Annotated in this window: 49 protein-coding genes and 1 other RNA gene (2 of these 50 cut by a window edge); 30 read left to right on the top strand and 20 right to left on the bottom strand. The window is 65.0% G+C overall.

Going from position 1 to position 57011, the window contains the following annotated elements:
• From atpA to XaplCFBP3123_RS17135, 5 genes are all read left to right on the top strand, one after another.
• On the top strand, nt 1-354 hold the 3' end of the coding sequence (atpA, locus tag XaplCFBP3123_RS17155) for a F0F1 ATP synthase subunit alpha (protein WP_104535126.1). 1194 nt of this gene lie to the left of the window's left edge; the window shows 354 of its 1548 coding nt (coding positions 1195-1548); its start codon lies beyond the left edge, outside the window; its stop codon occupies nt 352-354.
• Between the two features lie 119 nt (nt 355-473).
• Nucleotides 474-1337: a F0F1 ATP synthase subunit gamma gene (gene atpG, locus XaplCFBP3123_RS17150; RefSeq protein ID WP_104535125.1), complete on the top strand. Its 864-nt coding sequence runs from the start codon at nt 474-476 to the stop codon at nt 1335-1337.
• Nucleotides 1338-1459: 122 nt separating this feature from the next.
• Nucleotides 1460-2866 (top strand): F0F1 ATP synthase subunit beta, encoded by a 1407-nt coding sequence (gene atpD / locus XaplCFBP3123_RS17145; protein ID WP_104535124.1) that lies wholly within the window; start codon nt 1460-1462, stop codon nt 2864-2866.
• A 175-nt stretch (nt 2867-3041) separates the two neighbouring features.
• Nucleotides 3042-3464 carry a F0F1 ATP synthase subunit epsilon gene (locus XaplCFBP3123_RS17140; RefSeq protein WP_102596686.1) on the top strand — a complete coding sequence of 141 codons (423 nt, stop codon included), beginning with the start codon at nt 3042-3044 and terminating at the stop codon, nt 3462-3464.
• Between the two features lie 233 nt (nt 3465-3697).
• On the top strand, nt 3698-4267 hold the full coding sequence (locus XaplCFBP3123_RS17135) for a chorismate mutase (RefSeq protein ID WP_104535273.1): 570 nt from the start codon (nt 3698-3700) through the stop codon (nt 4265-4267).
• Nucleotides 4268-4307: 40 nt separating this feature from the next.
• Here the strand turns inward: XaplCFBP3123_RS17135 and XaplCFBP3123_RS17130 are convergent, their stop codons facing one another.
• Nucleotides 4308-4691 carry a GtrA family protein gene (locus XaplCFBP3123_RS17130; protein WP_016901007.1) on the bottom strand — a complete coding sequence of 128 codons (384 nt, stop codon included), beginning with the start codon at nt 4689-4691 and terminating at the stop codon, nt 4308-4310.
• 145 nt (nt 4692-4836) lie between these two features.
• Here XaplCFBP3123_RS17130 and glmU point away from each other — a divergent pair, with 145 nt between their 5' ends.
• Nucleotides 4837-6201 (top strand): bifunctional UDP-N-acetylglucosamine diphosphorylase/glucosamine-1-phosphate N-acetyltransferase GlmU, encoded by a 1365-nt coding sequence (gene glmU, locus XaplCFBP3123_RS17125; RefSeq protein ID WP_104535123.1) that lies wholly within the window; start codon nt 4837-4839, stop codon nt 6199-6201.
• Nucleotides 6202-6311: 110 nt separating this feature from the next.
• Nucleotides 6312-7283 (top strand): NosD domain-containing protein, encoded by a 972-nt coding sequence (locus tag XaplCFBP3123_RS17120; protein WP_104535122.1) that lies wholly within the window; start codon nt 6312-6314, stop codon nt 7281-7283.
• A gap of 23 nt (nt 7284-7306) precedes the next feature.
• Here XaplCFBP3123_RS17120 and XaplCFBP3123_RS17115 read toward each other — a convergent pair whose 3' ends face one another.
• From XaplCFBP3123_RS17115 to XaplCFBP3123_RS17090, 6 genes are all read right to left on the bottom strand, one after another.
• A complete protein-coding gene (locus XaplCFBP3123_RS17115) occupies nt 7307-8659 on the bottom strand; it encodes a sensor histidine kinase (protein WP_104535272.1) in 1353 nt (450 codons plus the stop codon).
• A gap of 8 nt (nt 8660-8667) precedes the next feature.
• Nucleotides 8668-10011, bottom strand: coding sequence for a sigma-54-dependent transcriptional regulator (locus tag XaplCFBP3123_RS17110; protein ID WP_104535121.1), 1344 nt, complete (start codon nt 10009-10011; stop codon nt 8668-8670).
• 248 nt (nt 10012-10259) lie between these two features.
• Complete coding sequence (locus XaplCFBP3123_RS17105) at nt 10260-11492, bottom strand: ABC transporter permease (protein WP_104535120.1); 1233 nt, start codon at nt 11490-11492, stop codon at nt 10260-10262.
• A gap of 55 nt (nt 11493-11547) precedes the next feature.
• On the bottom strand, nt 11548-12849 hold the full coding sequence (locus XaplCFBP3123_RS17100) for an ABC transporter permease (protein WP_104535119.1): 1302 nt from the start codon (nt 12847-12849) through the stop codon (nt 11548-11550).
• 12 nt (nt 12850-12861) lie between these two features.
• Nucleotides 12862-13581, bottom strand: coding sequence for an ABC transporter ATP-binding protein (locus tag XaplCFBP3123_RS17095; RefSeq protein ID WP_104535118.1), 720 nt, complete (start codon nt 13579-13581; stop codon nt 12862-12864).
• A gap of 37 nt (nt 13582-13618) precedes the next feature.
• A complete protein-coding gene (locus XaplCFBP3123_RS17090; protein WP_104535117.1) occupies nt 13619-14890 on the bottom strand; it encodes an efflux RND transporter periplasmic adaptor subunit in 1272 nt (423 codons plus the stop codon).
• A gap of 204 nt (nt 14891-15094) precedes the next feature.
• Here XaplCFBP3123_RS17090 and glmS point away from each other — a divergent pair, with 204 nt between their 5' ends.
• A complete protein-coding gene (gene glmS / locus XaplCFBP3123_RS17085; protein ID WP_104535116.1) occupies nt 15095-16924 on the top strand; it encodes a glutamine--fructose-6-phosphate transaminase (isomerizing) in 1830 nt (609 codons plus the stop codon).
• Nucleotides 16925-17137: 213 nt separating this feature from the next.
• Here glmS and XaplCFBP3123_RS17080 read toward each other — a convergent pair.
• Nucleotides 17138-17211: non-coding RNA, sX9 sRNA (locus XaplCFBP3123_RS17080), on the bottom strand.
• A 189-nt stretch (nt 17212-17400) separates the two neighbouring features.
• Between XaplCFBP3123_RS17080 and XaplCFBP3123_RS17075 the strand changes: the two genes are divergently transcribed.
• Together XaplCFBP3123_RS17075 and XaplCFBP3123_RS21815 are read left to right on the top strand one after the other, a co-directional pair.
• Complete coding sequence (locus XaplCFBP3123_RS17075; protein ID WP_104535115.1) at nt 17401-17874, top strand: hypothetical protein; 474 nt, start codon at nt 17401-17403, stop codon at nt 17872-17874.
• A gap of 230 nt (nt 17875-18104) precedes the next feature.
• On the top strand, nt 18105-18233 hold the full coding sequence (locus XaplCFBP3123_RS21815; protein ID WP_301182409.1) for a hypothetical protein: 129 nt from the start codon (nt 18105-18107) through the stop codon (nt 18231-18233).
• 193 nt (nt 18234-18426) lie between these two features.
• Here the strand turns inward: XaplCFBP3123_RS21815 and gloA are convergent, their stop codons facing one another.
• The 4 genes from gloA to XaplCFBP3123_RS17055 form a co-directional block, all read right to left on the bottom strand.
• On the bottom strand, nt 18427-18951 hold the full coding sequence (gene gloA, locus XaplCFBP3123_RS17070) for a lactoylglutathione lyase (protein WP_104535114.1): 525 nt from the start codon (nt 18949-18951) through the stop codon (nt 18427-18429).
• A 222-nt stretch (nt 18952-19173) separates the two neighbouring features.
• Nucleotides 19174-20247, bottom strand: coding sequence for a copper resistance protein B (locus XaplCFBP3123_RS17065; RefSeq protein WP_429001639.1), 1074 nt, complete (start codon nt 20245-20247; stop codon nt 19174-19176).
• A gap of 218 nt (nt 20248-20465) precedes the next feature.
• Nucleotides 20466-22274, bottom strand: coding sequence for a copper resistance system multicopper oxidase (locus XaplCFBP3123_RS17060; RefSeq protein ID WP_301182408.1), 1809 nt, complete (start codon nt 22272-22274; stop codon nt 20466-20468).
• A gap of 81 nt (nt 22275-22355) precedes the next feature.
• A complete protein-coding gene (locus XaplCFBP3123_RS17055; protein WP_104535112.1) occupies nt 22356-22757 on the bottom strand; it encodes a CopL family metal-binding regulatory protein in 402 nt (133 codons plus the stop codon).
• 133 nt (nt 22758-22890) lie between these two features.
• Here XaplCFBP3123_RS17055 and XaplCFBP3123_RS17050 point away from each other — a divergent pair, with 133 nt between their 5' ends.
• Together XaplCFBP3123_RS17050 and XaplCFBP3123_RS17045 are read left to right on the top strand one after the other, a co-directional pair.
• Entirely contained in the window at nt 22891-23994 is a 1104-nt protein-coding gene (locus XaplCFBP3123_RS17050) for a PLP-dependent cysteine synthase family protein (RefSeq protein ID WP_104535111.1), read from the top strand.
• Between the two features lie 99 nt (nt 23995-24093).
• A complete protein-coding gene (locus XaplCFBP3123_RS17045; RefSeq protein ID WP_104535110.1) occupies nt 24094-26118 on the top strand; it encodes a M3 family metallopeptidase in 2025 nt (674 codons plus the stop codon).
• A gap of 112 nt (nt 26119-26230) precedes the next feature.
• Here XaplCFBP3123_RS17045 and fabB read toward each other — a convergent pair whose 3' ends face one another.
• Entirely contained in the window at nt 26231-27439 is a 1209-nt protein-coding gene (gene fabB, locus XaplCFBP3123_RS17040) for a beta-ketoacyl-ACP synthase I (RefSeq protein ID WP_104535109.1), read from the bottom strand.
• On the bottom strand, nt 27439-27954 hold the full coding sequence (fabA, locus tag XaplCFBP3123_RS17035) for a 3-hydroxyacyl-[acyl-carrier-protein] dehydratase FabA (protein ID WP_039522501.1): 516 nt from the start codon (nt 27952-27954) through the stop codon (nt 27439-27441). The genes fabB and fabA overlap by 1 nt, the downstream gene beginning before the upstream one ends.
• A gap of 341 nt (nt 27955-28295) precedes the next feature.
• On the opposite strand from fabA, the gene dinB reads away from it, so the two are divergent.
• The 4 genes from dinB (at nt 28296) to XaplCFBP3123_RS17010 (ending at nt 33847) form a co-directional block, all read left to right on the top strand.
• The gene (gene dinB, locus XaplCFBP3123_RS17025) at nt 28296-29375 is read left to right on the top strand and encodes a DNA polymerase IV (protein ID WP_104535107.1); all 1080 of its coding nucleotides are present in this window, start codon (nt 28296-28298) and stop codon (nt 29373-29375) included.
• A gap of 170 nt (nt 29376-29545) precedes the next feature.
• Nucleotides 29546-30196 carry a phosphoglycolate phosphatase gene (locus tag XaplCFBP3123_RS17020; protein WP_104535106.1) on the top strand — a complete coding sequence of 217 codons (651 nt, stop codon included), beginning with the start codon at nt 29546-29548 and terminating at the stop codon, nt 30194-30196.
• Between the two features lie 406 nt (nt 30197-30602).
• Nucleotides 30603-32843 (top strand): TonB-dependent siderophore receptor, encoded by a 2241-nt coding sequence (locus tag XaplCFBP3123_RS17015; RefSeq protein WP_104535105.1) that lies wholly within the window; start codon nt 30603-30605, stop codon nt 32841-32843.
• Between the two features lie 95 nt (nt 32844-32938).
• The gene (locus tag XaplCFBP3123_RS17010) at nt 32939-33847 is read left to right on the top strand and encodes an alpha/beta hydrolase (RefSeq protein ID WP_104535104.1); all 909 of its coding nucleotides are present in this window, start codon (nt 32939-32941) and stop codon (nt 33845-33847) included.
• Nucleotides 33848-33966: 119 nt separating this feature from the next.
• Here XaplCFBP3123_RS17010 and XaplCFBP3123_RS17005 read toward each other — a convergent pair whose 3' ends face one another.
• Together XaplCFBP3123_RS17005 and XaplCFBP3123_RS17000 are read right to left on the bottom strand one after the other, a co-directional pair.
• A complete protein-coding gene (locus XaplCFBP3123_RS17005; RefSeq protein WP_104535103.1) occupies nt 33967-34356 on the bottom strand; it encodes a TfoX/Sxy family protein in 390 nt (129 codons plus the stop codon).
• On the bottom strand, nt 34353-34835 hold the full coding sequence (locus XaplCFBP3123_RS17000) for a GAF domain-containing protein (protein WP_104535102.1): 483 nt from the start codon (nt 34833-34835) through the stop codon (nt 34353-34355). Before XaplCFBP3123_RS17000 ends, XaplCFBP3123_RS17005 begins: the two co-directional genes overlap by 4 nt.
• A gap of 117 nt (nt 34836-34952) precedes the next feature.
• Between XaplCFBP3123_RS17000 and bioD the strand changes: the two genes are divergently transcribed.
• Complete coding sequence (gene bioD, locus XaplCFBP3123_RS16995; protein WP_104535101.1) at nt 34953-35627, top strand: dethiobiotin synthase; 675 nt, start codon at nt 34953-34955, stop codon at nt 35625-35627.
• Nucleotides 35628-35894: 267 nt separating this feature from the next.
• Here bioD and XaplCFBP3123_RS16990 read toward each other — a convergent pair whose 3' ends face one another.
• Nucleotides 35895-36257 (bottom strand): phasin family protein, encoded by a 363-nt coding sequence (locus XaplCFBP3123_RS16990; protein ID WP_104535100.1) that lies wholly within the window; start codon nt 36255-36257, stop codon nt 35895-35897.
• Nucleotides 36258-36450: 193 nt separating this feature from the next.
• A complete protein-coding gene (gene queD / locus XaplCFBP3123_RS16985) occupies nt 36451-36804 on the bottom strand; it encodes a 6-carboxytetrahydropterin synthase QueD (RefSeq protein WP_104535270.1) in 354 nt (117 codons plus the stop codon).
• Between the two features lie 279 nt (nt 36805-37083).
• Here queD and XaplCFBP3123_RS16980 point away from each other — a divergent pair, with 279 nt between their 5' ends.
• Both XaplCFBP3123_RS16980 and XaplCFBP3123_RS16975 read left to right on the top strand, forming a co-directional pair.
• Nucleotides 37084-39705 (top strand): TonB-dependent receptor domain-containing protein, encoded by a 2622-nt coding sequence (locus tag XaplCFBP3123_RS16980; protein ID WP_172453339.1) that lies wholly within the window; start codon nt 37084-37086, stop codon nt 39703-39705.
• A 111-nt stretch (nt 39706-39816) separates the two neighbouring features.
• A complete protein-coding gene (locus XaplCFBP3123_RS16975) occupies nt 39817-42102 on the top strand; it encodes a transferrin receptor-like dimerization domain-containing protein (RefSeq protein ID WP_104535098.1) in 2286 nt (761 codons plus the stop codon).
• Nucleotides 42103-42261: 159 nt separating this feature from the next.
• Here XaplCFBP3123_RS16975 and XaplCFBP3123_RS16970 read toward each other — a convergent pair whose 3' ends face one another.
• The gene (locus tag XaplCFBP3123_RS16970) at nt 42262-43650 is read right to left on the bottom strand and encodes a DEAD/DEAH box helicase (protein ID WP_016900971.1); all 1389 of its coding nucleotides are present in this window, start codon (nt 43648-43650) and stop codon (nt 42262-42264) included.
• Between the two features lie 308 nt (nt 43651-43958).
• On the opposite strand from XaplCFBP3123_RS16970, the gene XaplCFBP3123_RS16960 reads away from it, so the two are divergent.
• On the top strand, nt 43959-45017 hold the full coding sequence (locus XaplCFBP3123_RS16960; RefSeq protein WP_172453338.1) for a fumarylacetoacetate hydrolase family protein: 1059 nt from the start codon (nt 43959-43961) through the stop codon (nt 45015-45017).
• 43 nt (nt 45018-45060) lie between these two features.
• Nucleotides 45061-45723 (top strand): maleylacetoacetate isomerase, encoded by a 663-nt coding sequence (gene maiA / locus XaplCFBP3123_RS16955; RefSeq protein ID WP_104535096.1) that lies wholly within the window; start codon nt 45061-45063, stop codon nt 45721-45723.
• Between the two features lie 900 nt (nt 45724-46623).
• On the opposite strand, the gene XaplCFBP3123_RS16950 is transcribed toward maiA, so the two are convergent.
• A complete protein-coding gene (locus tag XaplCFBP3123_RS16950) occupies nt 46624-47757 on the bottom strand; it encodes a PilT/PilU family type 4a pilus ATPase (RefSeq protein WP_104535095.1) in 1134 nt (377 codons plus the stop codon).
• Nucleotides 47758-47855: 98 nt separating this feature from the next.
• On the opposite strand from XaplCFBP3123_RS16950, the gene XaplCFBP3123_RS16945 reads away from it, so the two are divergent.
• From XaplCFBP3123_RS16945 to XaplCFBP3123_RS16905, 9 genes are all read left to right on the top strand, one after another.
• Nucleotides 47856-48239: a DUF4398 domain-containing protein gene (locus tag XaplCFBP3123_RS16945; RefSeq protein WP_104535094.1), complete on the top strand. Its 384-nt coding sequence runs from the start codon at nt 47856-47858 to the stop codon at nt 48237-48239.
• Nucleotides 48236-49126 (top strand): hypothetical protein, encoded by an 891-nt coding sequence (locus XaplCFBP3123_RS16940; protein ID WP_104535093.1) that lies wholly within the window; start codon nt 48236-48238, stop codon nt 49124-49126. The genes XaplCFBP3123_RS16945 and XaplCFBP3123_RS16940 overlap by 4 nt, the downstream gene beginning before the upstream one ends.
• 345 nt (nt 49127-49471) lie before the next feature.
• The gene (locus tag XaplCFBP3123_RS16935; protein ID WP_002814034.1) at nt 49472-49690 is read left to right on the top strand and encodes a YdcH family protein; all 219 of its coding nucleotides are present in this window, start codon (nt 49472-49474) and stop codon (nt 49688-49690) included.
• Nucleotides 49691-49980: 290 nt separating this feature from the next.
• Complete coding sequence (locus XaplCFBP3123_RS16930) at nt 49981-51351, top strand: pyridoxal-phosphate dependent enzyme (RefSeq protein ID WP_104535092.1); 1371 nt, start codon at nt 49981-49983, stop codon at nt 51349-51351.
• Nucleotides 51352-51440: 89 nt separating this feature from the next.
• Nucleotides 51441-52640 (top strand): cystathionine gamma-synthase, encoded by a 1200-nt coding sequence (locus tag XaplCFBP3123_RS16925; RefSeq protein ID WP_104535091.1) that lies wholly within the window; start codon nt 51441-51443, stop codon nt 52638-52640.
• The gene (locus XaplCFBP3123_RS16920) at nt 52637-54016 is read left to right on the top strand and encodes a glycosyltransferase family 4 protein (protein ID WP_104535090.1); all 1380 of its coding nucleotides are present in this window, start codon (nt 52637-52639) and stop codon (nt 54014-54016) included. Before XaplCFBP3123_RS16925 ends, XaplCFBP3123_RS16920 begins: the two co-directional genes overlap by 4 nt.
• 92 nt (nt 54017-54108) lie before the next feature.
• The gene (locus XaplCFBP3123_RS16915) at nt 54109-54894 is read left to right on the top strand and encodes an ABC transporter permease (RefSeq protein WP_172453337.1); all 786 of its coding nucleotides are present in this window, start codon (nt 54109-54111) and stop codon (nt 54892-54894) included.
• Nucleotides 54891-56177, top strand: a complete 1287-nt coding sequence (locus XaplCFBP3123_RS16910; protein WP_104535088.1) for an ABC transporter ATP-binding protein — start codon at nt 54891-54893, stop codon at nt 56175-56177. Before XaplCFBP3123_RS16915 ends, XaplCFBP3123_RS16910 begins: the two co-directional genes overlap by 4 nt.
• Before the next feature lie 39 nt (nt 56178-56216).
• A protein-coding gene (locus XaplCFBP3123_RS16905) for a methyltransferase domain-containing protein (RefSeq protein ID WP_253254230.1) crosses the window boundary here: on the top strand, nt 56217-57011 show its beginning. 1494 nt of this gene lie beyond the right edge of the window; the window shows 795 of its 2289 coding nt (coding positions 1-795); its start codon is at nt 56217-56219; its stop codon lies off the right edge, out of view.

Here is a 57011-nt window from a genome sequence, read left to right as displayed (position 1 = left end):
CTGGCGCAGTACCGCGAGCTGGCGGCGTTCGCGCAGTTCGCCTCGGACCTGGACGAAGCCACCCGCAAGCAGCTCGAACGCGGTCAGCGCGTCACCGAGCTGATGAAGCAGAAGCAGTACGCGCCGATGTCCATCGCCAACCAGGCGCTGTCGATCTATGCCGTCAACGAGGGCTACCTCGATGAAGTGCCGGTCAACAAGCTGCTGGCGTTCGAAGAAGGCCTGCACGCGCACTTCGCCAACACCCAGGGTGAGCTGATCTCCAAGATCAACGCCACCGGCGGCTGGGACAACGACATCGAAGCTGCCTTCAAGAAGGGCATCGAAGAGTTCAAGACCACGGGCAGCTGGTAAATCCAGCTGCGGGAATCGGGAATCGGGAATCGAGAATAGGGAATCGTCAAGGCGGGTTGGCTGTGCCAATTCCCGATTCACGATTCCCCATTCCCACTAAGCGAGCGAAGCGAGCGAGTATGGCAGGCGGACGCGAAATCAAAACCAAGATCAAGAGCGTGCAGAACACCCGCAAGGTGACGCGCGCGCTCGAAATGGTCTCGGCCTCCAAGATCCGCAAGGCGCAGGACCGTATGAAGACCTCGCGTCCGTACGCGCAGGCGATGAAGCAGGTGATCGGGCATCTGGCGCAGGCCAGCACCGACTACCAGCATCCGTTCCTGGTCGAGCGTGAGCAGGTCAAGCGGGTCGGTTACATCGTGATCTCTTCCGACCGCGGCCTGGCCGGCGGTCTGAACAACAACCTGTTCCGCAGGATGCTGGGCGAAGTGCGCCCGTGGCAGGACGCCGGCGCCGAGATCGACGTGGTGACCATCGGTCAGAAGGCCTCGGCGTTCTTCCGTCGCATCAAGGTCAACATGGTCGGCAGCGTCACCCATCTGGGCGACAGTCCGCAGATCGAGCAGTTGATCGGTGTGATCAAGGTGATGCTGGATGCCTTCGTCGAGGGCAAGGTGGACCGTGTGTATCTGGTCTACAACCGCTTCGTGAACACGATGACGCAGAAGGCCAGCTTCGATCAGCTGCTGCCGCTGCCGGCCGCCGAGCACAAGGTGGCCCATCACGATTGGGATTACCTGTACGAACCCGATGCCGCGACCGTGCTGGAGCACGTGATGACGCGTTACATCGAGTCGCTGGTGTACCAGGCCGTGCTGGAAAATGTGGCCTCCGAACATGCCGCGCGCATGGTGGCGATGAAGGCCGCCAGCGACAACGCCAACAAGATGATCGGCACCTTGCAACTGGTCTACAACAAGGCGCGTCAGGCTGCGATCACCCAGGAAATTTCGGAAATCGTCAGCGGCGCGGCCGCCGTATAGCCGGGAATAGGGAATGGAGAATCGGGAATGGTCGAAGCAGCAGCACTTGATCTTCCCATTCCCGACTCCCGCTTCCCTATTCCCGACACAAGAATCGAACAGACATTAGTGGAGTTATCCAAATGAGTCAGGGCAAGATCGTTCAGATCATCGGCGCGGTCGTCGACGTCGAATTCCAGCGCAATGAAGTGCCGAAGGTCTATCACGCGTTGAAGGTCGAAGGTACCGAAATCACCCTGGAAGTGCAGCAGCAGCTCGGCGATGGCGTGGTGCGCACGATTGCGCTCGGCTCCACCGACGGCCTGAAGCGCAATCTGCTGGCCACCAACACCGAGCGTGCGATTTCGGTGCCGGTCGGCGCCGGAACGCTGGGCCGCATCATGGACGTGCTGGGTCGTCCGATCGACGAAGCCGGCGACGTACAGGCATCGGACCATTGGGAAATCCATCGCACTGCGCCGTCGTATGAAGACCAGTCCTCCAGCACCGAGCTGCTGGAAACCGGCATCAAGGTCATCGACCTGATGTGCCCGTTCGCCAAGGGCGGCAAGGTCGGCCTGTTCGGCGGCGCCGGCGTCGGCAAGACCGTCAACATGATGGAACTGATCAACAACATCGCCAAGGCGCACTCGGGTCTGTCCGTGTTTGCCGGCGTGGGCGAGCGTACCCGCGAGGGCAACGACTTCTACCACGAGATGAAAGACTCCAACGTGCTGGACAAGGTCGCGATGGTGTACGGCCAGATGAACGAGCCGCCGGGCAACCGTCTGCGCGTGGCGCTGACCGGCCTGACCATGGCCGAATACTTCCGCGACGAAAAGGACGAGAACGGCAAGGGCAAGGACGTGCTGCTGTTCGTCGACAACATCTACCGCTACACGCTGGCCGGTACCGAAGTGTCCGCGCTGCTCGGCCGCATGCCGTCGGCAGTCGGCTATCAGCCGACCCTGGCCGAGGAAATGGGTGTGCTGCAGGAACGCATCACCTCGACCAAGAGTGGTTCGATCACCTCGATCCAGGCCGTTTACGTGCCTGCGGACGACCTGACCGACCCGTCGCCTGCGACCACCTTCGCCCACCTGGATTCCACCGTCACACTGAGCCGTAACATCGCCTCGCTGGGTATCTACCCGGCGGTGGATCCGCTGGATTCCACCAGCCGCCAGATGGACCCGCTGGTGATCGGCCACGAGCATTACGACACCGCCCAGCGCGTCCAGCAGACCTTGCAGAAGTACAAGGAACTGAAGGACATCATCGCGATCCTGGGCATGGACGAGCTGAGCGAAGAAGACAAGCAGTCGGTGTCGCGCGCACGCAAGATCGAGCGCTTCTTCAGCCAGCCCTTCCACGTGGCCGAAGTGTTCACCGGCTCGCCGGGCAAGTACGTCTCGCTGAAAGACACCATCCGCGGCTTCAAGGCGATTTGCGACGGCGAGTACGACCACCTGCCGGAGCAGGCGTTCTACATGGTCGGCAGCATCGAAGAAGCCGTCGAGAAAGCCAACAAGATGAGCGCCAAGGCCTGATGGATCCCAGCCGCTATGCGGCTGGAATCGGGAATCGGGAATCGGGAATCGGGAATCGTAAAGGCGGGTCATCGGTAGGTCGGAATCGACAGGAAGAGGAAAAGCGTGCAGCCAGCCGCTCTTCCCGACTCCCGATTTCCGATTCCCGATTCCCCGCCTCACAGAGTGAGGCACCATGAGCACTATCCGTTGCGACATCGTCAGCGCCGAGAAGGAAATCTTCCACGGTGAGGCGACGCTGGTCGTGGCCACCGGCGAGCTGGGTGAGCTGGGCATCGCGCCCAAGCACGCACCGCTGATCACGCGCCTGAAGCCGGGCAAGGTGGTGGTCACCACCGCCAGCGGCGAACAGCTGGACTTCGCCATTTCCGGCGGCATCCTGGAAGTGCAGCCGCAGGTGGTGACCGTGCTGGTCGACACCGCGGTCCGCGCGCAGGACATCGACGAAGCCGCCGTGCGCAAGGTCAAGGAAGAGGCAGAGCGTCTGCTGGCCAACCGTGGCGACACCGTCGATGTGGCCGATGCGCAGCGCCGGCTGGCCGAGGCGACCGTGCAGTTGCAGGCACTGGAACGCCTGCGTCGCACCCTCAAGCACTAAGCACGCGGGCTTGTGCGCTCTTGGTAGCGCTCGCAGACGCGATACCCGATGCATCGCCGCACGCAGGTGTGGAGTGAAAACGCCGACCCTCGTGTCGGCGTTTTCGTTTCTGGAGCTGCGCATGCGTGGCGCGGCTTCCATGCTTGGCCACAGCAGGCACACTGCGTGGCTTGCGCTGTGCCGCCGGCTGCAGGTGGCGCGGCATCTGACTCATGCATGTCGAGGAACACCCGATGATCCGCACGATCGATGGCTTTCGTGGTTATGCGCTGAGCGGCCTGCTGGCCGTGGCGATGCTGGGATGTGCGCTGCCGGCACGCAGCCAGCCGCCGCTGGATCTGCTGCTGGACCGCATCGTGCAACGCAACGCGATCGGCGACGCGGTCGCGCTGAGCAAGTGGGACAGTGGCAAGCCGGTGCTGGACCAAGCTCGTGAGGCGGCGGTGCTGCAGAACGTGCGCGAGCAGGCGCTTGCGCACGGGATGGATGCCGACGATGCGGCGCGCTTCTTCGCCGCGCAGATGGAGGCCAACAAGTCGGTGCAGTACGCATTGTTGAACCAATGGCGCGAACGCGGGCGCGCGCCGGACACGGCGCGTCCGGATCTGGCGAGCCTGCGCACGCGTCTGGATCGACTGCAGGGCGAATTGCTCGACGCACTGGCCGATGTCGCGCCGGCACGTGCAGCGCCGCAATGCCCGACCAGCACCGCGCGTGCCGCAGCGCATTACGCCGCGCAATGGCAGCTGGATGCGCTGCATCGCGCCGCACTGGTGCGCAGCCTGGGCGATTTCTGCCGCTGATTCGCGCGGTCCAAAACTGCACGGGCCTCGGTGCGCGCGCTCAGCGATACACCACGTGCCGGCCCAGGAAAAACGACACGATCGCCAGGCCGCCTTCCACCAGCGGTTTGGCCAGCCAGGCCTGACGCAGGCCGACCAGATCCACCGTTGCCGACAACAGCCAGGTGCTGATGAGCGTGAGTGCCAGCCACATCAGCGCAAAGCGGCGAAAACGCGGCCAGCCCAGACGTGCGCCGCCTTCCTGGGCGAAGGTATAGCGGCCGTTGAGCCAGAAGCCCAGCACTGCGCCACTGATCCGCCCGAGCAGATTGGCAGGGACGGCCGGCATGCCGGCTGCGGTGGCGGCGATGAAGATGCCGCAGTCCACCGCCAGCTGCAGGGCGCCAATGATCATGAATTGGCTGCCTTGGCGGAACAGACTCATGCAGGCCGGGTCATCGTGGAAGGGCGCTCATGCTAACGGCAGCGGCGCTTGAAAAGTGTCATCGTCGAGCATGCTGCAGGCAGGACACGACGCACTGCCGGGACAGCGACTAGAATTCGGTTCTCCCACGTTCTGGAACGCTTCGATGACTCTGCCCCTGCACGTCGTGATCCTGGCCGCGGGCGAGGGCAAGCGCATGCGCTCGTCCCTGCCCAAGGTGCTGCAGCCGCTGGCGGGCCAGCCGATGCTGGCACATGTGATCGCAACCGCGCGGCAGCTGCAGCCGGCAGCGATCCATGTGGTGCACGGACACGGTGGCGATCGGGTGCAGGCGGCGTTTGCCGCGCAGAGCGATCTGCACTGGGCCGAGCAGCGTCAGCAACTGGGCACCGGGCATGCGGTGCAGCAGGCGATGGATGCGATTCCGGATACGGCCACGGTGCTGGTGCTGTACGGCGATGTACCGCTGATCCAGTCGCAGGACCTGCTGCAGTTGCTGCATGCACCCGGACGCATGGCAGTGCTGGTGGCCGATGTGCCCAATCCCACCGGTTATGGCCGTATCCTGCGCGATGCCGAAGGCAAGGTCGCCGCGATCGTCGAGCAGAAGGACGCCAATGACGAGCAGCGCCGCATCCGCACCATCAACACCGGCATCCTCACTGCCGAGTCCACGGCGCTGCGCCGCTGGCTGGCCGGTCTGTCCAACGAGAATGCGCAGGGCGAGTTCTACCTCACCGACGTGTTCGCCAGCGCCGCCGCCGATTTCACCCCGGCCGACATGGTGCATGTGGCCGACGCGCAGGATGTGGAAGGCGCCAACGATCCCTGGCAACTGGCGCAGCTGGAACGCGCCTGGCAGCTGCGTGCCGCCCGTGCGCTCTGCCTGCAGGGCGTGCGCATGGCCGACCCGGCACGCGTGGAGCAGCGCGGCACGGTGATGGTGGGCAGCGACGTGCAGCTGGACATCGATGTGATCCTGGAAGGCGATGTGACGCTGGGCGATGGCGTGGTGATCGGTCCTTTCGTGCGCTTGCGCGATGTGACGCTCGGCGCCGGCACGCAGGTGCGCGCACATTGCGATCTGGAAGGCGTGGTGACCGAAGGGGCGGTGCAGATCGGTCCGTTCGCGCGGCTGCGGCCTGGCACGGTGCTGGCCGATGGCGTGCATATCGGCAACTTCGTCGAGACCAAGAAGGTCACGATGGGCGCAGGCAGCAAGGCCAACCATCTGACCTACCTGGGCGATGCGGTGATCGGCAGCAAGGTCAACATCGGCGCCGGCACCATCACCTGCAACTACGACGGGGTGAACAAGTCGCAGACCGCCATCGGCGATGGCGCCTTCGTCGGTTCCAACAGCGCACTGGTGGCACCGATCGAGATCGGCGCCATGGCCACCATCGGTGCGGGCTCGGTGATCACCCGCGACGCGCCTGCCGGGCAACTCAGCGTCACGCGTGCGCGTCAGACCGTGGTCGAAGGCTGGGAACGCCCGACCAAGAAATAGCGTGTTCTACAGGCGTGCGGCATGGCTGCACGTCGCTGCAGGGCGGACAGCTACTGTGGAGCGGTACCATGCACTGGCTACGCCCGTCACGACCGATCACGAGGTGCACGATGCGAACGCCACGTTGCGCGTTGCTGGCGATGTTACTGCTGCTATTGGCGGCATTGCTGCCAGCTGCGGCCCATGCGCAGACCTACCGGCTGTATCTGGCGCCGGACGGCGACGATGCGGCGGCTGGCACCAGCGCAACGACCGCGTTGCGGAGTCTGGCTGCCGCCCAGCAGCGGTTGTTGGAGCAGCGGCCTACCGGCGCGGTGGAGGTGGTCATCGCCGCCGGCACGTATCTGCGGCAATCGGTGCAATGGACATTCGCCAACGGGGCGGCCATTCGCTTTATCGCTGCGTCCGATGCTGCCGCGCCACCGTGGTTCGACGGGCGCGGTGGCGCGACCTGGTTCACGCTGAAGGGCGGCGGCGATGCTGCCACCCGGCTGACCTTCACTGGGTTGAAGGTCAGCAATTACTGGATGGCGATGGACCTGGGCAGCAGCAAGCGCGGCGCGGACGGGAACAGCGGCAACATCATCCGCAACATGACCTTCGAACGGATCGGCGGCGTCCACGGCAGCAGCAGCGAAGCGGCGTATTCGTTCGCGGCGATCCGCCTGCAGAATTCGCGCGACAACCGCATCGAACGCAATCGCTTCGTGTCGATCGAAAACGACACCCGGACCTCGGGTTTCGTGCACGCGATCTACCTGGCGCGCCACTCGTCCGGCAACCGTATCGAAGGCAATACCTTCACCGACGTCAACGGCGATGCCGTGCGTACCCGCGATGCCTCCGACAACACCTACGTGGCCGCCAACCGTTTCGTCAGGGCGGGCAAGTATGCGGCGTTTTCGGACTGGATCAAGCCCGATGGCGAATGTCCGTCGCAAGGCGGACAGTTCGTCGACAACACCGTGGGAGCCGGCTATTACGGCGCCATCGCAGCCACCCGCACCAGCGGTGCCGACGATGCCTGCGGTGCGTTGAAACGACCGCGGATCGAAGAGCGCGGGACGGTGCGCGGCGATTGAACGCTGGGATTGCTTGCAGCGGACTAGCCGGCCGCCGCCGCCGGCAGCAGCAAGGTGACGCACAACCCGCCGTGTTCGCGGTTATGCAGCGAGATGCGCCCGCCGTGCGCTTCGGCGATCTCGCGGGTGAGTGCAAGCCCGAGCCCGGTGCCGTTGCGCTTGGTCGAGTAGAACGGCATCAGTGCGTTATGCAACACGGCCTCGTTCATGCCGTTGCCGCGGTCCAGTACTTCGATCCGCAGCCATTGCGGCACGCGCGTGACACGCACGGCGACATCGCTGTTGGGCGGCTGCGCTTCGCTGCAGGCTTCGTGCGCGTTCTTGAGCAGGTTGAGCAGCGCCTGCTCGATCTGCGCGGCATCGATGCGGCTGGAGACATCGGTCGGTGCGCCTTGCAGCTGGAACGGGATCTGCTGCCGCAAACGCTCAAGGAACGGCGCCCATTCGATGGTCTGCAATTGCGGCTGCGGCAACTTGGCAAAACGGGCGTAGCCGCGAATGAAGCCTTCCAGATGACGTGCACGTTCTTCGATGGTCTCGAACACCGTGCCAAGCCGGTCGGTCCGTTGGCGACGCAGCAGCTCGGCGCCGGAATGCGCCAGCGAGGCGATCGGCGCGAGCGAGTTGTTCAATTCATGGCTGATCACGCGGATGACCTTCTTCCAGGTCTGCACTTCCTGGCGCCGCAATTCGGTGGTCAAGGTGCGGATCAGCAACAGCTCGTGGCCGCGTCCGTTGAGATGGAAGCTGCGGCGTGACAGGTGATAGATCTGCTCGTCGTCTTCGTCATCGCCGTCCTCGCGGACCGCAAACAGGCAATCGCCGCCACGTGCCAGCGCATCGCGCAATTCGTCGGGCATGCGCGCGAGCACGTCGTCCAGGTGCTGGCCTTCGAGCTTGCGGCCGTCGTGCAACAGCTTGCGTGCGGCATTGTTGGAAAAACCGATGCGGGGCACGCCATCGCCACCGGCCACCACCAGCAGCATCGCCACCGGGGTGTTCTGCAGCATGGTGTCGAGCATCAGTTCGCGTTGTACCAGATTGCGCCGTTGCGCGCGCAGCACCTCGCCCAGTTCCGCGTGCGCCTGCACCAGTTGCGCCAGTTCGTCGCTGCCGCGCCAGTACACGCCGAAGTTGTATTCGCCATCGCGGTAGCTGCTGGTGGTGCCGGCCAAGGCGCGGAACAGCGAGCGCATCGGTGCAGTGGCGCGGCTGAGGCTGAACCACATGGCCGACAGCAGCACCACCACCGACACAGCGGCCACTTGCCAGCCGCGGTCCATCCAGTACGCCATGAACCAGGGCAGTGCGGCGGCCAGCGCCAGCACCGGCAACAGCCGCAAGAACAGCGAGAACGTGAAGGAACGTTGCCACATGTCGGGAATCATTCCGAAGTGATGCCGTAGCGGTCCATGCGCCGGTACAGCGCCTGCCGGCTCAGCCCCAGCTCGGCGGCGGCCTGAGCGATGACGCCCTGCGCGCGCGCCAGCGCCTGCTCGATACGGGCGCGATCCGGCTCGCCGGCTGCCGGTGCGGCCGGGCGCGACACGGCTGCGCGCGGCAGGTTCAGATCGCCGGCTTCGATGCGCGCGCCTTGCGCAAGCAGCGATGCACGTTGCAGCACATTGCGCAGTTCGCGCACGTTGCCGGGCCAGGCGTGCCGCTGCAAGGCGTCGCGCGCCTGCGTGGACAAGGGTTTTTCGCCGGCCAGGAAATGCTCGGCCAACGGACCGATATCGCCAGGGCGTTCGGCCAGGGCGGGCAGCGCGATTTCCACGGTGTTGAGGCGGTAGTACAGATCTTCGCGGAAGCTGCCATCGCGGATCATCGTCTGCAGATCGGCGTTGGTAGCGCTGATCACGCGCACCTTGGCGTGACGTTCGCGATTGGAGCCCAGGCGCTCGTAGCGGCCGGTTTCCAGCACGCGCAGCAACTTCATCTGCCCGGCCAGGGGCAGGTTGCCGATTTCGTCCAGAAACAGCGTGCCGCCATCGGCGGCTTCGAACTTGCCTTCGCGCGCCTTGTTGGCACCGGTGTACGCGCCGGCTTCGGCGCCGAACAGTTCGGCTTCGATCAGTTCGCCCGGCAATGCGCCGCAATTGAGCGCAATGAAGGGGCCATGTTTGGCAGGCGAGTTGGCCTGGATGATCTCGGCGATCTTCTCCTTGCCGCTGCCGTTGGGGCCGGTGATCAGCACCGGCAGGTCCGAGCGTGCGACCTGGCAGGCGAGCGCGATCGCGCGTTCGCTGGCGGGGTCGGCGAACACCGCGCCGCGCAGATCGTAACGTTGGGTCAGCTGCTCGCGACCGCGCCGCTCGCGCTCGCGCCGACGTTCCAGCTCGCGGCGCGCTTCGGACAGCTCCAGCAGGTTGTTGACCGTGGTCAGCAGCTTGGTGTCGTCCCAGGGCTTGGCGATGTAGTCGGCCGCACCGGCCTTGACCAGGCCTACCGCGCTGCCCAGATGGGTCCAGGCGGTGAGCAGGATCACCGGCAGGTCCGGGTGGCGCTGACGGATCTGGGCGAACAAGGCTTCGCCTTCCTCGCCGGAGGTGGTGTCGGCGGTGAAGTTCATGTCCTGGATCACCAGATCGAACCCCTGCTCGTCCAGCAGCGCCAATCCGGCCCGCGGCGAATGCGCGTGCCGCGCCTCGATGTCGTGCAACGAAAACAGCACCTCCAGCGCAGTGGCCACAGCGGTGTTGTCGTCGATGATCAGGATCTGCGGCATCGCATTGCTCGGTGAAAGGCGCGGGAGGAAAGAGCTATCAGAACAGGATTTGGTGCGTGGCGGAACCGTGCGAGCAACGCGGGACTGCGCGTGCCTGACAGGCCTCAGCCAGGCGGGGCTGATTCCGGCAATGTAGTGATCGTCTGACCAATGCGATGAGGTCGGCGGCGGATATGCGTCGATGCCGACCTCAAGCGCAGGTCACGGCGCAACGCCAGATGTCAGGGCGAGGCAGGCGCTGACGCGCATCACGCGCTACGCGTGGCCACCGCGGGCGGTACCAGCGCGGCGCGACGTGCGGGCCAGAACACGGCGATCTGGCCCAGCGCCCAGAGCAGCAGTGCGCCGATCGGCAGATACAGCAGCGGCAGGCGCGGCAATTCGTAGCGGGCCATCAGCCAGACATTGATCGAGTAAGCCAGCAGCATGCCGAGCACGATACCGACCGAGGCCAGTAGGAAGTTTTCGATCTGGAAATAGCGCAGGATCTGGCCGCGTGTGGCACCCAGGGCACGCCGGATACCGATTTGCTTGGTGCGTTGCTGCACCCAGAAGCTGGCCAGGCCCACGATGCCCAGCGCGGTGACGATCAGCAGCGCGATACAGACTGCGCTGAGTAGCCACACCATTGCGCGATCATTCTCGAAATATTCCGCACGGATTTCGCTGTACGTTTCCTGTTTCAGGACCAGCCGGCTATTGTCCAATTTCATCAGTGCAGCGACGGCGGATTGCAACACCTCTGCCCGCCGCGTTGGGTCGGTGACACGGATAATGTATTGGCCTGCGGTGTAGTCGATGCGCAGTGGTAGCAACATCGAGTAATCGCTTTGATCAACACCGCCTTCACTATTGTTGGTGGGGCGTGCCAGTGTCTGCACGATGCCGATGATGTGGAGTGCAGTATCGCCTGCGTAAACCGTCTTTCCCAATGCATTTTGCGAGGGGAACAGCTTGGCAGCCATGCGCTGGGTGATGATCACTGAAAGGCCTTTTTCATCGATGGACCTGTCGTTATTGGCCTGTGCCATATCGATGAATTCGCTTGCGGTGAAATCGCGCCCTGCCACCAGTTGCAGGCCAAGCGTGCCGAGGGTGCCTTCGCTGGCCATGTATTGCGCAGCGCTAAGTGTCTGGCGCTCTTGTTCACGCGTCAGAGAGATGCTGCTGTTCCATGAGTAATGAACAAAGGGAATCTGATTGATGACGATCGCGCTGCGGACACCTGGCAGGCTGCGCAGTGCAGCCAGGTCTTCACGGGTGCGCGCTTCTGCATTGACCTGGGTGCCGATGCCCCCCAATTGGACGCTGACCAGTTCCGATTCGGCGATGCCGCTGGGTTGCTGCAGCGTCTCGATGCGGTTGCCGATCAAAAACATGGCATTGCAGATGATTGCGCAGGCGAGTGCGATCTCGAGCACGATCAATGCTGCTGCGGTCTTGTGACGGCGCAGGGTGGAAATGATGGGGCGGATGTCCATGGGCGGTACCTTCGGATAAGAGGCCGTGCCCGCCGCAGGGCGGCGGGCTTGGTGGTCAGGACGCTTTGAGCTGTAGCGCGGGCGCAACCTGGATGGCACGCCAGGAGGGCAGCAAGCCGGCCAACAGACTGGCAACGAGCGCCAATGCGAAGGTGAGCAACAACATCTTCGGATCCAGATGCGCAAGCTTGGCGTAGTCGACAGGTTGTTGGCGCACGACCCACAAACCCAACCATGCCAGCCCAAGCCCTGCAACGCCGCCCGCAAGTCCGATGCTTCCTGCCTCGACCAGGCATTGCGCAAAGATGGCACCGCGTGAAGCACCCAGGGCGCGACGCACGCCGATCTCTCCACTGCGGCGCAGGAACTTGGCTAGTAGCAAACCTACGGTATTGAGCAGACACACCAGCAGGAAGCCCATCGCCAGCCACAGCTGCAGGCGGACGTCGCTAGGGACCACTTCCTTGTAGTCCAGCAACTCCATCACGTTGCGCAGGCGGGTATTGTTCGGACGTTCGAAACGCCCTGCAGCGCGCTGTTGATCGGAGTAGTTATCCAGGTAGGCTTTGTAGTCGCCAGCCTGCGCTGGGCTGTCAAGCTCCACCCAATACTGCATCCATGTGCAGGATGCGTTGAGCGCTGTCTGATCGCTGTTGTCGTTTTTACCGTAGCAATTCGTACCGCCGTAATGATCCATCTTCAGATCCATTGCCACGGAAAACGGCAGATACACTTGCTCGCTCGAGCCGTAGCTGTTGCTGAGGTCATAGAAACGTGGATTGACTTTCCAGTCATCGAGAACACCAACGATACGAAAGGTGTTCTTGTCCATGCGCAGGTCGCGGCCGACACTGTTGCTGCCGTCGAACAGTTTGTCGTTGAGTTCCTTGGTGATCACCGCAACGCGTTCATGCCCCTCGTCGCTACCGGCCGACCAGCCCTGGCCATACAGGAAAGGCGTTTCGAACATCGGGAAGAAATCTGCCGACGTAAAGCGCACTTCCGATTTGAAGGCAGTCATGCCGTTCTTGTCGGGCTCGATCGCCACTCTTCCGCCGGTCATCAGTGCTTGCCGTTTTGCACGTTTTTCGCGCAGCAGCGTTTCGGCATCGAAGCGAGTGACCTGGTCGCCAGGCTCTTCTCCCGGCTGATAGCCTGCCTTGGGGTATGGGTCCACCAAGGCGCTGAACAACCGATCGCTCTTCTGCGGAATCGGATCGCCGGACAGCACGTAGAACACCGTCAACGTAGTCATGCTGGCGCCGATGCCCAGCGCGATCGCAAGCACCATCAGCGCGGTGAGCACCTTGTTGCGGCGGAAGCTGCGTAACGCGAGATTGAAGTAGTAGCCGAACATGGGGTGTGCCTCTTACTCGGCCAGGGTGGGTGCGCTGTCGCGCGCGCGCATCAGGGCAGGGTTGCGTTCCAGATCGGTGGCCTGGCCGTCGACGATATGCACGTTGCGCTGCGCGCGTGCGGCCAGTTCCGGGTCGTGGGTGACCATCACGATGGTGGTGCCCTGGCTGTTGATCTCTTCCAGCAGTTCCATCACCCCGCGTGCCATCTGCGAGTCGAGGTTGCCGGTGGGTTCGTCGGCCAGTAGCAGGCGCGGGCTGCCGGCCAGTGCGCGCGCAATCGCAGCACGCTGCTGCTGACCGCCGGACAGCTCGGTGGGGTAGTGCTTCAAACGCGAGCCCAGACCGACCTTGGTCAAGGCGTCTTCGATGCGCTGCTTGCGCTCGGCCGCAGCCATGCCGCGATAGCGCAGCGGCACATCGACGTTGTCGAACAGGTTGAGGTCGGGAATCAGATTGAAGCCCTGGAAGATGAACCCGATCTTGCGGTTGCGCAGGCGCGAACGGGCGTCGTCGGACAGATGGCTGACGTCTTCGCCGTCGAGCAGGTACTGCCCGCTGGTGAAGGTCTCCAACAGCCCGGCCAGGTTGAGGAAGGTGGTCTTGCCCGAGCCGGAAGGACCGGTGACCGCGACGAATTCGCCTTCGCGCACATGCAGGTCCAGCGAGCGCAGCGCGTGCGTTTCCACCTGTTCGGTGCGGAAGACCTTGGAGACCGATTGCATCTTGAGCATTGCCGATTCCTTTGCGAAGTAAGGTGGGAAGAACGAATTAGTGGACAGTGACGCGCGGTGCATCACCGAAGTTGTCTGCACCGGAGACCACCACGCGGTCGCCGACCTGCAGCCCGGACAGCACCTGTACCTCGCCCAGGCTGCTGACCCCCATGCGCACCGGTCGGCGCACCGCGGTGTTGCCATCCATCACATAGGCGTAGCTACCGCCGGATTGTTCGACGAACGGGCCGCGCTCGACCTTGAGCACGTTGCGGCGCGTGTCCATCACCACGCGTGCGCTCATGCGCTGGCTCTGGCGCAGGCCGGGCGGCTGCTTGTCGGCAAAGCGGATGCGCGCGGTGACTTCGCCGTTGACCACCTCCGGCGACACCGCCGAGATGGCGCCGGGGAACGGTTGGCCGCTGCCGCTGGTGAGCTGCGCCGGCATGCCGATCGCCAGATCGCGCGCAAAGCTTTCCGGCACCTTGATCTCGACTTCGAACTTGGACAGGTCCACCACGCCCAGGATCGGCGCGTTCGCCGCGACCTGGGTGTGCTGCACCGCCTGCACCTGGCCGACCTGCCCATCGAAGGGCGACAGCAGCGTCAGCGCATCGACCTGGCGCTGCACCTCGGCCACCACCGCGCGCTGGCGGTCGGCGAGCAGGCGCTTGTTGCGCGAATCCAGGTCCGCACCCTGGCTCTTCAGGGACGCATCCCGCTCGGCGTGCTGCAGGTCGATGTCGGTCTTCTTCAAGGTGTCCTGCGCCTTGGCCAGTTCCACCTGCGGCACGGCGCCGCCATCGTAGCCGCGCTGGTAGCGCTCCAGGTCGCGCGCGGCGGCCTGCTTGTCGATCTTGGCCTGGTCGGTGAGCTTGCTGGCGTTGGCGCGCGCCAGCGTGGCATCCAGCGCGGCGCGGCTGGACTCGGCTTCCAGGCCGGCCAGCGTGGCCTGTTCCTGCGCCAGCTTGCTGCGCAGCTCCGGGCTGTCGATGCGCGCCAGCTCCTGGCCCTGCTTGACTACGTCGCCGGCCACCACGCTCAGCGTCACCGTGCCGGCCGAGATGGCGTACAGCACCGGGCTGTTGGCGGCGATGACGCGGCCGTCGGCAGCGATGTCGCGCACCAGGTCGCCCTGGCTGACCGTGGCGATACGCACCCGGCTGGCATCGAACGAGCGGCTGCCGGCGCTCCATGCGGCGACCGCCCAGCCGATGCCGGCCAGTACCGCGACTGCAGCGACGCCGGGCCATAGCCAGCGGCGCCAGGGCGCGCGCTGGGCGGATGTACGGAGAACCTGGTCCTGAGCGGAGGTATCGCGAATCATGGTCGGCTGGCTCGGTGGCGTCACTGCGATACAGCAGGACGTGTGCCAATCTTCAAGTCGTTGAAAGCAATGGATTTTAGGGGCTGGTGGACAGTGTCCGCAGTGTCCGCGGACACCGGTGCGGACATGCTGTCCGGGCACGGTCATGCAGCGGACAAGAGCGGACACGCTAAAATGCGCGGCTTCGTCCTCAAGGGTTGTCCTATGTGCGGCATTGTCGGAGCGATCGCCGGGCGCGATGTGGTCCCGGTCCTGATCGAAGGACTCAAGCATCTGGAGTACCGCGGTTACGATTCTTCCGGCATCGCCGTGCTCGATGGCGCGCAGGTACGCCGCGTGCGCCGCACCGGGCGCGTGGCGGAGATGGCGCAGGCGGCGCAGGCCGAGCAGTTCGGCGCAACGCTGGGTATCGGCCACACCCGCTGGGCCACCCATGGCGGTGTCACCGAGGCGAATGCGCACCCGCACATCAGTGCGGGCGTGGCATTGGTGCATAACGGCATCATCGAAAACCACGAACAGCAGCGCGAGAAGCTGTGCGCGCTCGGCTATACCTTCGAGTCGCAGACCGATACCGAAGTCATCGCGCATCTGATCCATCACCATCTGGGTAGCACAGGCGACCTGTTGACCGCGCTGCAGCGCACCGTCAAGGAGCTCACCGGTGCCTATGCGCTGGCGGTGATGAGCCAGGCCGAACCGGAGCGCTTCGTCTGCGCGCGCATGGGCTGCCCGCTGCTCATCGGCGTGGGCGAGGGCGAAAACTTCGTCGCTTCCGATGTCTCGGCCATCGTGCAGGCCACCCGCCAGGTGATCTTCCTGGAAGAGGGCGACACCGCCGACTTGCGCCGCGAGGGCGTGCGCATCTTCGATGGCAACGACGCGCCGGTCCAACGCCCGCTGCATCTGTCGGACGTCTCGCTGGCATCGCTGGAACTGGGTCCGTTCCGCCATTTCATGCAGAAGGAAATCCACGAGCAGCCGCGTGCGCTGGCCGACACCATCGAAGCGGCGATCGATGCGAAAGGGTTCCCTCCCTCCCTGTTCGGCCCGACTGCCGAAGCGGTGTTGCGCGACATCGAAGGCGTGCAGATCCTGGCCTGCGGCACCAGCTACTACGCCGGCATGACCGCGCGCTACTGGATCGAGGCCATCGCCGGGCTGCCGTGCAGCGTGGAGATCGCCAGCGAATACCGCTATCGCGCCGCCTACGCCAACCCGAAACATCTGATCGTCAGCATCTCCCAATCCGGCGAAACGCTGGACACGATGGAAGCGCTGAAGTACGCCAAGTCGCTGGGGCATCTGCACACGCTGTCGATCTGCAACGTGCCCGAAAGCGCCATCCCGCGCGCCAGCGAACTGGTCTGCTACACGCGCGCCGGTGCCGAGATCGGCGTGGCCTCGACCAAGGCGTTCACCACGCAGCTGGCGGTGCTGTTCCAGCTGACCATGGTGCTGGGCAAATTGCAGGGACGCATCAGCGATGCCGAAGAAGCGGACTATCTGGAGCAGCTGCGCTTTCTGCCCGGCAGCGTGCAGCACGCGCTGAATCTGGAGCCGCAGATCATGGCCTGGGCCGAGCGTTTTTCGGTCAAGGAAAACGCACTGTTTCTCGGCCGCGGCCTGCATTACCCGATCGCGCTGGAAGGCGCGCTCAAGCTCAAGGAAATCTCCTATATCCACGCCGAAGCGTATCCGGCCGGCGAGTTGAAGCACGGCCCGCTGGCGCTGGTGGATGCGGCGATGCCGGTGGTGGTGATCGCACCCAATGACCGCCTGCTGGAGAAGGTCAAGTCCAACATGCAGGAAGTGCGCGCACGCGGCGGCGAGCTGTTCGTGTTTGCGGACCAGGACAGCCACTTCAGCGAGTCCGAAGGCGTGCACGTGATCCGCACCCCGCGCCACGCCGGCGTGCTGTCGCCGGTGATCCACACCATCCCGGTGCAACTGCTGGCGTATCACACCGCACTGGCACGCGGCACCGATGTGGACAAGCCGCGTAACCTGGCCAAGTCGGTGACGGTGGAGTAAGCGCGGTTGGTAGAAGGGCTGCGCTCATTGCAATGAGTGCAGTCGCTACCGGGTGCGGCATCTACCATCATGCACGGCGGTTCCACCGCGCTTGCCCAACGACTGCCCGCTACGTTTCTTTGTCTCCCTTGGTCGCACACTCCGACCTCGGGTGAGGGTACGGGTGGCTGATCGTTGGCATCGCCCAAGGGTAGATGGGGCGCCGCTTGGAGCGGCTAACAAAACGTAGCGAGCGGTCGTCAGGTGAGTGCGTGCGCGCTCAGAACCGGAGTGTACGCATGGTACATGCCGAGCACCGACCGCGCCCGCCTGGCGGCTGCGCAGGAGTTTTGTTGGCCGCTCTTAGTGCAACCGCGCTCGGGGCACTATCGGTGCCGCAGCGATGCAAGATTGGCAGACGACGGACCCGGCTGCCAACGCAATGGCCCAGGTTATGCATACGCTTCCTGCGAGGGTCCCATCACGCAGGAGGACGTATGCACCAGTCTTTCAAACAGGGCGCGCCGGCGGAGTTGTGGCAGGCGTTGATACGTGAGGCGGGGCAGCGGATTGCACGTCCGCTGGACGAATCGCGCGAGCACTATCTGGTCTTCGTGTTGCTGCGCCTGCAGCGCGACGCGCAGCTGTTTTCGCGCACCCAGGCGCTGGCCTGGTTGCATGCGCAGGACCAGAGCGGCAGTCTGCGGGCGGATGCATTACGGGACATCGGAGATCAATGCCTGCTGATTGCAGGGCTGTTTCCCGGGATCGCGCAGCGCCGGCGGCTCAGTGTCGACTATTTCATCGAGCTGGGCCGCGGCGCGTATTTCGAAGTGGCCGACACGCGTTACAGCGATGCAGGTCTGTTCGCGCAGTTGGCCGGCACCTATCGCGAGCTGGTCCACACGCTTACCGCACTGCGTCCGCCATGCGAGTGGCAGCGCAGTCGCGGCGGACTGCTGCATGCGTAGATAAGCGCCACTTGCGGGGCGGTCCCTACAGATGTGGGGACCGCCCCGACTGCCGATTGCGCGCGATGCGCTCACACTCAGTCCGCAACTGAGTGTTCTAGCCGACTGCGGATCGTTGTCTGATGGACCAAAGCACTGTGCCGCTGATCGCTGTCCGCGCGATCTGACAGTGTCATGTCGCATTGCGTGGGGGACACGCAATGCGACGCCCTTTCCAGGGGAAGGAATCCATGAAAGCGTTTATTGCAGTGGCGATCTCGCCGCCGAGCGGCGTCGCAATGGCTGGCGATGTTCCGCCCGGTTATGCGGGTATGGGCGGCATGACCTTGCGGGACATCGCCCCGGCCATCTATGCCTAACATGAGGATTCCGAGCACCGGCCGCACCCGCCCGACGGCGGGGCAGTAGTTTTGTTAGCCGATCTAAGTGCACTGCGCGCGTCCAACTGTGTGGGCTTACTCTCTGTCGAGATACCCTGTTCGAAAGCGAAGTGCCGGCAGCTCACGCGCTTCAAACAAAATGCCCGGGGAACCCCGGGCATTTTGCTATGGGTTACGCCAGCGGCGTATTGGAAATGATCTCCACCCAGTAGCCGTCCGGGTCCTTGATGAAGGCCAGGTGCTTCATGCGGCCGTCTTCCAGGCGTTTCTGGTACGGCACGTTGAGGCTGTCGAAACGCGCGCAGGCGGCGTGGATGTCGGGCGCCGAGATGCAGATGTGGCCGAAGCCACGCGGCTCGCTGTTGCCGTCGTGGTAGACCGGGCCGTCCTGGGTTTCGGTGCCGTGGTTATGGGTGAGCTCGAGCACGCCGGGGATGCCGGCCATCCACAGGCGACGCGCGGCATCGTCGTCGGGGATTGCCGCACCGTCCGGCAGCAGGGCCAGGAAGTACAGGCTGAACTGCGCATCGGGAAAATCGCGTGCGTCCAGCAGGCGGAAGCCCAGCACGTGCGTGTAGAACGCCAGCGAACGCTGCGCATCCTTGACGCGCAGCATGGTGTGGTTGAACACGAAGCCGGCGGTGTCGGCGGGCGCTGCGCTGGCGCCGGGGATGTGTTGCAGGTCGGTCAAAGGCATTGCGGTTTCCTTAATGGAATTGCGGGCATGTCAGGCGGCACTGGACGCCGATGTTAGCGGGGCAATGGTTGTCGGTATGTCTGCACCTGCACCGTGCGCGTCGGCGGTCTGGCGTCGCTCTCTGGTCGATCGTGCGCGACAGCGCGACCTGCGCTGTTCAAGGTCGTGGCATGGGCCTGCATCCGGGTCCGATCGGTCAGGCCCATGCGCATAGTGGCTGTCTCAGAACCAGATACGTACGCCGGCGACGAACCGGCTGTCGCGCGCTGGTTCCTCTTCGATTGCGGCGCGTCGGGCAGTGTCGCCGAAGCTGCGGTTGTGCACCCAGCCGATGTAGGGCGCAAAGCGGCGGGTGATTTCGTAGCGGAGCCGCAGGCCAACCTCGACCTGCTCCAACCCGCTGTCGACGCCGCGCCGGTCATCGTCTGTGAGGGCGATGTCGGCTTCCACGCGCGGCTGCAGGATCAGCCGGTTGGTGAGCAGCACCTCGTATTCGCCCTCCAGTCGCAACGCGGCGCGGCTGCCGCCACCGACATAGAGCGTGGCTTCGGTCTCGAACTTGTAGGGCGCCAGTCCCTGCACGCCGAAGGCGGCCCAGCTGCGATGCTCGCCCGCTCCGATGTCCTGACGTGCGCCGACCAGCAGGTCCCACCATGGCGAGATGGCGTGACCATACAACGCCTCCACCGATGCGGCCTGCGTGCGCCCGTCCTGCCGCTCGCCTTCGCTGCGCAACCAGAGCCGGTCGATATCGCCACCGATCCAGGCGCGTGCTTCCCAGTCCTGGCCACTGCCGCGCGTAGTGTCGAAGGCTTCCAGTCGATCGAGCAACACATAGTGATTGATGCCTGGCGCGTGCATCGCGTGGTGCTGCAGGGGTGCGAATGCCGCAGCGATCTCCTCGGCAGTGGGCTCGGGGATCGGCGCGCGTGGCAGTGCGCTGGTGGTGGGCGATGCCGGCGTTTGCGTCGCCGCTTCGGCGTGCGGCGCGTGTTCCATCCCGGTGTGATCCATCGCCCCGTGCTGCGCCTGTCCATGCTGCATCGACGCGTGCTCCATTGCGCCGTGGTCCATGTCTGCATGCGATTGCTGGGTGTGGTCCAGTTGTGGATTCGCAGAGGTCTGGTGTGCGGCGTGCTGGACATCAGCGTGCTGCATGCCTGCGTGGTGCATCGATGTCGGCGACGCCGAAACGTCGGCGTGCACCGGACGTTGCGCAGGCGTGCCGTCAGCGGCGTTTGCCGATGGCGATGCAGCGGGGGAGTGCTGCGTGTGCTGCAGATGCGCACGATCCATCTGCATTGCATCTGCGCCCACCTGTGCGGATGGCGGCGATGCCCCTGTTGGGCTGGATGACTGCGGCTGGGCGCCTGGTGCCGGGTCGGTCATCTGCTTTGCATGCGCGTCATCGGCGTGCGCGGATGACGCCATCGCCGCATGCTGATGCTCCTGTGCAGTTGCCGATGCGCTTAGCAGCAGCGTAAGCAGCAACAGGCATTGCATACGAAGCGTACTCATGCCTCCACCCGCACTTCGCGCATCATGCCCGCTTCCATGTGGTACAGCAGATGGCAATGGTAGGCCCAGCGGCCCAGCGCATCGGCGCGGACGCGATAGCTTCGGCGTGTGCCGGGCGGCATGTCGATGGTGTGCTTGCGTACCTGGAAATTGCCGTCGGCGTCTTCCAGATCGCTCCACATGCCGTGCAGATGGATGGGGTGCTGCATCATGGTGTCGTTGACCAGCACGATGCGCAGCCGCTCGCCGTACTGCAGCCGCAAGGGCTCTGCCGAGGCGAAAGCGACGCCATCGAACGACCAGGCGAATTTTTCCATATGCCCGGTCAGATGCAGTTCGAGCTCGCGCCCGGGCTCGCGTCCATCCGGATCCTCGAACAGGCTGTGCAGGTCGGCGTAGCGCAGCACCCGGCGGCCGTTGTCGCGCAGGCCAACCCCAGGGTCGTCCAGGCGTGGCGCCGTGGCATTGCTGCGCATGTCGATCAGCGGATTGCCCTCTTCGCTGGCAGGGTGGCGTGGCGTCTTGTCGTGCGCATCTGCCGGGGCAGCGTCATGCGTGTGCATGGAATGCCCCGCATGCGCGGCCTGCATCCCGGCGGCGCCGTGCATCGGCGGTACCTCATGGTGCATTCCATCGCCGTGCCCCATGTCCTGCATGGTCAAGATCGCGCGCGGGTCCAGCGCAGGAATCGGCGCCTGCAACCCATGCCGCACCGCCAGCGTGCCGCAGGCGAAACCGGTGCGGCCCATGTCCTGCGCGAACAACGTAAACGCGTCCTGGCCGATGGGTTCGACCAGCACGTCGAAGGTTTCGGCTGCAGCAATGCGCAGCTCGTCCACGCTGACCGGATGCACGTACTGGCCGTCGGCGGCCACCACGGTCATGCGCAGGCCGGGGATGCGGATGTCGAAGTAGGTCATCGACGAGCCGTTGATGAAACGCAGCAGCACCTTCTCGCCGGGCTTGAACAGGCCGGTCCAGTTGCCGGCCGGGGCGACGCCGTTGAGCAGGTAGGTGTAGGTGTTGGCGTTGACGTCGGACAGGTCGGTCGGGGTCATGCGCATGCGCCCCCACATGCCGCGGTCGGCCAGCGTTGCGCGCAGGCCGTCGTCGCGCGCATCGCGCAGGAAATCGCCCACCGTGCGCTGGGCGTAATTGTCGTGGCTGGGCATCTGCTTGAGCCGCCGGAACAGCGCGGCCGGGTCCAGGTCGGTCCAGTCCGAGAGCAGCACCACATGCTCGCGATCGTGCCGGTACGGCGGCGGTGTCAGCGGGTCGATGACGATCGCGCCGTACAGGCCGGCCTGCTCCTGAAACATCGAATGGCTGTGATACCAGTAAGTGCCGGACTGGCGCAGCGCGAAGCGGTAGTGGTATTCCTGGCCCGGCGCGATGCCGTCGAAACTCATCCCCGGCACGCCGTCCATGTTGGCCGGCAGCAACAGGCCGTGCCAATGCACCGAGGTGGGTTGGTTGGCCAGTGCATTGCGGACGCGCACGCTGACCGTGTCGCCCTCGCGCCAGCGTAGCGTAGGGGCCGGCAGGCTCTGGTTGACGGTAATGGCGGGGCGGGGGCGCCCGGTGAGGTTGACCGGCATGCGGCCGATCTGCAGCGTCTGGCTGCTGCCGCGCAACTCGGGTGTCGCCGGGGGGGCGGCAGGTGCAGCGCCGCGCCACAGGCCGCCGGCGGCGGCAACGCCGCCCAGGGCAAGGCCTTGCACGAAGCGGCGTCGGCTCAGGCCGCCGCTGGAAGGGGGGTCGAAAGAAGCAGGATCGAAAGACATGACATCTCCTCTGCGGCCCACCACCGAAGGCGGACGCATGCATCGCTAGGAAAGCCCACGCAACACGCACGCGGGACCGATGACGGCCAAAGCCGTCAGCGTTCAGGCGATGGGAGGTCGAACCGGTTGCTCGGGCACCGGGCTGGTGCGTCCTTCGGCCAGGGTGGCAGGCAGCGTGGGGCGGCCAGGCAGACCCGCGGGCACCGCAGGCAGGGTCAGCAGGGCGAGGCTGCAGTGCTGCAGGCAATCGCAGCTGCCCAGCTTGCAGCAATCGGCCAAGTGCGCGTGCCTGGCCTGGTCCGGGGTATGCGCTGCAGCGGGCGGCGGCATCTGCTCATGGCATGGCATCGCGGCCGGCATCGACGCGTGCGCCAGCGAGGCGGTCGACGCCGGCCCGGCCGACGCCATGGCCGGCAGTGCCATGCCCACCGACGCCCACGCGCCGGTGGCCGTATTGGCAACCAGGCACAGGCACAGCAGCAGACGGAGCAGGCAACGCAGCACGGGCAGTCGGGGCGGGCGGACAGGTGGGGCCAGCATAGCATCGGCTCCCAGCTGTCCGCCCGATGACCCGCCCGCCGTGGCCGCGCGCCTGGCAGCGGTAGAATTGGCGTTCCCTTCGCCGCACCGTCCTGCCATGTCGCAGCGCCATTGGGTGGCCGCCGCCATCCAGAAGATCGAAGCCGATTTCAACCGTTCGGCCGACACCCACCTGATTCCGATGGACCTGCCGGGCTTTCCGGGCATCGACCTGTATTTCAAGGACGAGTCCAGCCACCCCACCGGCAGTCTCAAGCACCGGCTGGCGCGCTCGCTGTTTTTGTACGCGCTGACCAATGGCTGGCTGCGTGCCGGGCGGCCGGTGATCGAGGCGTCCAGTGGCTCGACCGCCATTTCCGAGGCCTATTTTGCGCGGCTGCTGGGCGTGCCCTTCATCGCAGTGATGCCGGCCTCGACCTCGCCGGAAAAGATCGCCGCGATTCAATTCCAGGGCGGCCGCTGCCACCTGGTCGAACGTGCCTGCGATCTGGACAGCGCCTCGCACCAGCTCGCGCGCGAGACCGGCGGCCATTTCATGGATCAGTTCACCTACGCCGAGCGCGCCACCGACTGGCGCGCCAACAACAACATCGCCGAATCGATCTTCAAGCAGCTGGCCGAGGAGCCGCATCCGATTCCCGACTGGATCGTCTGCAGCCCCGGCACCGGCGGCACCAGCGCCACGCTTGGCCGCTACGTGCGCTACCGGCGCCATGCCACCCGCATCCTGTGCGCCGACCCGGAAGTGTCGGTGTTCTTCGACGGCTATTGCCGCGCAGTGGACGGACAGTGCCCCAAGGAGCTGGCCATCACCGGCGGCTCGCGCATCGAAGGCATCGGCCGTCCGCGGGTGGAATCCAGCTTCATCGCCAGCTGCGTGGACGTGATGATCAAGGTGCCCGACGCCCTGAGCCTGGCCGCCATGCGCCATGTCAGCGCCACGCTCGGCCGCCGCGTCGGCGGTTCCACCGGCACCAACTTCGTCGGCGTGCTGCAGGCCGCCCAGCGCATGCGCCAGGCAGGCCGCAGCGGCTCCATCGTCACCATCCTGTGCGATGCCGGCGAGCGTTATGCGCACAGCTATTACGACCCGGCCTGGTACGTGGCGCGCGACATCGACGTCACCGACAGCGATGCGGCCATTGCCATCGCCGTCGACGGCGGCGACTTGCCGGCGCTGCCTTGTGCGGCACTGGAATGACCGCCATATCCTGTGAGCCGCTGGCAAAACCGTTGCGTATCGCACCGTCTGCCAGCCCCTCACCCTGATTCCTGATCCAGTCCATTGCCGGAGCGCCCCATGACCAACCCGCTGCTCGACCTGTCCGGACTGCCGTCCTTCGATGCGATCCGCCCCCAGCACGTGGGCCCGGCGATCGATCAATTGCTGGCCGACGCCGAGGCCGCGGTGAAGGCGGCCGAGCAGGTCAGCCCGGTCAGCTGGGACAGCTTCGTGGTGCCGCTGGACGATGCCACCGAGCGGCTGTGGCGCGCCTGGGGCCAGGTCGGCCATCTGCAGGCGGTGGTCAACACGCCGGAGCTGCGCGAGGCCTACAACAGCAACCTGCCCAAGCTCAGTCGCTTCGGCAGCGCGCTGGCGCAGAACCTGGCGCTGTACGCGCAGTACAAGGCCCTGGCCGACGCGCCGGAAGCGGCGCACTACGACGCCGCGCGCCGCAAGGTGCTGGAAAACGCACTGCGCGATTTCCGCCTCGGCGGTGCCGAGCTGGATGACGCGTCCAAGGCGCGGTTTGCGCAGGTCCAGGAAGAGTTGTCCGCACTGGCCGCCAAGTTTTCGCAGAACGTGCTCGATGCCACCGATGCATGGTCGTATGTGAGCGAAGATGCAGCCGAGCTGTCCGGCCTGCCGGCCGAAGTGGTCGCCGCTGCACGCGCTGCCGCGGAAAAGGACGGCGTACCGGGCTGGAAGCTCACCTTGCAGATGCCGTGCTATCTGCCGGTGCAGACCGATGCGGACAATCGCGAGTTGCGCGCGCGGCTGTATCGCGCCAACGCCGAGCGCGCCTCCGAGTTCGGCGATGCCGCGCTGGACAACAGCGCCAATATCGATCGTATCCTGGCCCTGCGCGCCGAGCTGGCGCAGCTGCTCGGGTTTGCCACTTACGCGGAGTATTCGGTCGCCACCAAGATGGCGCAAAGCCCCGATGAAGTGATGGGTTTCCTGCGCGATCTGGCGGCGCGCGCCAAGCCGTATGCGCAACGCGATCGCGCCGAACTCGAAGCCTTCGCACGCGATGCGCTGGGCCTGGACGAACTGCAGGCCTGGGATCTGGCCTACGCCAGCGAAAAACTCAAGCAGGCGCGCTACAGCTTCTCCGAGCAGGAGGTGAAGCAGTACTTCACCGAGGCGAAGGTGCTGGCCGGCCTGTTCGATGTGATCCACAGCCTGTATGGCCTGACCGTCAAGCCCGATAGCGCGCCGGTCTGGCATGCGGATGTGCGCTTCTATCGTCTGGAAGATGCGCAGGGCGCGCTGGTCGGCCAGTTCTATCTGGACCTGTACGCGCGCGAAGGCAAGCGTGGCGGTGCGTGGATGGACGATTGCCGCAACCGCCGCGACACCGCCAACGGCGTGCAGACGCCGCTGGTGTATCTGGTGTGCAACTTCGGCCGTGGCAGTGGCGATACGCCGGCCACGTTCCGGCATGGCGAAGTCACCACGTTGTTCCATGAAATGGGCCATGGCCTGCATCAGTTGCTGACGCGCATCGGCGAGTTGGGCGTGGCCGGCATCAACGGCGTGGAATGGGACGCGGTGGAACTGCCGAGCCAGTTCATGGAGAACTTCTGCTGGGAATGGGAGCGCGTGCAGGCGATGACCGCGCACGTGCAGACCGGCGAGCCGCTGCCGCGCAACCTGTTCGACCGGCTGCTGGCCGCACGCAATTTCCAGAGCGGCATGTTCACCGTGCGTCAGCTGGAATTTGCGTTGTTCGACATGCAGCTGCACAGCAGCTTCGACCCGACCCAGGACAACGTGCTGCAGCTGATCGAACGCGTGCGCGACGAGGTGGCGGTCAATCGCCCGCCGGCGTGGAATCGCTTCCCGCACCAGTTCAGCCACATCTTCGCCGGCGGGTACGCGGCCGGTTACTACAGCTACAAGTGGGCCGAAGTGCTCAGCGCCGATGCCTACGCCGCGTTCGAAGAAGCACCCGAACAGGTGGCCGATACCGGCGCGCGCTTCCGCCATGAAGTGTTGTCGCGTGGTGGCAGCCGCAGCGCGGCCGACAATTTCCGCGCCTTCCGTGGGCGTGCGCCGAGCATCGACGCGCTGTTGCGGCACAACGGCATGGCCGGCTGAACCGGGAGTGGGGAATCGGGATTGGGGAGTGGCAAGAGCGATCGCTCCGCACACCGATCCCCAATTCCCAACTCCCAATTCCCAATTCCGTGCGGCGCTCAGCGCCGCACCGTCACACCCGGCCGAACACCAGCGCCGCGTTGGTGCCGCCGAAGCCGAAGCTGTTGGACATCACCGTGTTCAACGTGGCGGCGCGTGTTTCGTGCAGGATCGGGAAGCCTTCGGCGCGCGGGTCGAGCGCATCGATATGCGCCGAGCCGGCCATGAAGCCGTCGCGCAGCATCAGCAGGCTGTAGATTGCCTCGTGCACGCTGGCGGCACCCAACGAGTGGCCGGACAGCGCCTTGGTCGAGGACAGCGGCGGGACGTTGTCGCCGAACACCTCGTGCACCGCGCCCAGCTCGGTGACATCGCCCAGCGGGGTAGAGGTGCCGTGGGTGTTGAGATAATCGATCGGCTGGCTCAAGCCCTGCATGGCCATCTGCATGCAGCGCACCGCACCTTCGCCGCTGGGCGCGACCATGTCGGCGCCATCGGAGGTCACGCCATAGCCGAGCAATTCGGCATGGATGTGTGCGCCGCGTGCGATGGCGTGGTCGTAGTCTTCCAGCACCAGCATGCCGCCGCCGCTGCCGATGACAAAGCCGTCGCGTTGCGCATCGTAGGGCCGCGAGGCCACGGCGGGGCGATCGTTGAAGCCGGTGGACAGCGCGCCCATCGCATCGAACATCACGCTCATGGTCCAGTGCAGTTCTTCGCCGCCACCGGCGAACATCACATCCTGCGCGCCGTGCCGGATCAGGTCCGCGGCCGCGCCGATGCAATGCGCCGAGGTCGCACACGCGGCCGACAGCGAATAGCTCAGGCCGCGGATCTTGAACGCGGTCGCCAACGAGGCGGAGACCGACGAACACATCGTGCGCGGCACCATGTACGGGCCGACCTTGCGCACGCCACGGTTGCGCAGCAGATCGGCGGTTTCCACCTGCCACTGGCTGGACCCGCCACCGGAGCCGGCAATCAGGCCGGTGCGCAGGTCGCTGACCTGCTCGGCATCCAGCCCGGCATCGGCGATCGCATCGCGCATGGCCAGATAGGCGTAGGCCGAGGCATCGCCCATGAAGCGTTTGAGCTTGCGGTCGATCAGGCTGTCCAGATCCAGCGCCACCGCACCGCCGACCTGGCTGCGCAGGCCGGCCTCGGCATGATCGGGCAAGGCGGTGATGCCCGAGCGGCTCTCGCGCAAGGCGCTGGAGACGGTGTCCAGATCACTGCCCAGACAGGACGTGATGCCCATTCCGGTGACGACGACGCGACGCATCAGAAATTCTCCGTTGAAGTGAACATGCCCACGCGCAGATCGTTGGCCGTGTAGATTTCGCGCCCGTCCACCAGCATGCGTGCATCGGACTGGGCCATCACCAGCTTGCGGTTGATCACGCGGCTGATATCGATTTCGTAACTGACCAATTTGGCGCTCGGCAACACCTGGCCGGTGAACTTGACCTCGCCGCAGCCCAGCGCGCGGCCGCGGCCTGCTGCGCCGATCCAGGTGAGGAAGAAGCCGGTCAGCTGCCACATCGCGTCCAGGCCCAGGCAGCCGGGCATCACCGGGTCGTCGATGAAGTGGCAGCCGAAGAACCACAGGTCCGGGCGCACGTCGAGTTCTGCGCGGATCAGGCCCTTGCCATGCGCGCCGCCGCTGTCGTTGATCTCGGTGATGCGGTCGAACATCAGCATCGGGTCGTTGGGCAGGCGGGCACTGTCGGGTCCGAACAATTCCCCGCGCGCGCTGGCCAGCAATTGGTCGCGCGAGTACGCACTTTGACGAGTCATGACGAACGTTTCCTGCAAGAAGCGAAAGGCGAGGCCGGCAAGGGTGCATGAGGGCGCGCGGTTCAATCAAACGTTTTATCCGTACGCATGCGTGCTGTTTTCAGCCCCATTGCGCAGTGCGGCACGCGCGTCGTGCAGACAGGATTCAACGCAGGTGAAGCATCCAGCCAGACGTGGTCAGACGTGCCTGCTCGGCGTGGAGCAGCGCAGGGACAGACGCTGCGCGCGTTCCGCCAGCGCTTGCGTCCGTTCGCGCCCGGGCTGGCGCCCCGGCGCGGCGCAAGGCGTGAGACGCGGCTGATTTATCATTGCCGGTACGCTTTCGGAGAGATGCCAGCTTGATGCGCAAGATCGTGCACGTGGACATGGATGCGTTCTACGCGTCCGTGGAGCAACGTGACGATCCATCGCTGCGCGGCAAGCCGGTGGTGGTGGCCTGGCGAGGCGCGCGCTCGGTGGTGTGCGCGGCCTCGTATGAGGCGCGCACCTATGGCATCCGTTCGGCCATGCCGGCGCTGCGTGCCGAGCGTCTGTGTCCGGATGCGGTGTTCGTGCCGCCGGATTTCGTGCGCTACAAGGCGGTGTCGCGGCAGGTGCGCGAGATCTTTCATCGCCACACCGATCTGGTCGAGCCGCTGTCCCTGGACGAAGCCTATCTGGATGTCACGCAGGCCAAGACCGGCATGCAGCTGGCCACCGAAATCGCGCAACTGATCCGCACCCAGATCCGCGAGGAAACCCAGCTCACCGCATCGGCCGGCATCGCACCGAACAAGTTCCTGGCCAAGATCGCCTCGGACTGGCGCAAGCCCGACGGGCAGTTCGTCATCGCGCCCAGTCGTGTCGATGCGTTCCTGCTGCCGCTGCCGGTCAACCGCATTCCCGGCGTGGGCAAGGTGATGGATGGCAAGTTGGCGGCGTTGGGCATTGTCACCGTGGCCGATCTGCGGCTGCGCCCCCTGGAAGAATTGCAGGCGCATTTCGGCAGCTTCGGACAGAGCCTGTACCGCCGCGCACGCGGCATCGACGAACGCCCGGTCGAGCCGGATCAGGAGGTGCAGTCGGTGTCCTCGGAAGATACCTTCAACGAGGACATCGCGCTGGAGGCACTGGATCCGCACATCCTGCGCCTGGCCGAAAAGACCTGGCTGGCCACGCGGCGTACCGAGCGCATCGGGCGCACCGTGGTTCTCAAGTTGAAGACCTCCAACTTCCGCATCCTGACCCGCTCGTACACGCCGGATCAGCCACCGGCCTCGCTGGAGGCATTGGCGGAGATCGCGCTGGCGCTGACCCGGCGCGTGGAGTTGCCCGACGACACGCGCTATCGCCTGGTCGGGGTGGGATTGAGCGGTTTCAGCGACGCGGAAGAGGGCGCGGTGCAGGGCGAGTTGTTTGGCGAGATGCCGCAGGCGCAGTGAGTGCGACGCGTCATGCCTGCCGCGCCGCGGCTACGGCGTGTTGCATGCAGCGATGACTGCAGCCATGTAGGCATCGACGCTTGCATCGGTCGTTCGCATCGCGCCACGGTGACGCGCCCTGAATCCTGCAGCTCGTACACTGCAGGCCGCTCCCCAACGAGACCGTGCGCATGTTTCCGTATCCGCTGGTGATCTTCGACCTGGATGGCACGCTGGTGGACAGCGCACCCAATATCGCCGAAGCGCTCAACGCCACCTTGCAGGAACTCGGGCTGCGGCAGTTCAGCGAGGCGACGATCCGCAACTGGATCGGCGAAGGCGTGCACGTGCTGCTCGCCACCGCCCTGCGCGAAGCCGGCGGCACGCACGATGCCGATACCGAGATGCCGGTGATGATGCGTCACTACCAGGCCAGCCTGCTGCACAACCCGCAGCTGTATCCCGGTGTTGCCGAGGCATTGGCCGGCCTGCGCGAGGCCGGCGCCACGCTGGCGCTGTGCACCAACAAGCCCGCGCGCTTCATTGCGCCGCTGCTTGAGCATCTGGGCATCGCTGCGCATTTCAGCAGCGTGCTCGGTGGCGATTCGCTGCCGCAGCGCAAACCCGATGCGGCGCCGCTGCTGCACCTGGCCATGCAGTTCGGGCACACACCGCAGCAGTGCCTGATGGTCGGCGATTCGGCCACCGATGCGGCCGCTGCGAACGCCGCGGGCATGCCGCTGGCGATGGTGCGTTACGGCTATCTGCGCGGCTTCGATGTGCAGAGCGCCGGTGCCGTGGCCATTGTCGATGACATGCGGCAATTGCTTGCATTGAAGTAAGGCACGCAGTGGTGCCAGCGTGGCGTGCAGGCGTCGTCCACACGGCTGCAGCAACGAACACCACCGTCGGCTGGCTGCGTTTGTCGCCCTGGATGAAGGTCTTTCGCGCGATAACAGCATCGTCAGCCAGCTGTCGCGTACAGCTACCTCGACCCGTGCGCGTCATTGGTGGCGTATGAGCTGCCCGAAGCTGCAACGCCCCATAGGGCCGCGCCAGCGCAGCACTTCGATTTGAGAATGAATCGCATCTGTGTAGAATGCGAGGACACGCTTGACTGCGTCAGCGTCGCGCACGTGCGTCGGGCGTGGCGCTGCATGCATCAGCCCATCGTGTCACCTCAAGCCATCGCCAGAGGTCCATCTCCTGTCGAGAGGTTTGAGAATGTCCGCATCACGCCGGTCATGGATGTCTGCGCCTGCACGTCGTCCCGTGTTGTCCCACCGTCAGCGGGTGCTGGCCATTGCGCTCGGTTGCGGCAGCTGCATCTGCAGCGCATCGGCCGAAGACGCAGCCGAGCCGCAGTCGCTGGACACCGTGCACGTCACCGCCGCGCAGATCGCACGCCAGGCCTTGGGTTCATCGGTGATCACCGCCGAGGACATCGAACGGCGCCCACCGGTCAACGATCTGTCGCAGTTGCTGCGCACCATGCCGGGCGTCAATCTCACCGGCAACAGCGCCTCCGGCCAGTACGGCAACAATCGCCAGATCGATCTGCGCGGCATGGGCCCGGAAAATACGCTGATTCTGGTCGATGGCAGGCCAGTGGGATCGCGCGATGCGGTGCGGATGGGCCGCAGCGGCGAGCGCAATACGCGCGGCGACACCAACTGGGTGCCGGCCGAAGCGGTGGAGCGTATCGAAGTGCTGCGCGGCCCGGCCGCGGCACGTTACGGCTCCGGCGCCTCCGGCGGCGTAGTCAACATCATCACCAAGAAGCCGACCGGCGATCTGACCGGCTCGATGAGCATGTTCGGCCTGGTGCCGCAGCACGGTGCCGAAGGCGGCGGCCAGCGTGCCGGGTTCCAGCTCAGCGGGCCGCTGACCGACACGTTCTCGTTCCGCCTGTATGGAAACCTCAACAAGACCGATCCGGATTCGCTGGATCTCAATCGCCGTTTTGCCAGCAGTGCCGCTGCGGTGCCGCCGGCCGGGCGCGAGGGCGTGCGCAACAAGGACATCAACGGCCTGCTGCGCTGGGATCCGATGGAAGGCCAGGTGATCGAACTCGATGCCGGCTTCAGCCGCCAGGGCAATCTGTACGCTGGCGATCGTGCGGTCAGCACCGATGGCCTGGCCGGTGCCGACCTGGGCGCATTGTTCGGCAGCGAAACCAACACCATGATCCGCCGCACCGCCTCGCTGACCCATCGCGGCAACTGGGCGCTCGGCACCTCGCGCCTCACAGCCGCCTACGAAGGCACCGACAATACCCGCCTCAACGAAGGCCTGGCCGGCGGACCGGAAGGCTCCATTGCCGCCAGCCTGCTCGATTCCACCGCCACGCTCGACAATCTCAACATCGACGGCGAGTTCAACATGCCGTTGCAGGCCTGGGCCGAGCAGGTGCTGACGCTGGGCTTCGAGCGCCGCCAGAGCCGCCTCAGCGATGCGTATTCGATGTCGCAGGCGGTGAGCGCCGGCGGCGGCTTCCCCGGTCTTGCCAACGGGACGCGCAGCCCGCGCAGCGAGGCTACGCTCAGCGCGATGTATCTGGAAGACAACATCTACGCCAGCGAGCGGCTGACGCTGACGCCCGGTGTGCGACTGGATCACCACAGCCAGTTCGGCAACAACCTCAGCCCCAGCCTCAACGTGCAATACAAACTCAACGAAGACTGGTTGCTCAAGGGCGGCATCGCACGCGCCTTCAAGGCGCCCAATCTGTACCAGTCCAACGCCAATTATCTGTATTACACGCGCGGCAATGGTTGCCCGGTGCTGTTCCCCAGTCTCGGCTCGGGCTGCTATATCCAGGGCAACGACGATCTCGATCCGGAGACCAGCATCAACAAGGAGATCGGCATCGAGTGGGCACCGCAGACCGGTCACCACGCCTCGCTGACGTACTTCCACAACGCTTACGACGACAAGATCGTTGCCGGCATGGTGCCGGTCGGCGTCACGGTCGACGGGCGCGGGCAGGTGTTCCAGTGGACCAACGCATCGGAAGCGGTCGTGCAGGGCGTGGAAGGCAATCTCACCCTGCCGCTGCTGGGCGAGCAGGGCCGCGTGTTGAAGTGGAATACCAATGTCACCTACATGATCGAGAACAAGAACACCGCAACCGATCAGCCGCTGTCGGTGATCCCGGAATACACGGTCAACACCACGCTGGATTGGCAACCGACCCCGGCCTTGTCGCTGCTGCTCACCGGCACGTTCTACGGCAAGCAGGAATCGGCCACGCAATCGAGCACCAGCGGCGGCGCCATCGCCCCCGACTCCCGCGACCCCTACGATCTGTGGGGCGTCAGTGCGCGTTACCGCATCACCCGCAAGGTCAGCGTGGGCGTCGGTGTGGACAATCTGTTCGACACCCGCCTGTTCCGCGAGGGCACCAACAACACCGGCGGTGCGGCGGGTGCGGCTACCTACAACGAACCCGGTCGCGCGTATTGGGCGAGCCTGAGTTTCGGTTTCTGACAGCGATGCGGCGCTGCGTGCGAACGTGGGCGCCGCATGAGGAGAGTGCAATGACCCGACCGCATCGTTGGCGGCTTGCGTGTGTCGGTGTGCTGATGTGGATCGCCGGCGCTGTGCCGGCGTTCGCACAGCCGGACCTGAGCCGCACGATCGGCAGCACCGTCGCCGATCGTCCCAGTGCCTCGTATGTCTTCAGCGCGTTGCGCCTGGACGCGGCCGATGGTCAGCGCCATTACCGTGTGCGCATTGCCAAGCCCAACGCTGCGCCACCGGCTGCGGGGTATCCGGTGGTGTATCTGCTGGATGGCAACGCGGCATTGATGGAACTGGATGAGCGCCTGCTCGACAGCCTGTCCACCCACGGCGATGCGCCGGTGCTGGTGTTCGTCTCCGACGACAGCGCATTGCGCATCGATGCGGTGGGGCGCAGCCTGGACTACACGCCGGCGCGCTACAGCGACGGGCGGGTGGAAACCGATCCGCTCAACCCGCAGCGCAGAACCGGCGGTGCGGCGGCGTTCGCGCAGCTGATCGCAACAGGCATTCGCCCGCAGGTGGAGGCGCGCGTGGCGGTGGATCGTCAGCGGCAGACGCTATGGGGCCATTCCTACGGCGGGCTGTTCGTGCTGCAGGTGTTGCTGACGCAGCCGCAGCTGTTTCAGCACTACGTCGCGGTCGATCCGTCGCTGTGGTGGGGCGATGGGTTTGTCGTGCAGCAGGCGCAGCGTGTGGTCGACCATGCACGGGAAGTTTCGGCAGACACGCAGCCATCCAGGCGTCGTCTGACACTGATGGCAGGCGAGGGCGGAGTACCGGGGAACCCTGCAAAACCGGATCGTCCGGCGCGGCCGCGTGCAGATCCACACGCCGCACAACATCTCGTAGCGCTGCTGTCGGCGTTACCCGGTCTCACCGCCGAGTACCAACCGCTGCCCGGCCTCAGCCATGGCCAGACGCTGGGCGCATCGCTGGCGCCAACCTTACGCGATGCAGCGACGCGTTGATGACGCGCCATCAAGCAAGCGATCGAAGATAGACCGCTCTAGACATCGTCAAGCACGCTGTTGTTGATCGCCGCGCTAGCGCCACGCGCATGCAGCGGTGACAACTTCGGCGCAGGCGCTCAATCGTCGCGCGTCTCGCTCAGGTCCGCAGTGTCGTCTGCTTCGCCCATGTCGCCGTGCGTGTCGTCGTTGTCGGCGCGTGCGTAGTGCACGGTCTCCACCGGCCCACCGACCGCGCGGCCGCGCACCGGCAACAGCGCACTGGCCGCTTCGTATTCGGCCAGCAGGGCATGCCGGCGCGCTTCCGGTACGTCCTGCCAATGGCAGTCGGTCAACGCACCTTCCAGCGAGTACAGCAGGTTGAGGCTGGGCTTGAAGCCGGCGCGACGCACTTTGACGAATGCACCTACCGCGCCCACCGCCTGCAGATCCTGCTGTGTGCGCAGGCCGACCTGGCGCAGCCAGGCCGCACTTTTCGGGCCGATGTTGCGCAGCCGTTCGGTGGTCACGTCAACGCGCCGACAAAAACCTGGGCAATGGCTTCCAGGCCGCGCTGATCGTCGGCGTCGAAGCGATCCAGCTGCGGGCTGTCCAGATCCAGCACGCCGATCAGCGCATCGCCCCTGACTAGCGGAATCACCAGCTCCGAGCGCGACGCCGAATCGCAGGCGATATGCCCGGGGAAGGCCTCCACGTCGGCGATGCGCTGACTCTGCCGGGTACTGGCAGCCGCGCCGCACACGCCCTTGTCCAGCGGAATGCGCACGCAGGCCGGCAAGCCCTGGAACGGCCCCACCACCAGCTCGCGACCGTCGTAGAAATAGAAGCCGGCCCAGTTGAGCGACGGCAACGAGGTGAAGATCAGCGCGGCCAGGTTGGCGGCATTGGCGATCCGATCCGGCTCGCCATGCACCAGTGCCTGGGCCTGGGCGGTGAGCTGGGCGTATTGTTCCGGCTTGCTGCCGGTCAGCGAAGAGGTGGCGAACATGGCCGAAGTTTAGCAGCGGCCATCCGCAGCGGCACTGCGACTCAGCCGCGCGTTCGGATCCGCACGCTATGCTGCGCGCCCCCACGGCAACCGCGGCGCGGCCGCAGGAACACACGCATGCAGCTTCCGGCGTTGTATGTCACCGGCACCGACACCGGCATCGGCAAGACCATGGCCAGCACCGCGCTGCTGCACGCACTACGCAAGCGGGGCCACACGGCGGTAGGCATGAAGCCGGTGGCCAGCGGTTGCGAGCGCACGCCGCACGGCTGGCGCAACGAGGACGCGCTGGCGCTGCAGGCCGCCAGCGACCCGCAACCCGACTACGCCACCCTCAATCCCTATGCCTTGCCGGCACCGCTGGCGCCGGAACTGGCCGCCGCCGACGTCGGCGTGACCCTGTCGCTGGAGCCGATCGCCCAGGCCTTCGCGCAATTGCGCGCGCATGCCGAGGTGGTGGTGGTGGAAGGGGTCGGCGGCTGGGCCGCGCCCTTGAGCGCCGATCTGGACCAGGCCGATTTGGTACGCGCGCTCGCGCTTCCGGTCGTGTTGGTGGTCGGCATCCGGCTGGGCTGCATCAATCACGCGCGCCTGACCGCCGCGGCGATCGCTGCCGACGGGCTGGACTGCGTTGGCTGGATCGCCAACGAGGTTGACCCGCAGATGGAGCGCATCGAGGAGAACATCGGCATGCTGCGCCAGCGCCTGGCGATGCCGTACTGGGGCCGGATCGCCTGGCGGCCGGGCGCCGATGCCGCGGCGCAGTCACTGGGGTTGCAGCTGCCGTTCTGAGTGACGTTGGCTATCTGGCGACCGCTTCAACGCGGGGCGCTCCGGTACCAAGATCGCCAGACGCCGTCCGAGTCTTGCGCGCCGCCGGGTACTCGCCCGGCTTCCCTGCGTTTCCAGTGCATGCCTGCGTCCCGTCACCGCCTGGTCGAGTTGGCAACACGCGCAATGCGCAGACAATAAAAAGGCCCGACAGAGGGAGGGATCTGTCGGGCCGGATTGCATGGGGGGAGGGACCCATGCAAAGACGCTGAATTTTTTTGTTGGCGCTTACGTGCGCCGGGTCTTGCCTTTCGCTGCCTGCTCGCTGTTGGCCCCGAACTGCTGCTTGGCCAGTTGGCCGAGCGCATCGGATGCCTTCAATCCCAATCCGACCACTTCCTGATTGACCGAGGCCAGACGTTCCAGGTTGTCGCGGGCCAGCTGCAGCCCCTTCGGCCAGAGCGTCTGGTAAGCGCCCAGGTCGCGGGCCTTGGCAAACTCACCGAAGAAGCTGGTGGTCGCGCTGACGTTGCGTTCGAGGGTCTTCAGCTGCAGGCCAAACGCGTTTTCTGCGTGTTCCATCGCCAACTGGTTGGCGCGTGCCGCTGCGGAAGCGAAGCTGTTGAAGCCGTTTTCGAACTGCGCCGACATTGCGAACCCCTTGGGGAATGCTGTGACCGTTTGTTGCGTTGCAGCATACGCGGTTGTTGCTGCGATGCAACACGTTTGCTGAAAATTTCCGAAATCGCCTGCAAAGCCTTTTGGAATCAATCAACTATCCATGCCGAAAAAACGACAAGGCCGCCCAGCAGGCGGCCTTGCGTCACACGACTGCGCTGCGCGATCAGCCGCGGTAACGACAGCCGGAGGTGCAGGTTTCATGCACCACGATCTCGCTCAACTGCGGCAGCGCCGGCTTGAGCTGCTGCCAGATCCAGATCGCCAGCCGCTCGCTGGTCGGGTTCTCCAGTCCCTCGATGTCGTTGAGGTAATGGTGGTCCAGGCGGTCGTAGATCGGTTGGAAAGCGGCCTTGATGTCGCCGAAATCCATGATCCAGCCGGTCTCGGCGCCGGGGTCGCCGCTGACATGCAGCTCGACCCGGAACGAGTGCCCATGCAAGCGGGCGCACTTGTGGCCGGGCGGCACATTGGGAAGCCGGTGCGCGGCTTCGAGCGTAAAGACTTTGAAGATATCCATGCGCGCCATTGTAAGTGCGCCGGTGCCTGCCGGGCTGCCCCGATCGCGGCGACACAGCGTATTGGCGCGATCGCGTGGCACCCACAACACGGGTTGGCCGCACTGCGCCGGAGCGCCACACCCGGTCACATGTGGCCCGACGCATGTCCTACCGCGTCTGGCCATCGGCGTGTGTCACAGCGCGTCATATCTCTATGCAGATCTGTAATTTTTGTTAATCGATCACGCATGGCCCACTGCAACACCCCCCATTCATGGATGCCGTGCGTGAAGCGCCCGATGCCTTATCTGCTGTCTGCTGCCGTTCTGTCGGCGCTGATTCCCCTCGCCCATGCCGACGACGCGACACCCGACACGGGCAAGACCCTGGCCACCGTCAGCGTCACCGGCTCCAACATCAAGCGCACCGATAGCGAAGGCCCGAATCCGGTGCAGGTGATCGACCGCCAGCAGCTGGAGCAGTCCGGCAAGGTCACCGTGGCCGACGCGCTGCGCGCGATCTCCGCCAACACCGGCAACGCCACCAACGAAACCACCAACAACGGGTGGGCCTCCGGCTCGGCGGGCATCGGCCTGCGCGGGCTGTCGCAGAAGAACACCCTGGTGCTGCTCAATGGACGCCGCCTGGCCAACTACGGTTTTCCTGCCAATGGCCTGGGCGACACCTTCGTCAACCTCAACGCGCTGCCGCTGGTGGCGGTGGAACGCATCGAGGTGCTCAAGGACGGCGCCTCTGCCGTGTACGGCTCCGATGCGGTGGCCGGCGTGGTCAACATCATCACCCGGCAGGATTTCCAGGGTGCCGAGCTGGGCTTGAGCGGCGGCACCTCCGATCAGGGCGGCATGGACACCCAGCGTGCCAAGTTCATCGGCGGCGTCGGCGACCTGGATAGCGACGGCTACAACATCCTTTTCAGTTTCGACGCCTACAACCGCGATCGGCTGGATCAGGACCAGCGCGCGCTGACCCGCTCGGGCATCTACACCGACCTGCCCGGCGGGCGCTGGAACGGCTGGTCGGCCAAGGGCGCGCGTTACCTGGTCGGTGGCCGCTCGGTGCCGATGCTGGATGCGCAAGGCAACTGCCCCGCCGGGACGGTATTGACCGCCAGCGCACCGATCGACGGCCTGGCCGGCGACACCTGCGGCTTCAACCAGGCCCCGTTCACCACGCTGATCCCCTCGACCAAGCGCTATCAGGCCTACACCAACGCCACCTTCCGGCTCAGCGACAATGTCGAAGCGTTCGGCGAGGCGCTCTACAGCGAGGTCAAGGGCGTGTCGATCTTCGGCTCCAGCCCGTACTTCACCCTGGAGGGCGGACGCTTTGCATTGAACGCCACCAGCGGGCTGGCCGAGCCGGTCTCCAACCTGCTGCCGGCCTCCAGCCCGTACAACCCGTACAGCACCGCGGTGCCGATCGAATACACCTTCTTCGACCTGGGCCAGACGGTCAAAACCAATCGCTCGCAGTCGTACCGCTTTCTCGGCGGCGTGCGCGGCAAGACCGAGCGCTGGGATTGGGAAGCGGCGGCGTTCGCCGCGCGCAGCACCGAGCATGAGACCGTCTCCGGCGGTTTCGCCAATCGCTTTGCCTTGGCGCAGGCGTTGGCCGACGGCAGCTACAACCTGCTCGACCCGTCCGCCACGCCGCAGTCGGTGATCGACGGCATCAACCTCAGCACGCTGCGCCCGGCGCAATCGACGCTGCGCGGTGTCGATGCCAAAGTGTCCGGCAACCTGTTCGAGCTGCCGGCCGGCAGCGTCGGGTTCGCCGCCGGCGCCGAGTGGCGGCAGGAAGAGCTGGTCTCGCGCAATCCCTGGCAGATCGACCAAGGCCTGCAGATCCGCCCCGCCATTGCCGCGGTGGATGGCGAGCGCAAGGTGTCGGCGCTGTATGCCGAGGTCAACCTGCCGTTGCTGCAGTCGCTGGAACTGCAACTGGCCGGGCGCGGCGATCATTACAGCGATTTCGGCGAGGCGTTTTCGCCCAAGGCCAGCCTGCGCTGGCAGCCGCTGGATGCCGTGCTGGTACGCGCGGCCGCCTCGCGCGGCTTTCGCGCACCGTCGTTGTCGGAGAATGCGGCCAGCACCAACATCTCCTACGGCTCGGTGGTCGACCCGTTCGATCCGGACGTGCCGGGCTCGCGCCAGAACCCGACCTTCTTCACCGTCGGCAATACCGCGCTCGAACCCGAGCGCACGCGCAGCTACAACCTTGGCGTGGTGCTGTCGCCGTGGGCCGACACCAGCCTGAGCGTGGACTGGTACAAGATCGAACTGGAGAATCTGGTCGGCACCGGCAACAACGCCACCATCGTGCAGAACAACGACCCGGCCGACGTCATCCGTAACGAGCGCGGCACGCTGGTGGCGGTGTACAACCGCTATCAGAACCTTAGCGAGCTGACGACCTCGGGTATCGATGTGGAACTGCGCCAGCGCTGGCGCACCGAAGCGGCCGGCAACTTCGGGCTCACTACCGCCTACACCCATGTGCGCGATTACCGCCGCCCCACCGTGGTCGGCGGCCCCTTGCAGGATTACGCCGGCAGCAATCTCGGCCCGTCGTTGCCACGCAACAAGGCGACCACCACGCTGGACTGGAACCGGGGCACCGTCAGCGCCGCACTGACCTGGTACTACATCGGTGGCTACGACCAGAAAGCCAGCGCGGCGGCCAGTGCCGTGCAGTCGCGCGTGGGCGACTACAACCAGTTCGATCTGTATCTGGGTTACACCGGCATCGACAAGCTCACCCTGTACGCAAAGATCGAGAACCTGGCCGACAAGCAGCCGCCGGTCGATGCATCGTTCCCGGGCATTCGCGCGCCTTACGACTTCACCCAGTACGACCTGCGTGGGCGTTATTTCACCGTGGGCCTGGACTATCGATTCTGATCGGCACACGCATGGCGCGTGCACGCTTGTGCGATGGTGCTTGCGTGCTCGCCGGCGTCCTGTCTCAACCCAATCGCTGTCGCCCCCCCGGACATTACTCAAGGAACTCCGATGACCTCTTCGCCGCATGCCTGGCTGCTCGCCCTGGCCTTTGTCGCGCCTTCCCTTGCTGCCCAACCTGTGGCCCAACCCGCTGCGCTACCGGGTTACGACACCGCTGCGGCACAGGCGCAACGCGCGCTGGAAGCGCGTCTCGATAGCGGCCTGAAGGACGCCGATTATCGTGGCTGGTTGAAGCAATGGGCGTCGGCACCGAACCATGTCGGCGCGCCGCACAACCTGGAAAATGCGCGCGATCTGCAAAACCGCCTGCGCGCCTATGGGTGGGATGCGCGCATCGAAACCTTCGAGGTGATGTGGCCCTCGCCCAGGAGCTCGCAGCTCGAATTGCTCGGGGCCAACCCGTATGTCGCGCGTCTGAAGGAGCCGCCGCTGCCGGGCGACAGCACCTCCGCCCAGACCGAGAACGTGCTGCCGCCGTATGTGATCTACGGCGGCAATGGCGATGTCACCGGCAATCTGGTCTACGTCAATTACGGCATCGCCGAAGACTACGAAGCGCTGGCGCGCAACGGCGTGGACGTGCGCGGCAAGATCGTCATCGCCCGCTACGGCAAGGGCTGGCGCGGGCTCAAGCCGCGGCTGGCGCAGGAGCACGGCGCAATCGGCGCGATCATCTATTCCGATCCGCGCGACGACGGGTATTTCCAGGATCGGGCCTATCCGGATGGCCCGGCGCGCAATCAGTGGAGCGTGCAGCGCGGCTCGGTCGCCAATTTCGCGATCTATCCCGGCGATCCGCTGACCCCGGGCGTCGGCGCCAGCAAGGGCGCCAAACGCCTGAGGATCGACCAGGCCGGCAGCGTGTTGAAGATCCCGACCTTGCCGATCAGTTGGGGCGACGCGCAACCCTTGCTGGCTGCCCTGGGCGGGCCGGTGGCACCGGAGGACTGGCGCGGCGCCCTCCCGATCACCTACCGCATCGGCGGCGACGACACCGCACGTGTGCATCTCAAGGTCGATGCGGACTGGGGCAGCCAGACCATCTACAACGTCATCGCCACCCTGCGTGGCAGCGAGTATCCGGACCAATGGGTGGTGCGCGGCAATCACCGCGACGGCTGGGTGTTCGGTGCGGCCGATCCACTCTCGGGGACCACCGCCTTGCTGGCCGAAGCCAAGGCGATCGGCGAACTGGCCAGGCAAGGGCAGCGCCCCAAGCGTACGCTTGTCTACGCCAGTTGGGATGGCGAGGAGGCCGGCCTGCTCGGCTCCACCGAATGGGCCGAACAGCACGCCGACGAACTGCGCCGCAAGGCGGTGCTGTACGTCAACACCGACGGCAACGGTCGCGGCTTTCTCAATGCCGGCGGCAGCCATGCATTGCAGCGGCTGGTCAACGGCGTGGCGGCGGATCTGCGCGACCCCGACAGCGGCGTGAGCGTGCTCGAACGGCAACGTGCACGTGCGCGCATCGATGCCCTGGCGCCGACCGCCAAGCCGGCGCAGAAAGACATCGCCAGGCAGGTCGCGGCCGGTGGCGATGTGCCGCTCAAGGCGCTCGGTTCGGGCAGCGACTACAGCCCGTTCCTGCAGCATCTGGGGCTGACCACGCTGGATCTGGGCTATGGCGGGCAGGGCGGCGGCAGTGGTGTCTATCACTCGCTGTACGACTCCTACGATTACTTCGCGCGCTACATCGATCCGGATTTCAGCTATCTGCCGCTGTTGTCGCAGACCGTAGGCCGCACCGTGTTGCGCGTGGCAAATGCACCGGTGTTGCCGCAGCGTTTCGGCGACTTTGCCGACGCGGTGGCCGGCTACGCGCAGGAGCTCAAGCAGCAGGCCGACAGCGATCGCACCGCCGCACGCACCCAAGCCGAGTTGTTGCAGGCCGGCGCCTACGCGGCCGTCGACAACCCGAACCGGCCGCAACGCGCACCGGAGCCGAAAGCCGCGGTGCCACAGATCGACTTCGCCGCACTGGATCAGGCCATTACCCGCCTGCAAACCAGTGCCAAACGCTATGACGATGCACTGGCATCGCGCGGCGGCGCGTTGGATGCACGCGTGCGCGGCAAGCTCAATGCCTCGCTGCAGCGCATCGACCAGACCCTGCTGGCCGAAGGCGGTTTGCCGGGGCGGCCGTGGTACCGGAACCTGATCTACGCACCCGGCCTGGCCACCGGTTACGAGGTCAAGACCTTGCCCGGCATCCGCGAAGCGTTGGAAGACCGGCGCTGGGAGGATCTGAGCGCCTATATCGTGCAGACCGCCGCGGTGCTGGAGCGGTATCGCGAGGCGATCGATCGCAATACCGCGTTGATCGAAGGCTAGGGGAGCGACGCACTGCGTTCGCGAGGTCTGCGCGCAGTTTTGTTTGCACTCCAGCGCCCACATCGTCTGCGCCACGCCCACAAAAAAGCCGCCCCGAAGGGCGGCTTTTTCTTTCAGTTCAACCTACGCCTAAGCGCCGGCCAAACAGGTGCGCAGGATTCAGCGCGTACCGCTCGGACGCTGACCGCCACGGCCGCCATCGCGACGGCCTGCGCCGGCACCGGCAGCAACACCGGCCTGACGCGGACCGCTGCTGCGCTGGCCACCGGGCTTCTTCGGGCCGGCATGCGCATGCGCCTGACGCGGTGCATCGCCATGCGGACGACGGGCGTGGCTCTTGCGCGGCGCGCGATCGCCACCCGGCTGCTCGGCACGACCCGGCGCACTATTGCCCCAACGGATCGGGGTCTGCGGCTCGTAGCCCGGCACGTCGCGGATTTCCACGTCGCGGCCCAGCATGCGCACGATCTGGCGCAGCAGCTTGGCTTCGTCCTGCGCCACCAGCGAGATCGCCTCACCGGTTGAACCGTTACGGCCGGTGCGGCCGATGCGGTGCACGTAATCCTCGGCCACCATCGGCAGGTCGTAGTTGATGACCTTGGGCAGCTGGTCGATGTCGATGCCGCGCGCGGCGATGTCGGTGGCCACCAGCACGGTCACACGGCCGGCCTTGAAGTCACTCAGGGCACGCATGCGCTGACCCTGGCTCTTGTTGCCGTGGATCGCCGCGGTCTTGATGCCGGACTTCTCCAGGAACAGCGCCAGCTTGTCGCTGCCGTGCTTGGTGCGGGCGAACACCAGGGTCTGCTCGCGGCTGTCCTGCGCCAGCAGGTGCAGCAGCAGATCGCGCTTGCGCGCGCCATCGACCGGGTGCACGCGGTGGGTGATGCTCTCGGCCACGGTGTTGCTCGGGGTGACCTGGATCTGCATCGGGTTGCGCATGAACTCCAGCGCCAGCTGCTTGATGTTCTCTTCGAACGTCGCCGAGAACAGCAGGGTCTGACGGTCCTGGCGCGGCAGCTTGGTCAGGATGCGCTTGATCGACGGCAAAAAGCCCATGTCGAGCATGCGATCGGCCTCGTCCAGGATCAGCACTTCGATGCCGGACAGGTCCACGCTGCGACGCTCGATATGGTCGATCAGCCGGCCCGGGCAGGCGATCAGCAGGTCCACGCCACGACGCAGGGTATCGAGCTGGTTGCCCATGCCCACGCCGCCGTAGATCACCGCGCTCGGGATGCGCAGGTACTTGCTGTAGCCGCGCAGGCTGTCGTGCACCTGGGTGGCCAGCTCGCGGGTGGGGGTCAGGATCAGCGCGCGCGGCTTGCGCGGGCCGTTGACCGGCTGCGGCGAGGTGCCCAGGTGCTGCAGCAGCGGCAGGCCGAACGCGGCGGTCTTGCCGGTACCGGTCTGCGCGCCGGCCAGCAGGTCATGACCCGCCAACACCAGCGGGATCGCCTGCTGCTGGATCGCAGTGGGGGTTTCGTAGCCCTGCTCGGCCAACGCGCGCAGCAGGAAGGGCGCCAGGCCCAGGGATTCAAAAGACATCAGGAAGCTCCAAGTAAAGCGTTGCCGCCAGGACAGGCCCGGAGCGCAAACGCATTGCAGATGAAAAAAGGTGAGGCTCGGAGCGTTCCCGTGAACCGCGCTGCGAGATGGTGGAACAACCCAATCAAGAAGCGATGGGTTTGTCGGCACCACGAAAGGCGTCGGGTGGGGCGGGCGAGCGGATCGATCGATCCTGGCCTCGCCGGCTGTCCCTAAGGGAAACGGACGGCCGCATGCAGACCGGGCCAGTGTACGCGCGTTTGGCGCGCTGCACAAAAGGCGAGTTCATCGGTTGGGCTACGGGTCAGTTGTTTCATTTGCAACCAGTGTTGCGGCAGGCCGTACAATCGGCCGATCAGCCACAGCACAGGACGGTCATGAAGCTAGGTTCCTTGAAGGAAGGCGGCCGCGACGGCAGCCTGATCGTGGTCGCGCGCGACCTGCGCACCGCGGTGCGCGCCACCGGCATCGCGCCCACGTTGCAGCGCGCGCTGGAAGAATGGAGCAATGTCGCGCCGCGCCTGAATGCCTTGTCGGCCTCGCTCAACGAGGGCAGCGCCGATGGCGTGTTCGACTTGGATCTGCAGGCGCTGGCGGCCCCGTTGCCGCGCGCCTACGAGTTCGTCGATGGCAGCGCCTACCTGCCGCACGTGGAGCGCGTACGCCGCGCGCGCGATGCGGAGGTGCCGGAGAGCTTCTACACCGACCCGCTGATGTACCAGGCCACCAGCGCCGGTTTCTACGGCCCGCGCGATGCGATCAAGGTGATCAACGAAGACCACGGCATCGATCTGGAAGCCGAGCTGGTGGTGATCACCGACGATGTGCCGATGGGCGCCTCGCCCGAGCAGGCCGCCGCGCATATCCAGCTGGTCGGCCTGATCAACGACGTGTCGCTGCGTCATCTGATCCCGGCCGAGCTCGCCAAGGGCTTCGGTTTCGTGCAATCCAAACCGCGTTCGGCGCTGTCGCCGGTGTTCGTCACCGTCGACGAGCTGGACGAGGCCTGGCGCGACAGCAAGGTGCACCTGCCGCTGGTCACCCACGTCAATGGCGCCTGGTTCGGCGCGCCGGAAGCCGGCAACGACATGCAGTTCGACTTCGCCCAGCTGGTCGCCCACGCCGCCATGACGCGGCCGCTCTCGGCCGGCACCATCGTCGGCTCCGGCACCATCGCCAACCAGGACACCACGCTCGGGGCCTCGTGTTTTGCCGAACAGCGCGTGGTGGAAACCCTGCGCGACGGTGCGCCGAGTACGCCGTTCCTGTCCTTCGGCGACGTGGTGCGGATCGAGATGTTCTCCGCCGATGGCGCCAGCATCTTCGGTGCAATCGAACAACGCGTCGAACGTCAGCCGCTGCCATGACGCCGGCAAAGGCGTCTGCACTACACCGCACGCGAGAAAGGGCATGAGTGCGCCACTGGAACTGTTCTCGTACTGGCGCTCCAGCGCCGCGTATCGCGTGCGCATCGGCCTGCAGTTGAAGGCGCTGGCCTACCTAGCGCATCCAGTGCACCTGGTGCGCGATGGCGGCGAGCAACACGCCCCCGCCTATGCGCAGCTCAACCCGCAGGAACTGGTGCCCACGTTGCGGCACGGCGCGGTGGTGATTCCGCAGTCGCTGGCGATCCTGGAGTATCTGGAAGACGCGTTCCCGGACAGCGCGCGGCTGCTCCCCGCCGCGCCGGCCGAGCGCGCTCGCGTGCGCGCCCTGGGGCAGGCGATCGCCTGCGATGTGCATCCGCTCAACAACCTGCGCGTCACCCAACTGTTGGAGCGCGCGTTCGCGCTGGACGTCGCGCAACGTCAGCACTGGACCCGGCACTGGATGCAGCGCGGGTTCACCGCACTGGAAACGCAACTGGCGCGCGATGCGCACACCGGGCGCTTCTGCCATGGCGATACGCCAGGTCTGGCCGATTGCGTGTTGATTCCGCAGCTGTACAACGCACGCCGCTTCGAGGTCGATCTGGCGCCGTACCCGACCTTGCAACGCATCGAGCAGGCCTGCCTGGCGTTATCGGCATTCGATGTGGCACGGCCGGAAATGCAGGTGGATGCGGTGGCCTGAGGGAAGGGTATGAAGCCCTCATCCGCCCTGCGGGCACCTTCTCCCGCCGCGCGGGAGAAGGGTACGCCAGGACACAGACGCGCCAGCTTCCGGCCAGGCACTTCTGGGAACTGGCTTGCCGCTGGCGCATCAAGGCCCTCATCCGTCCTGCGGGCACCTTCTCCCGCCGCGCGGGAGAAGGGTATGCCAGGACACCGAAGCACCAGCTTCCGGCCAGGCACTCCCGGGAACTGGCTCGCCGCTGGCGCATCAAGGCCCTCATCCGCCCTGCGGGCACCTTCTCCCGTCGCGCGGGAGAAGGGTATGCCGGGGACACCGAAGCACCAGCTTCCGGCCAGGCACTCCCGGGAACTGGCTCACCGCTGGCGCATTAAGGCGCCTCATCCGCCCTGCGGGCACCTTCTCCCGCCGCGCGGGAGAAGGGTATGCCGGAACACCGAGGCGCCAGCTTCCGGCCAGGCATTCCGGGCGAATGGCTTACCGCTTTGCGCGACTGCCGATCCTGGTGTCGCCATCAATGAGAGAAGGGGATTGCAACGTCGGTCGAGATGCTTCGGAAAACGCCTGGGCGGGGGCTTGGAAAAACGCAGGTGACGGGCTTTGGAGAAGGCAGGTGATACGTTCTGGAGAAGGCAGGTGTGTGCTTCGGAGCAGGTCATGCGCGCTGGAGAAGGCCGCAACGCTGGAAAAGGCGCCTCCAACCGCAGCGGCGCTGCCCCTGGGCCGTACTGACGTTCCGTGTTACCGACGTCTTTCTGCTTCTCCCGCGAGCGGGAGAAGGTGGCGCGCAGCGCCGGATGAGGGTGCCTGCAGCAGCGCCAGCACGCCGGAAACCCCAGCGCCGGCAGCCGTGATCCATCAATCAGTCCTGGCGCATGCCGCGTCTCGCCACCGGATCAATCAGATAAAGCCGTGGCTGATCTTCGGTGCCGCTGCTGTTTCGTAATCCGCGTACGGGTCGTGCTCGCCGGAGCCGCCTTCGGACAGGCGGAACTTCAGCGCCAGGCCATCGCGCGAGTCGGCCGCGCGCAGCGCTTCCTCCTGCTCGATTTCGCCGGACTTGACCATGCGGAACAGGCATTGGTCGAAGGTCTGCATGCCTTCTTCCAGCGATTCTTCCATCGCCTGCTTGACCTCGTGCACCTGGCCGCGGCGCAGCAGGTCGCGGATCATCGGCGTATTGAGCAGTACTTCGGTCGCCGGCCGGCGGCGCCCGTCCACGCCCTTGACCAGACGCAGTGACACCACGGCGCGCAGATTCAGCGCCAGGTTCATCAGCACGTTCTTGTGCGCGCTCTCGGGAAAGAAATTGAGGATGCGCTCGATGGTCTGGTCGGCATTGTTGGAGTGCAGCGTCGCCAGGCACAGGTGACCGGTCTCGGCAAAGGCGATCGCCGCCTCCATGGTCTCGGCATCCAGGATCTCGCCGATCAGGATCACGTCCGGCGCCTCGCGCATCGCGTTCTTCAGCGCGCTCTGGAAGGCATGGGTGTCCAGGCCCACCTCGCGCTGGTTCACGATCGACATCTTGTGCTTGTGCAGATATTCGATCGGATCCTCGATGGTGAGGATGTGCCCGGTGGTGGTGCTGTTGCGGTGGTCGATCATCGAGGCCAGCGAGGTCGACTTGCCCGAACCGGTCGAGCCGACCACCAGCACCAGTCCGCGCGGGGTCATGATGACGTCCTTGAGCACCTGCGGCAGATTCAGCTCTTCGATGCTGGGAATCCGGCTGCGGATGGCGCGGATCACCATGCCTACCTCGCCGCGCTGCTTGAACACGTTCACGCGGAAGCGCCCGGCGTCTGTCAGGGCGATGGCCATATTGAGCTCCAGTTCGCGCTCGAACTGCGGTACCTGGCCTTCGTCCATCAATGAATAAGCGATTCTCTTGACCATTCCCGGCGGCAACCCCGTATTGCCCAGCGGGTAAAGCTTGCCTTCGATCTTGATGTACACCGGCGCGCCGGTGGTCAAGAACATGTCCGAGGCATTCTTTTCGGTCATCAGCTTCAGGAAGTAGCCGATATCCATGCGCAATGGTTCCCCAACAAACAGCAGCGTCTCGTTGCAAGTCCGCCGCAGGCTTCCGACAATGGCCGTGCTCGAGACTTCTCGCTACGGCTCCCCTAATGACGGCTAGCTTCGCATACTTGCGGCGATCCCTGTATGGCATCGCCTGTTTCATGGTTGTTTCCTCTCCTGCTGCTGCCCAGGTGGCACCGGAGCTCACCGCCGCCGAACAGGCCGTGCAACGCGCCACCCAGGCCGATGCCGACCAATACGCCCCCGATCTGGTCAACCTGGCCCGCCAGGAACTGATGCAGGCCCAGCAGGCGCAACTGGACAAGCGCCAGCGCAAGCAGGTGCCACAGATCGCCTTGCGCGCAGCGGCCGACGCCGATCTGGCCAAGGCGCGCAGCGAAGACGCGGTCGTCGCCGCCCAGCTGGAACAACGCCGCAAGGAAGTGGCGCAACTGCAGAACAGCCTCAACACCGGGGAGGCTGGTCGATGAAACTGCGTCCGTTTCTCTATCTCGGTGTGCTGAGCCTGGCCACCCTGCCGCCGCTGGCAATGGCCGCCAAGGACGACCCGCAGGCCGACGCGCTCAACCGGCGCCTGACCGCGCTGCAGAGCGACCCGCAGACCAATGAACTGGCCCGCTTCGAGCGGCTGCAGGCGCAGCAGAGCGTGGCGGCGCTGGCCGAGGCCAAGCGGCGCGACCGCGACGAACTGGTGTTTCTGGCCGACCGCCGGGTCGAAATCGCCGAACTCACCGCCCGCACCGCGCTGGCGCGGCGCGAGCTGAATCGGCTGGAAGGCACCCGCAACGACCTGCTGATCGAGGCCAGCCGCCGTGACGCCTCACGCGCGCGCCAGGAAGCTGAACGTCTGCGCGTGCAGGCGCAGATCCAGGCCGAAGAGGCCGAGCGCATGCGCCAGGCTGCCGAACAGGAGACCCTGGCCCGCCAGGACGCCGAGCTGGCGCTGACCAGCGTGGCCGGCAAGCAGACCGCCAAGCTCAATGCGGCCCAACAAAAAGCGGTGCAACTGGCGCACGAGGAAGCCGAGCTGGTGTCCGGGGCCAAGTTGCCGTCCGCCAAGTTCGACAGCCGCGGCGAAGTGTTTTCGCTGGGCAGTGGCGCGTTCGGTGGCAAGGCCGCGCTGTCCGGCGATGCCGCAGGGCAGGCCAAGGCGCTGGCCGAGTATCTGAACATCGGCAAGAAGGGCCGGGTCAGCATCGTCGGCTACGACAGCGATGCGGCCACGGCCAAGAAGCGGGCCGAAGCGGTGCGCGACGCGTTGGTGGCCGCCGGCGTTGCCAGTGCGCGTCTGCAGGTCAATGGCACCAAGGCCGCCGCCAGCAAGACGCGCGCTGCCGAGGTCGTTGTCTCGCCGTAATGCAAGTGGTTGGAAGTTAAGGTCTTTTAACCCGGGCATGACGGCCGGTTGAACCGCGGTCACCGATTGACGCAGGGAACGGCAAAAGCGGCCGTTCTGGCCTTGAACCCCCTCCGCGACCGGCGTAGGGTCGTACTCCCGGGCAGCACTCCGCTGCCTGGAAGTACGGAGGGCCGGGCCAGTGACGCAAGGGCACGCATCAACGCGATTCGGTGGACAGCTTGTCGGTACCGCCAGTGCGCTTGCCATTGTGATCCGCGAGTCTTCCATCCCCAAGCAGCGCCCCGTGCCGCCCGCGGCCGGGGCGTTCTTGTTTTAAGTGTTTCAAGTGAAGGAGGTAACGCCATGTTCGAAGGGCAACCGCAGACCGAAATCGACGCATTGGTCAAGTCCGATCCCGAGTTCAAGCAGCTGTACCAACGCCACAAGCTCTTGAACAAGAAATGCATGGATGCCGAACTCGGGGTGCTCCCCATCGACGACGTGACCTTGGGCCAGATGAAGCGCGAGAAATTGCAGGCGAAAGAAAAGCTCACCCGGATGTACGACCAGCTCACCCACTGATCCTTCCCCACCGTTAGAACAAGTTCACCGTCGCGGGCGGTGGCGGCCTCCTCGTCGGCTTGCCACCGTCCGCGTCTTTATCTGCGCAACCCTCGTGTCACGCGGCTCGCAAGCTGGGGCGAACGCCCGCCTGACGACCGCGCAGTCAGGTCGTTGCTGGTCCTTGCAGCGCTCGTTGAGCCCGTTCGTTCACGAGCCGGCGCGATCGGTTCCAGTCTGAATGAGCATTCCCCAGCCGTTCGTCGGATAATGGGCGGCCAAGCCCCGCGCGACGCAGTGACGATATTCCGATGGCGATCCATTCCTCCGTACTCGAACTGATAGGCAACACGCCGATCGTCAAGGCACAGCACCTGGACACCGGCGTCTGCGAGCTGTTCCTCAAGCTGGAGGCGGCCAACCCCGGTGGATCGATCAAGGACCGTATCGGCCTGTCGATGATCGAAGCGGCCGAACAGCGCGGCGACCTCACTCCCGGCGCGACCCTGGTCGAAGGCACTGCCGGCAACACCGGCCTGGGTCTGGCCTTGGTGGCCCAGCAGAAGGGCTACCGGTTGATCCTGGTGGTGCCGGACAAGATGAGCCGCGAGAAGATCTTCAACCTCAAGGCCATGGGCGCCCAGGTGGTGCTGACCCGTTCGGACGTGGCCAAGGGCCACCCGGAGTACTACCAGGACCTGGCCGCCAAGATCGCCGCCGAGACCCCGGGCGCCTACTTCATCAACCAGTTCGGCAACCCGGACAACCCGGCTGCGCACGAATTCGGCACCGGCCCGGAAATCCTGGCGCAGATGGACGGCAAGCTGGACGCGATCGTCTTCGGCTGCGGCAGCTCCGGCACCATGACCGGCCTGTCGCGCGCGTTCGCCACCGCATCGCCGCAGACAGAGCTGGTGCTGGCCGACCCGGTCGGCTCGATCCTGACCCAGTACATCGAAGAGGGCACGGTCAGCGAGAAATCCGGCAGCTGGCTGGTCGAAGGTATCGGCGAGGACTTCCTGCCGGATATCTCCGATTTTTCGCGGGTCAAGAAGGCCTATTCGATCACCGACGCGGAAAGCTTCCACACCGCGCGCGAGTTGCTGGCCAAAGAAGGCATCCTGGGCGGCTCGTCCACCGGCACCCTGCTGGCCGCTGCACTGAAGTATTGCCGCGAGCAGACCACGCCCAAGCGCGTGCTGGTGTTCGTCTGCGATACCGGCAACAAGTACCTGTCCAAGATGTACAACGACTACTGGATGCTGGACAACGGTTTTCTGGAGCGCCCGCAGCATGGCGATCTGCGCGACCTGATCCTGCGCCCGTACAACAAGCGCGACACCGTGGTGGTCGGGCCGAAGGACCTGCTGACCACTGCCTACCAGCGCATGAAGCTGTACGACGTCTCGCAGCTGCCGGTCATCGATGACGGTGAGCTGGTCGGCATCGTCGACGAGAGCGACGTGCTGCTGCATGTGTACGGCGACGAGGCGCGCTTCCGCGATCCGATTTCCACCGCCATGGTCAGCAAGCTCGATCGTCTGGATGTTGCCTCGCCGATCGAAGCGCTGCTGCCGGTGTTCGACCGCGGCCAGGTCGCCATCGTTATGGACGGCAACCAGTTCCTGGGCCTGATCACCCGCATCGACCTGCTCAACTACCTGCGCCGCCGCGTGCAGTGACCGCGTAGCGCCGCGCGCCCGGATGGGACGCGCGGCACCGGCCATTCAGACCTGCTTGTTACAATCCGCCACTTTGTCCGGGAACCTCCATGTCCAATCGCACCACACCCAGCCACGATGGCGAGCGCGAACTCTCGCTCGCGACGCTGGCGATCCATGGAGGGCAGTCGCCGGATCCCAGCACCGGGGCGGTGATGCCGCCGATCTATGCGACGTCCACCTACGCGCAGTCCAGCCCTGGCGAGCATCAGGGCTTCGAGTATTCGCGTACCCACAACCCCACGCGCTTTGCCTATGAGCGCTGCGTCGCGTCGCTGGAAGGCGGCACGCGTGCGTTCGCGTTCGCCTCCGGCATGGCCGCCACCTCCACGGTGATGGAACTGCTGGACGCCGGCAGCCACGTGGTGGCGATGGACGACCTGTATGGCGGCACCTTCCGCCTGTTCGAGCGCGTGCGTCGCCGCACCGCCGGCCTGGATTTCAGCTTCGTCGACCTGACCGATGCGGCCGCGTTCGAAGCGGCGATCCGCCCCGAGACCAGGATGGTGTGGATCGAGACCCCGACCAACCCGATGCTCAAGCTGGTCGATATCGCGGCCATCGCCGCGATCGCGCGCAAGCGCGGCTTGCTGATCGTGGTCGACAACACCTTCGCCTCGCCGATGCTGCAACGCCCGCTCAGCCTGGGCGCCGACATCGTCGTGCACTCGGCCACCAAGTACCTCAACGGTCACTCGGACATGGTGGGCGGCATCGCGGTGGTCGGCGATAACGCCGAACTTGCCGAGCAACTGGCCTTCCTGCAGAACTCCATCGGCGGCGTGCAAGGGCCCTTCGACAGCTTCCTGGCCCTGCGCGGCCTCAAGACCCTGCCGCTGCGCATGCGCGCGCATTGCGAGAATGCCCAGGCGCTGGCGCAATGGCTGGACACCCACCCCGCAATCGAAAAGGTGATCTACCCCGGCCTGGCCTCGCACCCGCAGCACGCACTGGCCCAACGCCAGATGTCCGGCTTCGGCGGCATCGTCTCGATCGTGCTCAAGGGCGGCTTCGACGCGGCCAAGCGTTTCTGCGAGAAGACCGCGCTGTTCACCCTGGCCGAATCGCTCGGCGGCGTGGAAAGCCTGGTGAACCATCCCGCCGTCATGACCCATGCCTCCATCCCCGTGGCCCGCCGCGACCAGCTTGGCATCAGCGATGCGCTGGTGCGGTTGAGCGTGGGGGTTGAGGATGTGGGGGATTTGCGCGGGGATCTGGAACGTGCCCTTGAGGCGTCTCGTTCTTCATGACTGCGTCGCCGCAACGACAGGACTTGTTCGCGTATTGGCGGAGCGGGCTGGCCGGCCTTCGCCTGCAGTCGTGGGTACGCCAACAGTCCTGGTTGCAGCGTATCTATCGCGTTTTCCCGCAGCGTTGGCGCGACCGCGTTTCTTCCACGCTGTCCGCCCGCTCTTTGGTTCAAACGCGGTTTCAGCGCACCGCCGCCTGGGAGCTGTGCGCGAAAGGCGCTGACGCTTCCTTGCCGATGGACGCTGATATCTCCGTCACCCGGATTCCATCGGTGGGGATCAACATTGTCGGCTATCTCCGTGGCGAATTCGGGCTGGCGGAGAGCGCAAGGATGTATGCGCGTGCGCTGATCAGCGCGCGCGTTCCCGTGTCGTTGTATGACCTGGACATGGGGCTTGCGCACTCCTGGGACGACCGGAGTCTGGATGGTCTCATCGACCAGCGCATGCCGCACCAGGTCACCGTTGTCTTCGTCAACCCCGACTACCTTGAAGCCGCGTTCGAGAAGATCGGCCGGGCCCGCATGGAAGGGCATTACGTCATTGCGTGCTGGTTCTGGGAACTTGAAGTGATTCCGCCAAGTTGGCTGAGTGCCATTGCGCTGGTGGACGAGATCATGGTGGCCTCACGGTTCATCGAGGATGCATTTCGCGGCGTTACCGACAAGCCGATCATGCGACTTCCGCTGCCGCTCTCTGATCAGCGTGATAGCGGCTTGCAGAGACAGGACTTCGGGCTGGGGACGGAAACCTTCGTCTTTCTTTTCACCTTCGATTTCCATTCCTTCGTCGCCAGGAAAAATCCCCAGGCCGTGGTCAATGCGTTCAAGCATGCGTTTCCCGACGGCCGTGACGACGTGCGTCTGGTCGTGAAGTCAAGCAATGGGCATATGTACCCCGAACAGATGGCAGAACTTCTGAGCCTGGTCGCGGCTGACAAGCGGATCCTGCTGCGGGACGAGGTGATCGACAGGATGCATGTGCGTGCGCTGCAGCGATGCTGTGACGTGTATGTATCGCTGCATCGGGCCGAAGGCTTCGGGTTGGGGCTTGCCGAGTGCATGTCACTCGGTAAGCCGGTCATTGCAACGGGCTGGTCGGGCAACATGGAGTTCATGACGGACAGCAACTCCTGCCTCGTAGACTACGACCTGGTGCCGGTTGCTGGCCGATATCCGGAGTCGGATGGCGCGCGCTGGGCAGAGCCGAGCATCGCATCTGCCGCAGCTGCGATGCGTCGGCTTGCGGACGACCCGTTACAGGCGCGGCGGCTGGGCGAAGCAGCCAGGGCCGATATCTGCGCAAGGCTCGCTCCCCGAAGCGTAGCGGAGCACCTGCTGGCAAGGGCTGCGAAGGTGGTCGCGTCAACGCACTGACGGTGACTGGTTTTGTCGACCCTGTGATGTAGCGATCTGGTTACCCCGCTTCACCGAAGTAGTGAACACTTTCAGAGGTAGCAACGTTGGACATGATCCGGTCCGTATGGGCCTTCCGATACTTCATCCTGTCGTCGATCAGGAATGACCTGCGTCTGCGCTTCCTGCGCAGCAAACTCGGCGCATTGTGGATGATCATCCACCCGCTCATGCAGGTGCTGATCTTTGCGACGATTCTTTCCGAGGTGCTGGCCGCGAAGCTGCCAGGCGTCAACAACAAGTTTGCTTACGCCCTGTATCTGATGGCCGGAACGCTTTGCTGGACCCTGTTTGCCGAATGCATTGGCAAGTGTGTTTCATTGTTCGTGGATAACGGCAATCTGATGAAGAAGCAGGCTTTCCCGCGGATATGTCTCCCACTCATTGCCGGCGGCACCGTCATGGTGAACAACCTGCTGCTGTTCCTGGCAATCATCATCGTGTTCGCTATCCTGGGGCACACCTTGGGGCCGCAGGCAGCCTGGCTGCCGCTGCTGATGCTGCTGACATTGGCTTTCGCGATGTCGATCGGATTGCTGCTCGGCGTCTTCAATGTCTTCGTGCGTGACATCGGGCAGGTCGTGCCGGTCGTTCTGCAGGCAATGTTCTGGGTGACGCCTATCGTTTACACCATCGATATCCTTCCCGCGCAGACCCAGGAACTCTTCAAGCTCAATCCGCTGTTCCCGCTTGTCAGCGCATATCAGGGAGTACTTCTTTACGGACGTTCCCCTGCGTGGGTCGAGCTTGTCCCTCTGATGCTGGCGACCCTCGTCCTGTGTGCCCTGTCGTTGGTCATTTTTCGCCGCGCGAGTGCCGAAATGGTGGATGCCCTATGAGCCAGGTATTGATGGTTGAAGGGCTTGGGAAGTCCTACCGTGTCTGGGGTAGCGAGTGGCTACGCGCCGCCAGCTGGTTCGGGTTGAAGGTCAAGCCGCGGGAGGAGCATTGGGTTCTGCGGAATGTCGGGTTTTCGGTCGCTCCGGGTGAGTCGATCGGGATCATGGGGCGCAATGGCGCCGGAAAGAGCACATTGCTCAAGTTGATCACCGGTACATCGCAACCCACCGAAGGACGAATCATCCGGCATGGCCGTATCGCCGCGATTCTTGAGCTCGGCATGGGTTTCAATCCGGACCTGAGTGGCCGGGAGAATGCCAAGCATTCTGCCGGGCTCATGGGTTACACATTGGAACAAATTGACAAGGTGTTGCCCGAGATACAGGAGTTTGCCGAGATCGGAGAGTACTTCGATGAGCCGGTACGCACCTACTCAAGCGGTATGCAGGTGCGCGTCGCATTTGCGGTGGCCACGGCATTTCGGCCCGATATACTCATCGTCGACGAAGCATTGTCAGTAGGTGACGCCTATTTTCAGGCGAAGTGCTTCAAGCGCATTCAGTCTTACAAGGACGAGGGCATGACGCTCATCCTCGTCAGTCACGCGGTCGGAGATGTTGTCAAACACTGCGATCGTGCCATTCTGATCAAGGACGGCAGCGTTCACGCGGATGGGCCTTCGCGAGAGGTCTCGAACCTTTATCTGGACGAGTTGTTCGGCAAGAAGCCTGCATCGCTTCAAGCACAGGCCGATGATGCACCAGGTCAGATGCGCGCTGGCGATGAGGATATCTTTCATGCACGTCCTTACTACAATGCGGGCGAACATCGTTGGGGGCAGGGCGGTGCGCGAATTCTCGATTATGTCGTTGTCAGCGGCGGGGAGGAGTTTCCTGCTCGCGTAGAGAGTGGTACCAGGACGGTATTCTACGTCAAGATCGCCTTCGATCAGGATTTTGACAGTGTAGTTCCCGGGTTTTTGATCAAAACACTCGAGGGTCTATTCCTTTACGGTACCAATTCCTTCCTTGCCAGTGAAGGGCGGGCCGGGATTTCAGTAAAGGCGGGACAGGTAATTGTCTGCAAGTTCAGCATGCCTCTCGACCTCAATGAAGCGAACTATCTGGTCTCACTCGGCATTTCCAGTGGTGACCCGCTTGTGGAATTGACGCCGCTGGATCGTCGCTACGATGCCATCGTGCTGAACGTCGCAAGGGGGATGCAGTTCTGGGGGATGATGGACCTCAAGGCCGATTTCGAAATCGTAGAAGCTTTGTCATGACGGCGTCGGGATCTACCATTACATCAGAGAACATCAGTCATGACTGAAACAATGCATATTGGCGCGCGCGTGGCCGCTCTGCCTGAGAAATATCAGCCGATTTTCGGACACCCGGAGCTTTCGGAGGGAAGTTCGCGTGGTTGCGAAGACAGGTTTGTGCTGATTCGCGAGTGTGCGCAAAAGCTCCAGGGAGAACTTGGTCGCCCGCTGCGGGTGCTGGATCTCGGCTGCGCCCAGGGATTTTTTTCCTTAAGCCTTGCGGCCGACGGGCATCAGGTTCACGGTGTGGACTTTCTGGATCTCAACGTCGATGTGTGCCAGACGTTGGCCCAGGAGCACCCGATGTTTGCTGCGTCTTTCGAGCACGGCACCGTGGAAGACGTTATCGCGCGGCTTGATCCAGACCAGTACGACCTTGTCCTGGGGCTGAGTGTCTTTCATCACCTGGTGCATTCCCAGGGAATTGCGCGAGTGGCTGGATTATGCCGCAGGCTCTCCGAGGTCACGGACGCCGGGATCTTCGAGCTGGCATTGCGTGAGGAGCCGCTGTACTGGGGGCCCTCTCTGCCGCATGACCCCGCGGAGTTGCTGACCGAGTACGCCTTCACCAGATTGTTGTCGAGGCAGGCAACCCATCTGTCTTCGATTTCCAGGCCGCTATACTTCGCCAGCAGCAAGTTCTGGTATGTGGGAGAGGCTGTCGGCAGGTTCAGTTCCTGGTCGGGCGAGGCGCATGCCTATGGGCGCGGGACGCATCAGTACAGCAGACGCTACTATTTCGGCGACAACATGTTCGTCAAGAAGATGACGATGGGAATCGGTGGACGCGCCGAA

The sequence above is a fragment of the Xanthomonas arboricola pv. populi genome, assembly GCF_002939945.1.
GTDB lineage: Bacteria > Pseudomonadota > Gammaproteobacteria > Xanthomonadales > Xanthomonadaceae > Xanthomonas > Xanthomonas arboricola_A.
This window is presented reverse-complemented; position numbering and strand designations above follow the sequence as displayed.

Coding starts and splice junctions, on each gene's coding strand:
- XaplCFBP3123_RS16910 (WP_104535088.1), top strand. CDS start 54,891: ATGAGCCAGGTATTGATGGTTGAAGGGCTTGGGAAGTCCTACCGTGTC.
- XaplCFBP3123_RS16950 (WP_104535095.1), bottom strand. CDS start 47,757: ATGGATATCGGCTACTTCCTGAAGCTGATGACCGAAAAGAATGCCTCG.
- gloA (WP_104535114.1), bottom strand. CDS start 18,951: ATGCCTTTGACCGACCTGCAACACATCCCCGGCGCCAGCGCAGCGCCC.
- fabB (WP_104535109.1), bottom strand. CDS start 27,439: ATGCGTCGCGTCGTCGTCACCGGAATGGGCATCACGTCCTGTCTGGGC.
- maiA (WP_104535096.1), top strand. CDS start 45,061: ATGAGTGCGCCACTGGAACTGTTCTCGTACTGGCGCTCCAGCGCCGCG.
- XaplCFBP3123_RS16975 (WP_104535098.1), top strand. CDS start 39,817: ATGACCTCTTCGCCGCATGCCTGGCTGCTCGCCCTGGCCTTTGTCGCG.
- XaplCFBP3123_RS17115 (WP_104535272.1), bottom strand. CDS start 8,659: ATGTGGCAACGTTCCTTCACGTTCTCGCTGTTCTTGCGGCTGTTGCCG.
- glmS (WP_104535116.1), top strand. CDS start 15,095: ATGTGCGGCATTGTCGGAGCGATCGCCGGGCGCGATGTGGTCCCGGTC.
- XaplCFBP3123_RS16930 (WP_104535092.1), top strand. CDS start 49,981: ATGGCGATCCATTCCTCCGTACTCGAACTGATAGGCAACACGCCGATC.
- XaplCFBP3123_RS16970 (WP_016900971.1), bottom strand. CDS start 43,650: ATGTCTTTTGAATCCCTGGGCCTGGCGCCCTTCCTGCTGCGCGCGTTG.
- XaplCFBP3123_RS17045 (WP_104535110.1), top strand. CDS start 24,094: ATGACCAACCCGCTGCTCGACCTGTCCGGACTGCCGTCCTTCGATGCG.
- queD (WP_104535270.1), bottom strand. CDS start 36,804: ATGGATATCTTCAAAGTCTTTACGCTCGAAGCCGCGCACCGGCTTCCC.
- atpG (WP_104535125.1), top strand. CDS start 474: ATGGCAGGCGGACGCGAAATCAAAACCAAGATCAAGAGCGTGCAGAAC.
- XaplCFBP3123_RS17020 (WP_104535106.1), top strand. CDS start 29,546: ATGTTTCCGTATCCGCTGGTGATCTTCGACCTGGATGGCACGCTGGTG.
- XaplCFBP3123_RS17090 (WP_104535117.1), bottom strand. CDS start 14,890: ATGATTCGCGATACCTCCGCTCAGGACCAGGTTCTCCGTACATCCGCC.
- glmU (WP_104535123.1), top strand. CDS start 4,837: ATGACTCTGCCCCTGCACGTCGTGATCCTGGCCGCGGGCGAGGGCAAG.
- dinB (WP_104535107.1), top strand. CDS start 28,296: ATGCGCAAGATCGTGCACGTGGACATGGATGCGTTCTACGCGTCCGTG.
- XaplCFBP3123_RS21815 (WP_301182409.1), top strand. CDS start 18,105: ATGAAAGCGTTTATTGCAGTGGCGATCTCGCCGCCGAGCGGCGTCGCA.
- XaplCFBP3123_RS16925 (WP_104535091.1), top strand. CDS start 51,441: ATGTCCAATCGCACCACACCCAGCCACGATGGCGAGCGCGAACTCTCG.
- XaplCFBP3123_RS17140 (WP_102596686.1), top strand. CDS start 3,042: ATGAGCACTATCCGTTGCGACATCGTCAGCGCCGAGAAGGAAATCTTC.
- XaplCFBP3123_RS17065 (WP_429001639.1), bottom strand. CDS start 20,247: ATGGATCGTGCGCATCTGCAGCACACGCAGCACTCCCCCGCTGCATCG.
- XaplCFBP3123_RS17075 (WP_104535115.1), top strand. CDS start 17,401: ATGCACCAGTCTTTCAAACAGGGCGCGCCGGCGGAGTTGTGGCAGGCG.
- XaplCFBP3123_RS17110 (WP_104535121.1), bottom strand. CDS start 10,011: ATGCCGCAGATCCTGATCATCGACGACAACACCGCTGTGGCCACTGCG.
- XaplCFBP3123_RS17135 (WP_104535273.1), top strand. CDS start 3,698: ATGATCCGCACGATCGATGGCTTTCGTGGTTATGCGCTGAGCGGCCTG.
- XaplCFBP3123_RS17050 (WP_104535111.1), top strand. CDS start 22,891: ATGTCGCAGCGCCATTGGGTGGCCGCCGCCATCCAGAAGATCGAAGCC.
- XaplCFBP3123_RS16935 (WP_002814034.1), top strand. CDS start 49,472: ATGTTCGAAGGGCAACCGCAGACCGAAATCGACGCATTGGTCAAGTCC.
- XaplCFBP3123_RS17120 (WP_104535122.1), top strand. CDS start 6,312: ATGCGAACGCCACGTTGCGCGTTGCTGGCGATGTTACTGCTGCTATTG.
- XaplCFBP3123_RS17010 (WP_104535104.1), top strand. CDS start 32,939: ATGTGGATCGCCGGCGCTGTGCCGGCGTTCGCACAGCCGGACCTGAGC.
- XaplCFBP3123_RS17000 (WP_104535102.1), bottom strand. CDS start 34,835: ATGTTCGCCACCTCTTCGCTGACCGGCAGCAAGCCGGAACAATACGCC.
- XaplCFBP3123_RS17105 (WP_104535120.1), bottom strand. CDS start 11,492: ATGGACATCCGCCCCATCATTTCCACCCTGCGCCGTCACAAGACCGCA.
- fabA (WP_039522501.1), bottom strand. CDS start 27,954: ATGACTCGTCAAAGTGCGTACTCGCGCGACCAATTGCTGGCCAGCGCG.
- XaplCFBP3123_RS16940 (WP_104535093.1), top strand. CDS start 48,236: ATGAAACTGCGTCCGTTTCTCTATCTCGGTGTGCTGAGCCTGGCCACC.
- bioD (WP_104535101.1), top strand. CDS start 34,953: ATGCAGCTTCCGGCGTTGTATGTCACCGGCACCGACACCGGCATCGGC.
- XaplCFBP3123_RS16980 (WP_172453339.1), top strand. CDS start 37,084: ATGCCTTATCTGCTGTCTGCTGCCGTTCTGTCGGCGCTGATTCCCCTC.
- XaplCFBP3123_RS17100 (WP_104535119.1), bottom strand. CDS start 12,849: ATGTTCGGCTACTACTTCAATCTCGCGTTACGCAGCTTCCGCCGCAAC.
- XaplCFBP3123_RS16945 (WP_104535094.1), top strand. CDS start 47,856: ATGACGGCTAGCTTCGCATACTTGCGGCGATCCCTGTATGGCATCGCC.
- XaplCFBP3123_RS16920 (WP_104535090.1), top strand. CDS start 52,637: ATGACTGCGTCGCCGCAACGACAGGACTTGTTCGCGTATTGGCGGAGC.
- XaplCFBP3123_RS16990 (WP_104535100.1), bottom strand. CDS start 36,257: ATGTCGGCGCAGTTCGAAAACGGCTTCAACAGCTTCGCTTCCGCAGCG.
- XaplCFBP3123_RS17130 (WP_016901007.1), bottom strand. CDS start 4,691: ATGAGTCTGTTCCGCCAAGGCAGCCAATTCATGATCATTGGCGCCCTG.
- XaplCFBP3123_RS17095 (WP_104535118.1), bottom strand. CDS start 13,581: ATGCTCAAGATGCAATCGGTCTCCAAGGTCTTCCGCACCGAACAGGTG.
- atpD (WP_104535124.1), top strand. CDS start 1,460: ATGAGTCAGGGCAAGATCGTTCAGATCATCGGCGCGGTCGTCGACGTC.
- XaplCFBP3123_RS17015 (WP_104535105.1), top strand. CDS start 30,603: ATGTCTGCGCCTGCACGTCGTCCCGTGTTGTCCCACCGTCAGCGGGTG.
- XaplCFBP3123_RS16915 (WP_172453337.1), top strand. CDS start 54,109: ATGATCCGGTCCGTATGGGCCTTCCGATACTTCATCCTGTCGTCGATC.